Source organism: Pseudomonas sp. SG20056 (genome assembly GCF_031764535.1).
Classification (GTDB): domain Bacteria; phylum Pseudomonadota; class Gammaproteobacteria; order Pseudomonadales; family Pseudomonadaceae; genus Aquipseudomonas.
In genome coordinates, this window is the sequence record NZ_CP134499.1 from 957,472 (window position 1) to 1,014,648 (window position 57,177).

At 57.9% G+C, this 57,177-nt stretch carries 52 protein-coding genes, 1 other RNA gene and 1 pseudogene (2 of these 54 cut by a window edge); 31 read left to right on the forward strand and 23 right to left on the reverse strand.

What is annotated here, in order from left to right; translation table 11 throughout:
- The 5 genes from RHP75_RS04600 to RHP75_RS04620 all read left to right on the forward strand — a co-directional run.
- Positions 1-87: the final stretch of a type II toxin-antitoxin system RelE/ParE family toxin gene (locus RHP75_RS04600; RefSeq protein WP_311090650.1), read on the forward strand. 279 nt of this gene lie to the left of the window's left edge; 87 of the gene's 366 nt are visible here — the last part of the coding sequence; the start codon falls outside the window, past its left edge; it ends in the stop codon at positions 85-87.
- Positions 80-412 (forward strand): XRE family transcriptional regulator, encoded by a 333-nt coding sequence (locus RHP75_RS04605; protein ID WP_311090651.1) that lies wholly within the window; start codon positions 80-82, stop codon positions 410-412. Before RHP75_RS04600 ends, RHP75_RS04605 begins: the two co-directional genes overlap by 8 nt.
- 569 nt (positions 413-981) lie before the next feature.
- On the forward strand, positions 982-1,713 hold the full coding sequence (locus tag RHP75_RS04610; RefSeq protein ID WP_311090652.1) for a hypothetical protein: 732 nt from the start codon (positions 982-984) through the stop codon (positions 1,711-1,713).
- 83 nt (positions 1,714-1,796) lie between these two features.
- Positions 1,797-2,420 (forward strand): DUF4145 domain-containing protein, encoded by a 624-nt coding sequence (locus RHP75_RS04615; RefSeq protein ID WP_311090653.1) that lies wholly within the window; start codon positions 1,797-1,799, stop codon positions 2,418-2,420.
- 571 nt (positions 2,421-2,991) lie between these two features.
- On the forward strand, positions 2,992-3,393 hold the full coding sequence (locus RHP75_RS04620; protein ID WP_311090654.1) for a hypothetical protein: 402 nt from the start codon (positions 2,992-2,994) through the stop codon (positions 3,391-3,393).
- A 74-nt stretch (positions 3,394-3,467) separates the two neighbouring features.
- On the opposite strand, the gene RHP75_RS04625 is transcribed toward RHP75_RS04620, so the two are convergent.
- Positions 3,468-4,043, reverse strand: coding sequence for a hypothetical protein (locus RHP75_RS04625; RefSeq protein WP_311090655.1), 576 nt, complete (start codon positions 4,041-4,043; stop codon positions 3,468-3,470).
- 432 nt (positions 4,044-4,475) lie between these two features.
- Here RHP75_RS04625 and RHP75_RS04630 point away from each other — a divergent pair, with 432 nt between their 5' ends.
- From RHP75_RS04630 to RHP75_RS04660, 7 genes are all read left to right on the forward strand, one after another.
- On the forward strand, positions 4,476-4,697 hold the full coding sequence (locus RHP75_RS04630) for a DNA-binding protein (protein ID WP_311090656.1): 222 nt from the start codon (positions 4,476-4,478) through the stop codon (positions 4,695-4,697).
- Complete coding sequence (locus RHP75_RS04635) at positions 4,694-4,864, forward strand: Arc family DNA-binding protein (RefSeq protein ID WP_311090657.1); 171 nt, start codon at positions 4,694-4,696, stop codon at positions 4,862-4,864. The genes RHP75_RS04630 and RHP75_RS04635 overlap by 4 nt, the downstream gene beginning before the upstream one ends.
- Positions 4,854-5,066: a hypothetical protein gene (locus RHP75_RS04640; protein ID WP_090255319.1), complete on the forward strand. Its 213-nt coding sequence runs from the start codon at positions 4,854-4,856 to the stop codon at positions 5,064-5,066. Before RHP75_RS04635 ends, RHP75_RS04640 begins: the two co-directional genes overlap by 11 nt.
- A complete protein-coding gene (locus RHP75_RS04645) occupies positions 5,059-5,448 on the forward strand; it encodes a hypothetical protein (protein ID WP_311090658.1) in 390 nt (129 codons plus the stop codon). Before RHP75_RS04640 ends, RHP75_RS04645 begins: the two co-directional genes overlap by 8 nt.
- A gap of 87 nt (positions 5,449-5,535) precedes the next feature.
- Positions 5,536-5,910 (forward strand): hypothetical protein, encoded by a 375-nt coding sequence (locus RHP75_RS04650; protein WP_311090659.1) that lies wholly within the window; start codon positions 5,536-5,538, stop codon positions 5,908-5,910.
- Positions 5,911-5,963: 53 nt separating this feature from the next.
- Positions 5,964-7,247 (forward strand): hypothetical protein, encoded by a 1,284-nt coding sequence (locus RHP75_RS04655; RefSeq protein WP_311090660.1) that lies wholly within the window; start codon positions 5,964-5,966, stop codon positions 7,245-7,247.
- Positions 7,244-8,269, forward strand: a complete 1,026-nt coding sequence (locus RHP75_RS04660; protein WP_311090661.1) for a tyrosine-type recombinase/integrase — start codon at positions 7,244-7,246, stop codon at positions 8,267-8,269. The genes RHP75_RS04655 and RHP75_RS04660 overlap by 4 nt, the downstream gene beginning before the upstream one ends.
- A 1,044-nt stretch (positions 8,270-9,313) precedes the next feature.
- Here the strand turns inward: RHP75_RS04660 and RHP75_RS04665 are convergent.
- On the reverse strand, positions 9,314-10,279 hold the full coding sequence (locus RHP75_RS04665) for a hypothetical protein (protein WP_311090662.1): 966 nt from the start codon (positions 10,277-10,279) through the stop codon (positions 9,314-9,316).
- A 472-nt stretch (positions 10,280-10,751) separates the two neighbouring features.
- Between RHP75_RS04665 and RHP75_RS04670 the strand changes: the two genes are divergently transcribed.
- The 13 genes and pseudogenes from RHP75_RS04670 (at position 10,752) to RHP75_RS04730 (ending at position 27,240) form a co-directional block, all read left to right on the forward strand.
- A complete protein-coding gene (locus RHP75_RS04670; RefSeq protein WP_003241473.1) occupies positions 10,752-10,940 on the forward strand; it encodes an AlpA family transcriptional regulator in 189 nt (62 codons plus the stop codon).
- Between the two features lie 360 nt (positions 10,941-11,300).
- Entirely contained in the window at positions 11,301-12,254 is a 954-nt protein-coding gene (locus RHP75_RS04675) for an inovirus-type Gp2 protein (protein ID WP_311090663.1), read from the forward strand.
- A gap of 733 nt (positions 12,255-12,987) precedes the next feature.
- Positions 12,988-14,814, forward strand: coding sequence for a DUF1302 domain-containing protein (locus RHP75_RS04680; RefSeq protein ID WP_311090664.1), 1,827 nt, complete (start codon positions 12,988-12,990; stop codon positions 14,812-14,814).
- Positions 14,815-14,834: 20 nt separating this feature from the next.
- Entirely contained in the window at positions 14,835-16,196 is a 1,362-nt protein-coding gene (locus RHP75_RS04685) for a DUF1329 domain-containing protein (protein WP_311090665.1), read from the forward strand.
- Between the two features lie 67 nt (positions 16,197-16,263).
- A complete protein-coding gene (locus RHP75_RS04690; RefSeq protein WP_311090666.1) occupies positions 16,264-17,172 on the forward strand; it encodes a LysR family transcriptional regulator in 909 nt (302 codons plus the stop codon).
- Positions 17,173-17,865: 693 nt separating this feature from the next.
- Positions 17,866-19,041: a M20 aminoacylase family protein gene (locus RHP75_RS04695; protein WP_311090667.1), complete on the forward strand. Its 1,176-nt coding sequence runs from the start codon at positions 17,866-17,868 to the stop codon at positions 19,039-19,041.
- A 5-nt stretch (positions 19,042-19,046) separates the two neighbouring features.
- On the forward strand, positions 19,047-20,348 hold the full coding sequence (locus RHP75_RS04700) for an MFS transporter (protein WP_311090668.1): 1,302 nt from the start codon (positions 19,047-19,049) through the stop codon (positions 20,346-20,348).
- A 17-nt stretch (positions 20,349-20,365) separates the two neighbouring features.
- A complete protein-coding gene (locus tag RHP75_RS04705) occupies positions 20,366-21,835 on the forward strand; it encodes a CapA family protein (RefSeq protein WP_311090669.1) in 1,470 nt (489 codons plus the stop codon).
- A 172-nt stretch (positions 21,836-22,007) separates the two neighbouring features.
- Positions 22,008-23,105, forward strand: coding sequence for a M14 family metallopeptidase (locus RHP75_RS04710; protein WP_311090670.1), 1,098 nt, complete (start codon positions 22,008-22,010; stop codon positions 23,103-23,105).
- An 80-nt stretch (positions 23,106-23,185) separates the two neighbouring features.
- A pseudogene (locus RHP75_RS04715) lies at positions 23,186-23,666 on the forward strand (IS3 family transposase); the annotation flags it as partial.
- 321 nt (positions 23,667-23,987) lie between these two features.
- Complete coding sequence (locus RHP75_RS04720; RefSeq protein ID WP_311090671.1) at positions 23,988-25,613, forward strand: DUF4041 domain-containing protein; 1,626 nt, start codon at positions 23,988-23,990, stop codon at positions 25,611-25,613.
- Positions 25,614-25,811: 198 nt separating this feature from the next.
- Entirely contained in the window at positions 25,812-25,964 is a 153-nt protein-coding gene (locus RHP75_RS04725; RefSeq protein WP_311090672.1) for a hypothetical protein, read from the forward strand.
- Positions 25,965-26,010: 46 nt separating this feature from the next.
- On the forward strand, positions 26,011-27,240 hold the full coding sequence (locus tag RHP75_RS04730; RefSeq protein ID WP_311090673.1) for a hypothetical protein: 1,230 nt from the start codon (positions 26,011-26,013) through the stop codon (positions 27,238-27,240).
- A gap of 158 nt (positions 27,241-27,398) precedes the next feature.
- Here RHP75_RS04730 and RHP75_RS04735 read toward each other — a convergent pair whose 3' ends face one another.
- Positions 27,399-27,941 carry a hypothetical protein gene (locus tag RHP75_RS04735; RefSeq protein ID WP_311090674.1) on the reverse strand — a complete coding sequence of 181 codons (543 nt, stop codon included), beginning with the start codon at positions 27,939-27,941 and terminating at the stop codon, positions 27,399-27,401.
- Between the two features lie 51 nt (positions 27,942-27,992).
- Positions 27,993-28,337 (reverse strand): hypothetical protein, encoded by a 345-nt coding sequence (locus RHP75_RS04740; protein ID WP_311090675.1) that lies wholly within the window; start codon positions 28,335-28,337, stop codon positions 27,993-27,995.
- A gap of 147 nt (positions 28,338-28,484) precedes the next feature.
- Between RHP75_RS04740 and RHP75_RS04745 the strand changes: the two genes are divergently transcribed.
- Positions 28,485-28,832: a helix-turn-helix domain-containing protein gene (locus RHP75_RS04745; RefSeq protein ID WP_033939302.1), complete on the forward strand. Its 348-nt coding sequence runs from the start codon at positions 28,485-28,487 to the stop codon at positions 28,830-28,832.
- Here the strand turns inward: RHP75_RS04745 and RHP75_RS04750 are convergent.
- From RHP75_RS04750 to RHP75_RS04775, 6 genes are all read right to left on the reverse strand, one after another.
- On the reverse strand, positions 28,807-29,157 hold the full coding sequence (locus tag RHP75_RS04750; protein WP_311090676.1) for a hypothetical protein: 351 nt from the start codon (positions 29,155-29,157) through the stop codon (positions 28,807-28,809). The genes RHP75_RS04745 and RHP75_RS04750 overlap by 26 nt on opposite strands.
- Positions 29,158-29,199: 42 nt before the next feature.
- Entirely contained in the window at positions 29,200-29,697 is a 498-nt protein-coding gene (gene radC / locus RHP75_RS04755) for a RadC family protein (protein WP_311090677.1), read from the reverse strand.
- 41 nt (positions 29,698-29,738) lie between these two features.
- On the reverse strand, positions 29,739-30,635 hold the full coding sequence (locus RHP75_RS04760) for a hypothetical protein (protein ID WP_311090678.1): 897 nt from the start codon (positions 30,633-30,635) through the stop codon (positions 29,739-29,741).
- Between the two features lie 88 nt (positions 30,636-30,723).
- Complete coding sequence (locus RHP75_RS04765; RefSeq protein WP_311090679.1) at positions 30,724-31,728, reverse strand: lambda-exonuclease family protein; 1,005 nt, start codon at positions 31,726-31,728, stop codon at positions 30,724-30,726.
- An 86-nt stretch (positions 31,729-31,814) separates the two neighbouring features.
- Positions 31,815-32,783: a DUF932 domain-containing protein gene (locus RHP75_RS04770; protein WP_311090680.1), complete on the reverse strand. Its 969-nt coding sequence runs from the start codon at positions 32,781-32,783 to the stop codon at positions 31,815-31,817.
- A gap of 91 nt (positions 32,784-32,874) precedes the next feature.
- Positions 32,875-33,201, reverse strand: a complete 327-nt coding sequence (locus RHP75_RS04775) for a hypothetical protein (protein WP_311090681.1) — start codon at positions 33,199-33,201, stop codon at positions 32,875-32,877.
- Positions 33,202-33,458: 257 nt separating this feature from the next.
- Here RHP75_RS04775 and RHP75_RS04780 point away from each other — a divergent pair, with 257 nt between their 5' ends.
- Both RHP75_RS04780 and RHP75_RS04785 read left to right on the forward strand, forming a co-directional pair.
- Positions 33,459-35,075 carry a dsDNA nuclease domain-containing protein gene (locus tag RHP75_RS04780; RefSeq protein WP_311090682.1) on the forward strand — a complete coding sequence of 539 codons (1,617 nt, stop codon included), beginning with the start codon at positions 33,459-33,461 and terminating at the stop codon, positions 35,073-35,075.
- Positions 35,072-37,255 carry a DEAD/DEAH box helicase gene (locus RHP75_RS04785; protein ID WP_311090683.1) on the forward strand — a complete coding sequence of 728 codons (2,184 nt, stop codon included), beginning with the start codon at positions 35,072-35,074 and terminating at the stop codon, positions 37,253-37,255. Before RHP75_RS04780 ends, RHP75_RS04785 begins: the two co-directional genes overlap by 4 nt.
- Positions 37,256-37,519: 264 nt before the next feature.
- On the opposite strand, the gene RHP75_RS04790 is transcribed toward RHP75_RS04785, so the two are convergent.
- Positions 37,520-39,256, reverse strand: coding sequence for a DUF262 domain-containing HNH endonuclease family protein (locus tag RHP75_RS04790; RefSeq protein WP_311090684.1), 1,737 nt, complete (start codon positions 39,254-39,256; stop codon positions 37,520-37,522).
- Here RHP75_RS04790 and RHP75_RS04795 point away from each other — a divergent pair.
- Entirely contained in the window at positions 39,255-39,419 is a 165-nt protein-coding gene (locus RHP75_RS04795) for a hypothetical protein (protein WP_311090685.1), read from the forward strand. The genes RHP75_RS04790 and RHP75_RS04795 overlap by 2 nt on opposite strands.
- Before the next feature lie 120 nt (positions 39,420-39,539).
- Here RHP75_RS04795 and RHP75_RS04800 read toward each other — a convergent pair whose 3' ends face one another.
- Together RHP75_RS04800 and ssrA are read right to left on the reverse strand one after the other, a co-directional pair.
- A complete protein-coding gene (locus RHP75_RS04800; RefSeq protein WP_311090686.1) occupies positions 39,540-40,787 on the reverse strand; it encodes an integrase domain-containing protein in 1,248 nt (415 codons plus the stop codon).
- 184 nt (positions 40,788-40,971) lie between these two features.
- Positions 40,972-41,363: a transfer-messenger RNA gene (gene ssrA, locus RHP75_RS04805) on the reverse strand.
- A 147-nt stretch (positions 41,364-41,510) separates the two neighbouring features.
- Here ssrA and RHP75_RS04810 point away from each other — a divergent pair.
- Complete coding sequence (locus tag RHP75_RS04810; RefSeq protein WP_311090687.1) at positions 41,511-44,426, forward strand: ATP-binding protein; 2,916 nt, start codon at positions 41,511-41,513, stop codon at positions 44,424-44,426.
- Positions 44,427-44,453: 27 nt separating this feature from the next.
- Here the strand turns inward: RHP75_RS04810 and RHP75_RS04815 are convergent, their stop codons facing one another.
- From RHP75_RS04815 to RHP75_RS04830, 4 genes are all read right to left on the reverse strand, one after another.
- Positions 44,454-44,699: a hypothetical protein gene (locus RHP75_RS04815; RefSeq protein ID WP_311090688.1), complete on the reverse strand. Its 246-nt coding sequence runs from the start codon at positions 44,697-44,699 to the stop codon at positions 44,454-44,456.
- A 73-nt stretch (positions 44,700-44,772) separates the two neighbouring features.
- Positions 44,773-47,580, reverse strand: coding sequence for an FAD-binding and (Fe-S)-binding domain-containing protein (locus RHP75_RS04820; protein WP_311090689.1), 2,808 nt, complete (start codon positions 47,578-47,580; stop codon positions 44,773-44,775).
- 25 nt (positions 47,581-47,605) lie between these two features.
- The gene (lldD, locus tag RHP75_RS04825) at positions 47,606-48,760 is read right to left on the reverse strand and encodes an FMN-dependent L-lactate dehydrogenase LldD (protein WP_311090690.1); all 1,155 of its coding nucleotides are present in this window, start codon (positions 48,758-48,760) and stop codon (positions 47,606-47,608) included.
- 78 nt (positions 48,761-48,838) lie between these two features.
- A complete protein-coding gene (locus RHP75_RS04830) occupies positions 48,839-50,533 on the reverse strand; it encodes an L-lactate permease (protein WP_311090691.1) in 1,695 nt (564 codons plus the stop codon).
- A 325-nt stretch (positions 50,534-50,858) separates the two neighbouring features.
- Here RHP75_RS04830 and RHP75_RS04835 point away from each other — a divergent pair, with 325 nt between their 5' ends.
- On the forward strand, positions 50,859-51,635 hold the full coding sequence (locus RHP75_RS04835) for an FCD domain-containing protein (protein WP_311091868.1): 777 nt from the start codon (positions 50,859-50,861) through the stop codon (positions 51,633-51,635).
- A gap of 41 nt (positions 51,636-51,676) precedes the next feature.
- On the opposite strand, the gene RHP75_RS04840 is transcribed toward RHP75_RS04835, so the two are convergent.
- The 6 genes in view from RHP75_RS04840 to RHP75_RS04865 are tightly spaced (at most 44 nt apart) and all read right to left on the reverse strand, a layout consistent with a single transcriptional unit that may run on beyond the window.
- Complete coding sequence (locus tag RHP75_RS04840; protein WP_311090692.1) at positions 51,677-53,176, reverse strand: ATP-binding protein; 1,500 nt, start codon at positions 53,174-53,176, stop codon at positions 51,677-51,679.
- Complete coding sequence (locus RHP75_RS04845; RefSeq protein WP_311090693.1) at positions 53,176-53,835, reverse strand: response regulator transcription factor; 660 nt, start codon at positions 53,833-53,835, stop codon at positions 53,176-53,178. Before RHP75_RS04845 ends, RHP75_RS04840 begins: the two co-directional genes overlap by 1 nt.
- A gap of 44 nt (positions 53,836-53,879) precedes the next feature.
- On the reverse strand, positions 53,880-54,530 hold the full coding sequence (locus RHP75_RS04850; RefSeq protein WP_311090694.1) for a hypothetical protein: 651 nt from the start codon (positions 54,528-54,530) through the stop codon (positions 53,880-53,882).
- Positions 54,531-54,543: 13 nt separating this feature from the next.
- Positions 54,544-55,335, reverse strand: coding sequence for an SDR family oxidoreductase (locus RHP75_RS04855; protein WP_311090695.1), 792 nt, complete (start codon positions 55,333-55,335; stop codon positions 54,544-54,546).
- A 9-nt stretch (positions 55,336-55,344) separates the two neighbouring features.
- Positions 55,345-55,998 (reverse strand): iron-containing redox enzyme family protein, encoded by a 654-nt coding sequence (locus tag RHP75_RS04860; RefSeq protein ID WP_311090696.1) that lies wholly within the window; start codon positions 55,996-55,998, stop codon positions 55,345-55,347.
- Positions 55,998-57,177 carry the 3' portion of an AMP-binding protein gene (locus tag RHP75_RS04865; protein ID WP_311090697.1) on the reverse strand. 317 nt of this gene lie beyond the right edge of the window, so the window shows 1,180 of its 1,497 coding nt (coding positions 318-1,497); the start codon falls outside the window, past its right edge; it ends in the stop codon at positions 55,998-56,000. The genes RHP75_RS04860 and RHP75_RS04865 overlap by 1 nt, the downstream gene beginning before the upstream one ends.

The window sequence follows — 57,177 nt, forward strand, 5'->3', positions numbered from 1 at the left end:
TGGTATGAAATCAACGTTCCGCTGTCCGACCGTCTATATGACGAACATCTGGAACAGCTTCGAAAGGAGGGCTTGATAGATGGCTAAGAAATTTGCAGAGCTACGCGCAAAGATGGCTCCTGAGACTCAGGCCAGAGTAGAGGCCAAAGCCCAAGAGCTGCTTGCAGAAATGCCACTCAATGAACTGCGCCAGGCGCGTGGTCTTTCACAAAAGGTGCTGGCCGAGGTGCTGCATGTACAGCAGCCATCCATAGCCAAAATGGAAAGGCGTACTGACATGTACATTTCCACCTTGCGCAGTCATATCGAAGCCATGGGCGGTCAACTGGATGTCATTGCTCGTTTTCCTGATGGCTCAGTGAAAATCAGCAATTTTTCAGACCTCGAAAGCGACCTTCTCCAGCAGGCTTAAATTCGACACCCAAAGAAAAAAACCTGACTTTCTCTAGGAAAATCAGGGGTTTATTTGGTGGGCCGGGGGGATTTGAACCCATTCCAAACACCACGCAATACGCCGCTGTAGTCCGCTAAACCAAGTAGATCAGAGGGTTGCGAATTGCGCTATCCCGCATTGGTCGGCTTTGCCTTGCTGTGACTGTGACACTTTTGGGACGCCCTCATTTGCGCCGAGGAAAATCGAACCCTCTGTTTCTACCTCCGCTAAGCCTTGCTATTACTGGGCTCTAGCTAACCCACACCCTCTTTGATCCGCTTTTCTTCGCTCTGATTTCGACACTTTTCGATACGCCAGCTAGACAGGCTTGAGGCCGAGCAGTAGCGTCTAGCCATCACCGCACCTTGGCTGAACTAGACCGTGGGCCTTTCATATCGCTTTTTCCCCTACCTGAGTTGCGTTTCTCATTCGTGCATCTTTGCAAAACAAGGGATTACAACATGACAACGGACGTTATCAGACGCCTCAAGGTGTGTTATGCGACAGCAATGTCTTCTAATTAATAGTTATACCTAAAGAGAGAATCGATGCGTCTAATAATCCCCTGCATGCAGTGCCTACAAGAATTTGGTCGGCCATCTGGAGAGTTTGCACGCGTCGAATTTAAAGATGACGGCTGTTATGAAGTCACTTGCTCTTTTGGCCATGCAACCGTAACAGTCCTTCAGCAGCATAAATTTGAAGTTCTATTTGACATTGGCGCTCACGCAATATTGGACGGATATTATCGCGAGGCTGTCTCATCATTTACATCTAGTCTTGAGCGCTTTTACGAATTTGCAATTCGAATTTTTCTTGAAAAAACCACCGAATCTGACGCGTTATTTCAATCCGTTTGGAAATCTGTCTCCAGTCAATCAGAGCGTCAACTTGGTGCCTTCATATTTCTCTGGGCAACTCATTTCAAAGAAGCAGCATCCCTTCTCCCCCAAGGCATGATCACCTTCAGAAATGAAGTTATCCACAAAGGAAAAATTCCATCTAGAGATGAAGCCATAAAATATGGGAACTCTGTCTTGGAAGTTCTCAGGCCAAAATTGAAAGCCCTCCAGAAAAACTTTCCCGATCAAGTTGGAAACTCGGTGTTTCGCCAAATTCGAGGCAGCGCAGAAAAAGCTAGCAACCAAATTCAAGTAGCTACAATGTGTGCTGCAACAATCATAAGCCTCAGCAACGGCGAACCAAGTCACCATGAAAAAAGTCTTGAGGAACATCTAATTTCATTGAATGAATCGCGAAAACTGTTTGGTTCAGTTTAGGTATAACAACTGGTTCAAACCGTTCGCTTCGCTCACTGGGACGGGCTAAAGCCCTCCCCTTAACAAAACGTTAGGGTTTACACATGAAATTGTTCTGCCATTGCTGCGGCAGCCATAAAAACCACATCGTGATAGCCGAAAAGATCGTTAAGTCAAATCCTGGCTGTGAAGATCTTTGGGGCGAAAATCATTACTTTGCTCAATGCGCAGGCTGTGACGCTTTCACTTATGCAATATCGAGTTGGAGCGAATGGGACTGGAACCCTCGTACTGGAGAAATGGATCTAACGTGGAAAACCTATCCTAGGTCATCTACCGAGCGACAACCAATGGACAACATTGATGACCTGCCAAAGAAAATTCGCGCAATTTATCTTGAAATAATTGGCTCAATGAATGCCCAGCTTCCCATACTTGCAGCAATTGGTTTAAGAGCGCTAATCGAAGCAGTATGCAAAGAGCGCGGAATTACAGCGCCAAACCTTGAAAAATTAATTGATGGCTTAGCTACTAATGGCATCCTTTCACAAGCCCAAGCATCAATTCTTCACGGACACAGATTTCTAGGAAATACAGCGGCACACGAAATTGTCTCTCCAAACCCTAAAGAGCTAATTGCCGCCGTAGAAATTGCAGAAACGGTCATGCGAACAATATATGTTTTACCAGAGCTATCGAAGCAAATTACTACCGGGAAAAAAACCTAACAACAGGTTCAAACCCTTCGCTTCGCTCGCTGGGACGGGATAAAGCCCGCCCCTTAACCAAGCGTTAGGCTACAAATAACTACCGGAGGCACCCAGTGACAACTCAAACTATTTACTGCAGCAAATGCCGCGACGCCAATGGTCATCTTATTGCACGCGGGAAAGTCGGCTCCGAGATATTCAGGCGTGTAAGAGTCACTGGTCGCAATAAGAACGGCTCATATCAGTGCGTATGCGAGTGCGGCCATACTTGGTCGTCGAAGTCCAAAGAAGCAGCCACCATTTACCAACAAGCTGCATGCTAGCAGCCTAACAACCGGTTCAAGCCGTTCGCTACGCTCACTGGGACGGGCTAAAGCCCTGCCCTTAACCAGACGTTATAAGGGAAATCATGCCTCTAGACCTCCCCCCCTGTGATAGTTGGGCTTGTATAAATAGTTTTTCTTCCTGGGTTTCCGTCATATTGACGCTGGCAATATCCGGGTCATCATTAACCATTTCCATCCTGGCTTATCGCTATGCGAGGAGAAAGGATAGCCATTGCGCAAAAGTCTACTTAGAGACAGGGTTCATGATGCCTCCGGGCCGTGGCTCTATTGAATTCATGAGCGCGACAGTTACGAACATTGGATTCCGCACGCTTCTTTTGAATGGGTATTCCTGGGAGTATAAGGAGCTCCTTGGGAAACCGATGCAGTTGATTTCATCTTTTACGAATACGGTTCAAAATCAATTTTCAGATAAATTGCCAAAAGAGCTAAAAGAGGGACAGCAAGCTGTTTTTTATATGCAGCGTGATATTTTCGTAGGAGATAATGGCCTTCTAGTCAGCCTAAGTCCTCTGCAAGCTTGGTATCTTATCTCGTCTTTAAAAATAACAGCAAAATTCTCAACTTATCGACACACTGAGCGTGTGCCAAAGAAGATTAGAAAAATGATTTGGCAGCAATACAAACATGTGCGTAAAGGTTAAAGCTAGGCGCTCAATTAGACGCAATAAGCCAGCGCCTTTTTCCGCTATTTAACTTAGCGTTACAGCCCTGCTCACTAATTTCTATGCTGCAACCCCACACGAGACTTACAGTTTCTTTGCTCAACGCTTCCATTAGGGCGGCTTCCGCATACCCAGTCTTTTTGCTTTAGTTCTTCTTTGATCACAGTCACCCGCATTTTTGCGGCGGGTTTTTCTGGCTCGATTGGTTGATAGGTTTCTTCGAAGGCCAGCACATTATCTGCGCCTCGCGGTTTGTAGTTCAGGTCATTGAACACTGTTTGTTTGGTGGCGGTGTTTTCGCTTGTAGGCAGTTCCGCTTGCGGTTGAGACATTGCGTCTCGCCTTGCCTGCTCTTCGACCACTTTGCTCCAATCCGTTTCGGGCTCTGCTCGACGGATCTCGGCAACTGGTAGTGGTTTTGGCTGTTGCTTACTTTCTGCCAGGTTCTTTACGGTGCTCTGCAGGAACGCTTGGCTAGCTAGGTAAAGTGCGCCGACGGTGATAACGGTGCCGATCAGGCCCGGTATCACCACACCCAGGTTGCCGCTCTTGCGGCTGCTGCTCCTGATCCATTCGGGGGCGTCATGCCTGTCAGCCTTCATCCTTTTCTCTCCCTGTCCTTCGGGCATACCAGCGCCTAGTCACTTCCTGGGTGATCGCTATCCCGCGTTGGGTTGGTTCAAGTTTCGGTTGGCTTCGTCGTAGTCAGGACTTGTCTGGCCAATCTCCGGCGCTACCTGTCCGCTCGCAATCCAGAAAGCGTATTGAGGAAACATCTGCACGATGGCCTCGATGTCCTGTTCGTTGGCACGCCTCTTTCCGTTTCTCAGGTGATACCAGCTGCTCCGGTCTATGCCTGTCAGCTTTTCAAGCTTAGGGGCCGAAAGCTTTTCCTTATCCCAAACGGATATCAATCTTTCTCTTATCATTCCGAAAGCATCTAAAAAGCTTGCATATAGTGGTGGTTTCTTTGTGGTGTCTTGCCTAATATCTCGTCCGAGGCTTGCATTATGTGCAAGGCATCTAATGCAAGATATAGCGGAATATAGCGGAGCAAGCTGATGCTACCACCTGAAGGTCTTGACCCCCAAAAGCTGCACGGTGCACCGCCCTTGATGCCGTGGCAGAAATTCGCCGAGTGGATCGGTATGGGCGACGAACCCGTTGTTGTACGTACTTGGGTGGAGCGTAATTACCTGCCTTCGCAGAAGCTGGGCAAACGCACCATGGTCAATGTGGCACTGCTGCATCAACAGCTTCTCGAACAGGAGTGGACGCTGTGAGTCGAACAGACCCGCAATTCAAGCTGCGTGTGCCTGCCGCACTACGCCTCCAGATTGAACAAGCCGCCCATGCCTCGCGTCGCTCGATGAACGCTGAAATGGTCGTGCGCCTGGAAGCCAGCTTCGCCAAGGAACAGCCCCTGCAGGAGAAATCCCATGATCAGTGATGACAGCCTAGACCTGTGCAGCGTGAAGACCTTCGCCGAAATGAGCGGCATATCCATCGAAGAGGCAATCGACTGGGTAGACAACGGCACCGTCCCCAGCATGCGACTGGCCGACTTCCGCATGGTCAACCTAGCTCGCCTGCGTGCTGACTTGCTCAAGGGCAAAACCGAGTTCAAAGCGGGGGACTACAGCCATGCGTAAGCCACCAGTCCAGATCGATACCGCCACCGCCATGGCTTACGTGGGTAAGGCCGTGCTGATGGAGTTGCACATGGATGAAGATGAACCGCCTTACTGGTGCTGCAAGCACATCGTTGGACTTGTGCTGACCAAGGACGGCGTATGGGACTTTCCCTATTTCATGACTATGAGCCTGACTCCCGATGGTCGTACGCCTTTCGAAGTGCCCTTTAACGACATTCTGTCCATTCGGGTGATGCAGCACCGCGACCGGCATGGTTCCGGCAACGTACTGGACTGCATCACCCACCCTAACTCGGCCGAGTCAGGGGCCGCGCTCCCGGCTCGTCGGAACAGCTCCACCGTTCCGTCGAACGGAAGCACGGGCGCAGCGCACCCTTGACGCGGATTGCCTATGAACAGCCTGACAACGGGAGCATGGGGTAGCTTCTCCGCCCCATGCTCCCGAGCCCTCGGCGGCAAGAGCGGGATGACAAGGGCAGCGCCCTTGGTGTGCTTTGCCCAGCCCGCACCGCTGCATTTCGCTGACTGCCTGCACATGCTGTTTCTGGTGCTGCTCAGCGCCTTCCTGTGGTTTGCCAACCTGCCGCCCGATGGTCGCCCGCAGTTGTTCCCATTCACCCTGGAACAAGCCTGCCCAGAACAACCGCCCAACCTCCTAACCGATTCCATAACCCTGATTGAGCAAGAGCTGTGCGCCACGGCTGTCGTTCGTTCGCACGCCGAGGCACGAGGCGCGCGAGCGCACGACAGCGGTGAGGCGCGTACTCGCGAGCGCGGGAGTGGCTCGGTTCAGAACGACGGCGCGAGCGAGGCTCGCGCCGGTGCGCTGACGTCCCTGTAACACGTCAGATAACGACTTTAGAACTTCCGCAATAACTGGCATTAGGTGAAGAAATGACAATGGTAAAAGATCATCAGCGTTTGAATCTTCTGACTGCAGAGGATGACAAACACGGGCGTCTGTTTGTTGACCCTGGCAACGTCACGTTCACCGACCTGTCAGGCGTTCGCCTGCTGCGCTGTGGCGTCGATACCGTGCGCCAGCTGTACAAAGGGCTGATTCGCCCGGAGATCATGGCGCTTTTTGAAGTGCCTGGCACCTTGGTCGACTTCGCTGGCCAGCGTTGGCATTCGGGCCGGGTAGGGCGCGACTCCGGCTACCAGTACAAGCTGCAGAATGCAGACCTGGGCATCATCCTGCTGGTGAAGAACTTCAACGCCAAGCTGGAGAACATCGGCCCGCATCTGAAAATCGAAGTGTCGCCCCATGCCATCGACAGCCTGTCGCCTGAGCGCCTGCAGGATCGATTAGATTTCTATGCATCCCAGGTGATGACGCATGTGGAAATCAACCAGTGTGCCGTCCACCTTGCATTAGACCTGCAGGGCTGGACGCCTCCCACCGATCTGGTGGCCCGCATGCACTGCAAGGCCCGCACACAGCGCGACATATCGGGCATCAGTGAAATCAACTGGGCGACCAAGTCCAGCACCTACGGCCGCGGTGAAACCTCGATGTTTGGTTCTGCCAGTGGCATCCAGCTGTGTATCTACAACAAAACCGAGCAGGCCAAGGCCACGGACAAGCTCGACTACTGGGAAAGCGTCTGGAAGCGTCGCGACAGCTTCGATGCTGCAGACCCGCAGAACTACAACCCCGAGCAACCGGTATGGCGTGTAGAGCTGCGTTATCACCATTCGATCATCCAGCAATTCGCCAGTGGCTCCCTGGATGTGAAAACCGGTGAAGCCATCGACACCCGCTCGTTTGCGGCCTTCTCCGGGCATCTGGACGGCCTGTGGCGCTATGGGTTGGGGCAATTCAAGTTGTTGAGCCGACCGGGCTACTTCGCCCCCATCTGGACACTTATTCGCGAGGACGTGCGCGTGGACCTACCTGTTGATTCCCTGCTTGAGGACACTGAATACAAGCGCTACTACAAGACCTCCCGTGGCTTCTCGGGCAAGAACGTGGAGCTGTTCCTGGGAAACTTCGTAAGCCTGCTGGCAAGGGAGCGGGTGGGCGCAAAAAAGGCGTTTGATCGGCTGCAAACCTGGGAATGCTGGCCGGTCATTCGCGATCACTATGCAGCCAAGGACATGAGCGAGCACGACATCTACAAGCACATAAAGAAGCTGCTGGAAGAGCGCAGCGTTCGGTGGGGTCGTGCTGTATGAGTGTGAAGCGGCGCGATGATGGTCGCTGGTTGGCAGATGTTCAGCCGATCCGTGGCCAACGCTTCCGCAAGCTCTTTGATACCAAGGGTGAAGCCCAGCGTTACGAGACGTTCATTCTGGCCAACAAAGCCAAGGATGCCGGCTGGAACCCCAAGGCATCAGACCGCCGCAAGCTGTCGGAACTGGTGACGCTCTGGTATGACCTGCACGGCCACATGCTCAAGGATGGCGTGCGCAGAAAATCTAAGCTCGATGCTCTTTGCGTTCGGCTTCGTAACCCGTCAGCTGCCAAGCTCGATGCTTCGGTCTACGCCCATGATCGGCGTATACGCTCTGAAAACGGCACCAGTCCTAAGACCCTCAACAATGAGTTGGGCTACCTGCGTGCGGTGTTCAATGAGCTTCGCGGCCTAGGCCAGATCGACTACGCCAACCCATTGGAGCTGGTGAAGCCATTCCGCATTGATGAGCGTGAATTGTCCTGGCTCACAGATGATCAGGTAACCATTCTGCTGGACGCTATCCGTAAGCACTCGGACAACCCGCATGTTGAACCGATCACCCTGCTTTGCCTTGCAACTGGTGCGCGTTGGTCTGAGGCAGAAGGGTTAATCCCGGCTCGGTTGCGTAATGGCTCGGTGACTTACAGCAAGACCAAATCCAGCCGCGTCCGCACTGTGCCAATTGATCCGGCCCTGGAGACATTCATAAGGGATCACTGGAAGCGTCATGGCCAGTTCACAGGCTCAATCAGCTCGTTTCGTCGTGCCCTGGTTCGATCAGGAATCCAGCTACCGAAAGGGCAGGCCAGCCACGCGCTACGCCACACCTTTGCCAGTCACTTCATACAAAAGGGCGGCAACATCCTGACCCTGCAAAAGATCCTGGGTCACTCCAGCTTGGCTATGACAATGCGCTACTCGCACCTGGCCCCGGAGCATCTGGCCGAGGCGGTGAGGCTCAGCCCGTTGGTTGGGATAGGATTTGCACGTAACTCATTGGAACCCGAGGTAGACGAATAGGGCCGCGCCAATGGCGGTTATCGGGTACCTCAAACGGTACATCCTAATAAGCGATTTGATAGCTTCCCTATGTGGGTCGATAGGGCGTTTAGTAGTGAATGCGCTTAGCCGCCAAGTCATCTTCATGATTTTATAGCAATTCCTGACGTCTCTAAGAAGCAGGAAAGTAGTCAAAAGTCCTGTGGTCAATAGGGCGATTGACCTTGAAGTAGATGGCATCCAAGCAAAACTACTCTCTGTAGCGGCGAGGGCTAGCCCCACACCAAATACCCATACGACCCATATGTTACGCGCTGGGACGAACCGCTGTATGGGCTTTAGCCAGCTATCAAGTTCTTCTAGCTTTGTTGGAAACCAGCCTCTAATTTTCGACTCGTCAACTGATAGCCGGCCATAGCTCTCCTTTTTCGATTGCCAGTGATGTGGCTGGGGTACGTCACTCATGTATTGGATGACGCGCTCGAAAATCATCGACCGATCTGTCCAGCGCTTACCGAGAATTATCCTCGTGTTGGCTGGTGCCTCTAGATGCCATCTGACTATTTGTGAGTCAGGTAGGCGAGAGCCGATAACCCTGAAGTTCAGATAGATTTTGCCCTCCCGGTAAGTGGCCCAGGACAGGAGTAGCCCATCTCTGTATTCAGGCTCGCGAGGGTCGCCATTGTCGTGAGTAACCACATAGGTTGGGTGTTCCGTCATGTTGCCGCTTCCGTTCTGGCAGGTGTGACACTTTCGGGACAGTCGACAAGTGTCGAAAGCAAAAAGCCCCGAAATTCCGAGGAAAATCAGGGCTTTAAGTGCTGCTATTTGGTGGGCCGGGGTAATCTGAAATGATTCTCTATCCTTTTGATTTTAAAGAAAAAATCTCGTTTAAAATTGTTCATGGAATACATTTTGGAATACCAAGCTTAGCCCTTTGGGTTCCAGCAGCAGGCACTGAGGTCTTAGGTCGGGATGACAGTGCTTGCCCTCGAGACAAAAGCCCCGCATCGGGTCATTCGACGCGGGGCTTCATTTGAGGTTAAGGGCTCAGTACTCCGAAGGTTACTCTTTCCCGAACTCTTTCTCGTGGGCTTCAGAGATCAACCTATCCAGCGCTATGCACTCCGGTACTGCCCAGTGCTCTGCCAGCTTTTTAAGCCGCGGGTGATTCTCGAGCAAAATATCGAGGTTCTTAGCCTTCCTGCCCTTGTTGGCAGTTTTCAGCTTGGACTCTTTCCCCTTTAGGCTCTTGATGAAGTCTCGTTTCGAGACGCCTTCCTCAGCGAGTTGGTCAAAGATCTCCAGAAAATCTTGATGCTTGCTGGGAGCACGCACAACGTTAAAGCGGTCTGGGTATTTTTCACAAAGAGCAGCCCATGCCAGCTCCCGGCGCTCTTTGCCGTGCACCTTATCATCAAGCCACTTAAGGTGGTGATCCGTTTTAAGGTTCTGGTCCCACTGTGTTTTGAGCTCCTCCAAGTGCGCAATCTTTGCACTGAGATCAGCGTCCATAAAGTCGAATATCGCTTGGGTGAGTTGCGGGCCAGAAATATTAGGGAGTCGCTTTATCTGGTAGCGATCAAAAGGCGTGATCTTGTTCTTAATCCACCTGGACGTGCGCGGTCCAATAGCCCAGGTCAATTTTTCTGGCTGAACTGCTCGGCGGTTAAACTCACGCAATATTTCTTCTGCAAGGGCACTCGCGATTTTATGGCTGGTGAGAACATCCAGCATGAAGCTCTCGATGTCGTCGAGAGTGCTTTCTTTTGTTCCGAAATTAAATTCTTCAAATTTTGCGTCTTCTTTAAATTTCAAGAAGAGCCAGGCGAAGTTGAAAAGGCGCATGTTGCTAGTGCGTGCCTTAAACAAATCTTCAAGATAGTTATCCTGGCGGTTGGCGGCGACCTCGTATTCTTCGTTATCGAAGACTATTCCTTTTCCCGCCTGTTCCAGAGATTCCTCCTTAGTGCTGGAAAGAATATCTGTAAGCTTTTTTACTGCTTTATGTACTGAGTCGTCACGGCTCATAGGGTGATCCTCGTTAGCTTCTACGTTAAACCTAGGGCGATCCTAGGTAGCTTCTAGGGGGTAGCCAGAAAAGCTTTTCAGCCTGAGACCCACGCGAAAACGCAGGAAAAAGGCCTAACGCAGCAGTCGATCAGGCTGTTAGAGGCTCATGCAGTGGCTGCGGAGCTCAAGCGCTATCGATTTGCACATGCCTTCCCTTCGGCAAAGAGGGAAAGGCATGGAATGCCTGAGGTACGGGGATGGTGGTCTTGTTTTCTGCGAAAACTGCACCAGCGCTACGAAGCGTAGTTGCTGGTGTGACGTTCCAGGCCCAACTCTGAGTGGCGGGTGCCGCACGCTGAGACTCAGATGTGCGGCGCGACAGAATATAAGCCAACCGGCGACGGCTGTCTAGCTAGGTGCTCTGGGGGCGGGCGCCGGTATTTTTTTACAACGCTTGGTAATCCTCTGAACGTAATACAGGAGCTCGTTCATGAGGATCATCCGTCTTAAAGAAGTCACCCACCTAACCGGCCTTGCTAGGTCGACCGTCTATAAATATCTCGCAGAAGGGAAGTTCCCAAAATCTGTTTCGCTAGGCCATAGGTCAATCGGATTTCTCGAGAGCGAAATTCAAGAATGGATTATGGCCCGTATCAAAGAGCGAGATATGGCGGGCTAGTACTTCAAAGGTATTGCATACAGGCTGCGACCTATAAATGGTCGCAGCCTGTATGCCGGTGAAGAAGGTTGCCTCAGGTAACTCCCCTGACTTTGGTTTTGAGAAAACCCTTGGTTTTCGGGGAGGTTTTTATTTTGGGTTCCCTGCCGGTCGGTGTGTTGCTGAGCTGTTGTATGCTTGTTCTAATTATATATCAATCAACTAGAGCCTAATACACCATGGCAGGTAATCGTCGTAACTAACTACTGCAGCACTGAGAGAAGCTGTTGCTGATCACACAGCAACAGCCCAGAAAGCGTTAAACGGTAAAAAAAGACAGACATGGCACCTGTTATGTAAACACAACAAAGGTGCCAAGCCATGAACCATCCACACGCATCGAAAACCCTCTCGCAATCCGATATCGCACTCCAGATCGAGTATCTGGTTGAAGCGGTAGAACGCAGCGAAGGGCCTGTGCAGTCCGTGACTGCCAGTGGCAAAACCAATCGTACCAAGCTAGCTCGTTACTTCGAGAGCATCGGTCAGATGCTTGAGTTGGTCAGTCATAGCGATGATTACCACTACGGACCGTACCTGCGACTGTTTCAACGAGCGTGTTACGACGTCGGCGTGGAAAACAGTCCACTTGGAGTCATTTCCTTTGATGAGGAAACGTCCCAGTACCGTGACTACAGCGATACTTTAAACCGACTGGCTGAGCGTATCCGTCAACTCACCTGTGAGCGCAGCTACCGTCGTCGTAGGGATGACGCAAGGTACCAGGAGCGCCAACAGTCGCGCGAAGTAGCGGAGTACGTTGACCAGGTACTGGATCGCTACGCCACTACTCTGGTGATCAGGGTTGATCTGTACTATCGCTCTGCTGCTCAGGCTAGGTTGCGGGTTGAGCATGTATTTGCGGATCTGCAGCGGCTGATCCGGGCGCGTGAACGCAATCCGATCTTCGAGCATGAGACTGGCTACATCTGCCGTGTCGAGCAGGGGGAGCGTCGCGGCTACCACATCCATGCGGCCTTCTTCTTTAATGGCGCTATGGTGCGGGGTGACATCTACAAGGCGCAGCAGATAGGTGCTCTGTGGGAGCAGATCACCCGTGGTAAAGGTAGCTACCACAACTGCAATCAGGACAAAGCCCAGTACGGTGATGAATGCGGTATCGGGATGATCCACCGTCGTGACGAACAGGCTCGTGACAATGTCCTTCAAGCGATGAGCTATCTGGTCAAGCGGTTTCAGCGGCTGAGCTTGCGTCTGAAGGGAGCGAAGTGCCTGCGCAAGGGGCAAGCAAAAACCGGTTTTCGGGTTTGCTAAAGCGCTGTAGGCGATGCGTTCAGGTTCATGCAATTTCGCACTGCATAGCCGGGGTGCTTTTACCACTATTGGGCTGTTAGGCACTTGGGGACGCGATTGGATGCGCGTACGAGAAGGAGCCTGGCGTGCTGCTGTGGGGCTATCAATCGATCAGATCGGTGGAATGGTGCATACGCCTGAAAACGCCGAATACGGGACAGACCGACATTTGATCTCCGGTGAGGTCGGTCTGTTTCCAGGACTTTTCTGCAGGGTCTTGCAAGTCTTCCACTAAGCCATTCTGCGCGCTACAGCGGAGTGACTTGATAGTTGGGCTACATACAGAAGGAGTAGGCGGTTTGGCGTTTGCGATGTTGTCCTCCCAACACGATACGGTCTTCTGCCCTGCCTGCTCGGTGAAGGAGTGAGCCCAGTCTATACCGGTAAAGTCGCACTTCTTGCCTTGCTAATGGGTATTCTCTGGCAGCTTACGAAAGGTGCCGATCTCACTTCGGGGTGCGTGGCTCGCGTACGTAAAAGTCAGATCGCTCGACGATCTTTACATGGCGGAATAGGCGTGCAGCAATCCCATCTGTTGAGAAAACATCAACCTTACTTTTTGCTATAGGCATAAGGATTATTCAGAGGTCAGTCTGCCCCCATTCCTCTTAGCATGTGCGCTACAGCTCCAAGGCAGCATGCATTGCGGAAAACTCCGCAAGCGATTCTCAAGCAGATATCAGGGGGAAAAGGCATGACAAGAACAATCCGCCCCGCGCGGCTCCGGCCCACGTTTCTTACCTTGGCCGTCGGCCTTGCTGGCACACTCCAGACTCATGCGGCCAGCTTTAACATCGGCGAGATCGAAGGTCGCATCGACTCAAATCTGTCGGTCGGCGCAAGCTGGGCGGCGGACTCACCCGATAAACAGTTTATCGGCCGCGCCAACGGCGGCACGGCCTCGACTCGCACGGGCGACGATGGCCGCCTCAATTTTAAGCGCGGTGAGACTTTCTCGAAGATTTTTAAAGGCATCCACGATCTACAACTGAGCTATGGCGACAGCGGTCTGTTTCTTCGTGGCAAGTACTGGTACGACTTTGAGCTCAAGGATGAGAGTCGCCTGCTTTACGACATCGACGACAGTGGCCGCGACCGTGCCGCCAAGGCTTCGGGCACTCAGTTACTAGATGCCTTCGTATACCACAACTACCTGATCGGAGAGCTTCCCGGCAGTATTCGCGCTGGCCGTCAGGTGGTCAGTTGGGGGGAGAGCACCTTTATCGGGAATAGCCTCAATGCCATTAACCCAGTTGATGTCGCAGCCTTCCGCCGAGCCGGATCGGAGGTCAAGGAAGGTCTTACCCCAGTTAGCATGCTGTATTTATCCCAGGGTCTGAGCGAAAACCTGTCAGTTGAAGCTTTTTATCAATTGCAGTGGGAGAAAACGACGCTCGACAACTGCGGCACATTTTTTGGTAGTGACGTTGCACCCAAGGGCTGTGATCTCGGTATGACCACTTTCGGCAGCGATTTCAATCGCGATCCGACTGTCTACGGTTGGGTACCGCGCCTGGACGATAAGGAAGCACGTGACAGCGGTCAGTTTGGGGTCGCACTGCGCTGGCTTGTACCCGCGCTGAATGACACCGAATTCGGCTTTTACGCAATGAACTATCACAGTCGTACCCCCGAAAGTGTATGGCGTACCGGTCAGCCGAGCTTAGCGGCAATCAATGGCGCCCCAGGGCCAGCTACTACACGCTACGGGCTTGAATATCCAGAGGATATCCGTCTTTACGGCATTAGCTTTGCCACCACTTTGCCCAGCGGAACTGCGCTATCCGGCGAGATCAGCCATCGACCAAATATGCCCCTCTCGCTTAACGGTACCGATGTATCGACTACAGCCAGTGTCGGTCGGCTAAAGAACATACTAAATATCAATGGACTGGCCATCTTCGACAACGGCTGGGCTGATACCGCCCCTGGCAGCCCAGTGAAGGGTTATAAGCGAATGCCCTTCACTCAGGCCCAGATCAGTGGGGTGCAGGTGTTCGATCAAGTGCTAGGCGCTGACCGCCTGACCTTGATAGGTGAAGTCGGCATTAGTCATATCGGCGGCCTTGGTGCTACTGACGGTTCCGACTTGCGCTTTGGGCGCAGTAGCGTCTATGGCATGGGGAAACTGGCCAATGCAAACGACGTTTTCATTCCCGGAATCGGCTTGGTGCCAGGAGAGCAGCTGTGCAGCCAGGTGCTCAATAGCGCCAATCCAGACCAGTGCACCGATAAAGGTTTTTACACACAGCACTCCTGGGGCTACCGCGTGCGTGCCGTATTTGATCTCAACAGCGCCATCGCGGGCATAAATATCAGGCCTAACCTGGCGTTCTCACACGATGTCGAGGGCTACGGGCCGACTTTCACTGAAGGCAACAAGTCGGTGAGCCTAGGTATCGATGCCGACTACCTGTCCAGATATACCGCCAGTTTGAGTTACACCGACTATTTTGGTGGCGACTTCAATACCAGCATCGACCGCGACTTCGTCGCCCTGAGTTTCGGTGTCAGTTTCTGACGCCCAATAAGGAGCACGCCATGATCCACAAAAAGTTGATTCAGGCCAGTTGCCTGGGGCTGACCCTTCTCGCGGCCCAGGTACTCGCAGCAGTTCCGGCCGCGCAAATCGCTCGTCTTGATAACGACCTCACCCCTATCGGTGCCGAGCGCGCCGGAAATGCAGACGGCAGTATTCCAGCCTGGACAGGTGGTATTGGTAATGATGCCGGACAGCGGGATACAGATGGTTTTCTCAGTGATCCTTTCGCTGACGACAAGCCGCTGTTCATCATTACGGCAGATAATGTCGCTCAGCATCAGGAAAGGCTTACCCCGGGTCAGTTAGCGCTATTTAAGCGCTATCCGGAGACTTACCGCATTCCGGTCTACCAGACTCGCCGTTCGGTTAGCCTGCCGCAGAGCTATCTTGATGCCACACGGCAGAATGCGGTCGATACCACGCTGGCGGAAGGTGGCAATGGTCTGATCAACTATCGCAGTGGTGGGTTGCCGTTCGCCATTCCACAGAGCGGCCTTGAAGTGATCTGGAACCATATGGGCCGTTACCGTGGCCTGAGTTTCCAGCGCCAGGTTGTACAGGCCTCGCCGCAGACCAGCGGTGCCTATACGCCCAGCGTAATTCGCCAACAACTGGCCTACCCAGCAGGTCTCTCCGATTACTCGCCACAGGAGATGGCCAATATTCTTTACTACTACCGCGAGGAGTTTCTCTCACCCGCACGTCTCGCTGGCGGCGTGTTATTGGTACACGAAACCATAAACCAGGTTAAGGAACCGCGCATGGCTTGGCAGTACAACGCCGGGCAACGTCGCGTAAGGCGCGCCCCGCAGATAGCTTATGACAGCCCTGGCGCCGAGGGCATGCGTACGATAGATGACCTTGATCTGTTCAACGGCTCGCCGGATCGCTTTGATTGGCTGCTGGTGGGTAAAAAGGAGATCTACATTCCCTATAACAGCTACAAGCTGGGTTCCCCCACTCTTAAGTACGCTGACATCATCAAGCCTGGTCACATCAACCCCGAACACACCCGCTACGAGCTACATCGTGTCTGGCATATCAGCGCGACGCTCAAAGAGGGTGAGCGTCACGTATACTCACGCCGCGATCTGTTTATTGATGAGGATAGCTGGCAGGCCGCCCAGGCTGATGCGTACGATGGTCGCGGTCAGCTTTGGCGGGTTTCAGAAGGACACTCCACCTTCTTCTATGATCAGCTAAGCCCGCAATACAACGCTGAGACTCACTACGACGTGCTTTCTGGGCGCTATGCAGTTAATGCACTGTATAACGAAGAAAAGCAGGCCTATCGCTTTGACCAATCCTTTAACCGCAAACAGTTCACCCCCAGTGCACTGCGCGCCAGCGGTATCCGTTAAGTAGTACGTACTATATCGCGCTACCCTTTTGGCGACTTAGGTCGCCATTTTTTTGCATGGACATCCTATGAAACTTCACCATCTCCGAGCGCTGTTAGCGATTTTCGAGAGCGGCAGTATCCAGGAAGCCTCGCGCCTGCTGCATATCTCCCAGCCAGCACTGTCCAAGAGCATCAAAGAGCTCGAGGCCGAACTCGGTGTGCCCCTGCTTCTGCGGTCTAATCGGGGCATAACCGCCACTGAATACGGCGAGCGCCTGGTGAGCCGCGCACGGCTGATCCTCGAGGAAGTGCGTCGCGCCCGTGATGAAATCGAAACGTTAAAGGGCACCATGAAGGGCAAGGTGGCCATTGGAGTGTCACCGGTCACACCCGGAGCTCAGTTCATCAACAGCCTCAGTCGCTACCGCAAGCGCTATCCCGATGTGCAGGTGCAGATCCACGAACTGCGCCCTTCTAAACTGATGGAAGGCCTGCGCGAAGGCTGCCTCGACTTTGTGCTGACTTCGCAGCCTGCCAGTCGCAACAGCGAGGGTTTTAGCTGGATAGAACTGTATGAACAACCTACTGTGCTGGCAGTGCGCAAGGGGCACTCGCTACGCGCTGCGCGCTCGCTGAAAGAACTGCGCGAGCAGGAGTGGTTGCTGCAGGATTCCCTAGAGCAGTCACGGGTCGGAATGATGTTCGAGCACTATCGGATCGAACCGCCGCAACGAATAATGGAATGTGCCTCGGTGGTGCTGTTCTCCGAACTGGCGCTGAATACCGATGCGATCAGCTACTGGTCGTTGCGCTTACTGGAACATGTGCAGAAGCTGGGCATGGAACTGGAGCTGTTGGACATCCTGGAGCAGGTGCCGCCGATGAACATCTCCCTGGTCTGCCGCGACCAGGAGTTGATGACCCGCGAAGTCCGGGCCTTAGCCGAAGAACTGGTGTACGTCTACAAGAGCCCGCATGCGCCGAAGCAGAGTTAACCACTGCCGGGCAAGTGAGCCGTGCGCAACGAGCAGCGCCAGAAACGGTTTGCGTAGGGCGCAAGGCAATGATTACTCGGGATTAACGGTCGCCCTGCGGCTAGCAATCTACCTAGCTTTTCATCGAGTTGACGATGAAGCATTCCTTATTCTCCTCATGGTGCAGAGCATCTAGTTACTTGCGGCTGAGCGGGGAGTTGGTGAAGGTGCCCGACGGTCGCAGGGGGCAATGGTCACGGCCAGGCGGTCCTCGTTATTACTGCCCATGCGGTCTTCGGTCTGGTCGCGGTACTCGTCCACCTTCCAACTATCACGCGCCGGTAGATAAAGGATCCAGAGCATCTTAACGCGGCGCCAAAGGCTTTTTCCGGATCCACCGCGTCTGCCTGCGAGCCTGGCAGCGGCACCACCTGTGGTGAGGACGAGATCGGCACCTCGATGCTGCCGTCGAACCGATACAGGTGAGCTCGGCTGTAGTGGTTGTCGAGTAAGTGCTGGTCGCCGTGCGACCAGAGGATTTAGGCGGTACACCGCGCCATCGCGATGATCCCGACGGGTTGCGGGCCAGCATAACCAAGCCGGTGGGCCTCCGAACATAACCAAAGCCGATACACATGCGCAGAGGTGATTATCCGCCGCCCGCGACCTGCGGCATGCTGCGCCGCACTTGGGAAGCACCACAAGGATAACAAGATGCAGCTGATCCCGCAGATCCTCGCCTGGCAGGATGAATTCTCGTCGATTCGCCGCGATATCCACCAGCACCCCGAGCTGGCCTTTGAGGAGCAGCGCACCAGCCAGCTGGTCGCTGGCTACCTGCGCCAATGGGGCTATGCCGTCCACGAAGGCATCGGTGGCACCGGCGTGGTCGGCGTACTGAAGAACGGCAGCGGGATCAAGTGCATCGGCATCCGGGCCGACATGGACGCCCTGCCAATCCACGAGGAAAGCGGCGTCACTCACTGCAGCCGCCAGGCCGGCAAGATGCACGCCTGCGGGCATGACGGCCACACCGCCATCCTGCTTTGCGCCGCACGCTATCTGGCCGAGACCCGCGCCTTTGACGGTACCCTCAACCTAATTTTCCAGCCCGCCGAGGAAGGTCTGCGCGGCGCCCGCCGGATGATCGATGACGGCCTGTTTGAGCGTTTCCCCTGCGACGCGGTGTACGCCCTACACAACATGCCCGGCCTGCAGGTCGGCACGTTCGTCACCCAGCCGGGGCCGATGAGTGCATCCTCCGATGTGGTGACCCTCAAACTGCATGGCGTCGGCGGCCACGGCGCCATGCCGCACAAGGCTAAGGACCCGGTAGTGGCCGCAGCTGAACTGGTGCTGGCGCTGCAGAGCATCGTCGCGCGCAATGTGCCGGCCGGCGAGGTTGGTGTGATTACGGTCGGCGCGATCCAGGCCGGCGAGGCAGCCAACGTGATTCCGGACGTCGCTACCCTCAAGCTCAGCGTGCGCTCGACCAACCCGCAGATTCGCCAGCTGTTGAAAAAGCGCATTTGTGCGATCGCCGAGGCCGTGGCCATGGCCCACGACCTACAGCTGGAACTGAACTACGACGAACGCATCGGCGTACTGCTGAACACCCCGGCCGAAACCACTCTGCTGCAACAGGTGGCGCGCCAGATCAGCGGCGAGCAGGGCGTGCTCACCAGCATGCCCAGCGGCTACCTGGGCAGTGAGGACTTCGCCTCCATGCTGGAGGTACGCCCCGGCTGCTACATCGTCACCGGCAATGGCAATGGCGGGCCGAGCGGCTGCATGCTTCACAATCCGGGCTACGACTTCAACGACCTGGCCATCCCCTTCGGCGCGAGCCTGTGGGTGCGCCTGGTGGAAACCTACCTGAACGAGGCTTGAGCCCCATGCAGTCCCCTTCCGACCAGGGCCGCGGCCTGGTGATCCTGATGCTGCTGGCTGTGATGGTCATTAGCGTGCTGGACAAGACCATCTTTGCTTTCGCCGGCCCGCAGATCATCGACGAGCTCAAGTTGACGCCCGAGCAGTTCGGCTTTATCGGCAGCGCGTTCTTCTTCCTTTATTCGGTGTCCGGGGTGCTGGTGGGCTTTCTCGCCAACCGCGTGTCCAGCCGCTGGATTCTCTCCGGCATGTCGGTGGTGTGGATGGGCGCGCAGATCCTCACCGCCATCTCCACCAGTTTCTATGCCCTGGTCGCCAGCCGCATGCTGCTCGGTGCCGGCTGCGGGCCGGGTACGGCGGTGACCCAACACGCCGCGTTCAAGTGGTACGCCCCGCGTGACCGGGTGATGCCGGGCGCCTGGATCCATATCGCGATCATGGTCGGCGCCATCCTCGGTGCACTGTCGCTACCGTTGCTGATCCAGCACCTGGGCTGGCGCATCGGCTACCTGATCCTCGCTGGCGTCGGCCTGGTGTGGCTGGTTATCTGGCTCTTCGTCGGGCGCGAGGGCCAGCATGACGAGGCGGGCGGGGAAGTGGTCGGAGGCACTGCCAGTTACCGTCACCTGTTGCTCAACCGCACCTTCATCTTCATCACCTTCCTTGGCTTCTGCAGCTACCTGCCCAACGCGCTGATTTACAGCTGGGTGCCGACCTATCTGCAGAAGGGCCTGGGCATGAGCCCGATGCAGTCCGGCTACGTGGTGATGGCGGCCACCCTCGGCGTGATCGCGCTCAACCTGGCGGTCTCCAGCCTGTCGCAACGCGCCCTCAAGCGCGGCGCCAGCGTGCGCCTGGCGATGGTCTTTCCGCCGGCCATCGCCTGCGTAGTCGGCGGCCTCGCCATGGCCCTGCTGGGCTTCGTCGAACAGGACGTCGCGCTGACCATCACCCTGTACCTGATTGGCGGCATCGTGGTGAACCTGGTGACCACCTTTTCCAACACCACCATCGCCTACATCGCCCCGGCCAAACAGCGCGGCAGCATGCTGGCCCTGCACATCGGCCTGATGACCAGCGCCGGCATGGTGGCCCCGCACGTGGTCGGCCAGGCCATCGGCTGGGAAGGCGGCGATCTGGTGATGGGCTTCGAGCTGGCCGTCGGCCTGTTCGGCATCGCTCTGATCGCCGGCGGCGCGCTGGCCCTGAGCCTGGTCGACCCGGAACACAACCGTCGCGAAGTAGCCGCCCGCACCAGCCAGGGCATCCACGCATCCAACAACGAGCCGGCTACGAGCCAGGCCTGAGTCAGGAGATCCATCCAATGCACAAACGAGTTCCCTCGCCGCAGCAGCGCCCCGAACGTATCGTCCTGCAGGACAACTGGCGCGCTGCCGATGTGGCCGACGGCTTCTGCGTGGTCGCCGTCGGTGACATCATCATCACTCACGCGATTGCCGACAAACTGGCGCGTAAGTCGCCCGAGCTGCTGGCCATCCTCAAACGTGGCGACGTGGTGGTGGGCAACTACGAATGCACGGCCATCGACTTCAAACGCTACGACGGCTATCCCGAAGCACTGTCCGGTTTCTCCTGGTTACTCAGCGATGCAGACGCCCCGGCGGACCTGGCCAGCCTCGGCTTCAACCTGATGGCGCGCGCCAACAACCACGCCCTGGACTGGGGCGTGGCTGGCCTGCGAATGACCGACGAACTGCTCGACGAGGCTGGCATCGCTCACGCCGGCACCGGCACCAGCCTGGCCGCCGCGCGTGCGCCGGCCTTTATCAACACGGCCAAGGCGCGGGTGTCGCTGATCTCCTACGCCACCACCTTCGAGGCCAACGCGCCGGCCGCCGATGGTCTGGGCCAGGTGCCGCCACGCCCTGGCCTGAGCCCGCTGCGTACCACGCCGCATCGCCTGGTCAGCGCCGAGGACTTCGCCGTGCTCAAGCGCCTCAACGAGCAGGAAGCCTTCCAGGATCACTACCTGCTGCGTACCCTGCACGGCGAGCACAGCGTGCACCTGGGCATGGCACTGCACTACCGCGTCGACCCCAATGCCGCGCCGGGCACCGTGCGCATCCACTACGAGTGCGACAAGCTCGACCAGGCCGACATCGTCCGTAACCTGCGCCAGGCCAAGCAGAGCAGTGACTTCAGCATCGTCGCCCAGCACACCCACGAGCCGGACAACCAGTGCATCGAGGTGCCCAACTACCTGCCGACCCTGGCCCGCCAACTGGTCGACAGCGGCGCCGACATGCTCTGCGGCCACGGCCCGCACCAGCTGCGCGGCATCGAGATCTACAACGGCAAGCCACTGCTCTATTCGCTGGGCAACTTCTGCTTCATGGACAACAGCATGCAGCTGATGCCTGCGGACAAGTGGGAGAGCCGCGAGTGGCTGGCCGCCGAGGCCTTCGTCGGGCCCAAGGGCATCACTAACCCGCGTCTGACCACTCCGGCCGAGTTCCTCGAATGGAAGCGCGTGGTCGGCATCTTCAGCGAGCCGGTTTGGTTCGAGAGCGTGGTCGCCGAATGCCACTTCAGGGCCGACGGCACCCTGCGCGAGATGCTCCTGCACCCGATCGAACTGGGCTTCGCCGGCCGTGACGCCGAGCGCGGCATTCCGCGCCTGGCCGTCGACAGCGAGGCCAACCAGCAGCAGGCACTGCGTATTCTCCAACGCTTGCGCGAGCTGTCCGCCGAGTTCGGCACCCACATCGAAATCGAGACTGTGCAGCTCGGCGCACAACAGAGCAGCATCGGCCGCATCGTGATCGACTCATGACGCCCAGCTAGGGCTAGCGACCCACAAGGTTGTCCGCCCGAGGCCACCCGCCTGGGGCCCGCCCCACTCCCACCACCGCTCCGTCGCCCGGCACAGGCCACAAGCCTGCACCGCAGGCCCGGCCATGCCCGCGAAACCCCGCGGGCCGTTTTCACCACAAGGAATGCCACCCGTGGATCTCTCCAGCTTCTCGCAGAGCTACGCCGAAGCCCGGCAGAAATTTCTCCAGGCCAGTGCCGCCGCCGGCATGGTCGTCGAATCCCACGTCCACCCGCTGCGCGGCCGCGATGGCGAGGAACTGGCGATGGACGTCGCCCGCCTCGGCGCCGCCGACGCCGCCAACCTGCTGATCCTCAGCAGCGCCTGCCATGGTGCCGAGGGTTTCTGCGGCTCCGCTATCCAGGTCGAGCTGCTGCGCGACAGCACCTGGATCGAGCGCTGCAGGCGCGACGACCTGGCCGTGCTGTTCATTCATGCGCTCAACCCGCACGGTTTTTCCTGGCTGCGCCGGGTCACCGAGGACAACGTCGACCTCAACCGCAACTTCCTCGACTTCAGCCAGCCACTGCCGGACAACCCCGACTACCGCGCCATCGCCCACCTGCTGCTACCCAAACGCCAGCCGCCGACCCTGCTCAGCACCCTGGGCCTGATCGGCTACGCCCTGCGCCACGGGCGCATGGCCCTGCAGGGCGCCATCTCGCGCGGCCAGCACAACGACCCGCAGGGTATGTTCTTCGCCGGCACCGCGCCTACCTGGAGCAACCTCACCCTGCAACAGGTGCTGCGCCAGCACGGCCAGCAGTGCCGGCGCATCGGCTGGATCGATGTGCATACCGGCCTCGGCCCGCGCGGTGTCGGCGAGCGCATCTACAAAGGCCGGCAGACGCCGGAAGACATCGCCCGCAGCCGCCGCTGGTGGGGCGCGCAGGTGACCAACAGCGCCGAGGGCAACTCGGTGTCGGCCAGGCTCAACGGCACCATTGACAACGTGGTGCTGCAAACCTGTCCGCAGGCCGAATACAACGGACTGACCCTGGAGTACGGCACCCTACCCGGCCTGCAGGTACTCAACGGCATGCGCGGCGACCACTGGCTGTACCGCAACCCGCAGGCCCCGGTGGCCCAGCAGCAACGCATCAAGCAGCGCCTGCGCGATGCCTTCTACGTCGATGCCGACGACTGGAAACAGCAGATCCTGGAACAGGGCCGCGAGGTGGTTGAGCAGGCCCTGAACGGCCTCTCATCGCCACTGCTAGCTCGCCAGTAGGAAGATTCTACCTGAGGTGCCATAAGCAACCCGGGCTATCCCGAAAAATTTCAAAATCGAAGTAGTTAACCAGGTGGTCGAGCGAGGTGAGTGTTATAGACATAACTTACATCCGCACCTGCGGGGTAGTGGCGATTCATTTGTTTTCGTGGCAGGAAATCAAAGGTCAATGAAGGCGCAGATGTTCAGCAATCTGCCAATTTAAGCATTGCTGATAGCGGTTTGGCGGCGTATGACAAAGTAGGAGGTGATGATTCATTCTCACCAAATTAGCCAGTTCAGCAGTAACGACTGGCAGATCTTTCTGAATGTCTAAAACTTACTTGGCAGCATGAGCCGACGCGGTAAGTGCCACGGCAACGCGGTTGCTGAAGCATCTTCCAGTTGCTAAAACGGGAGCTGGTTAGACGAAAGATCTACAGCACCAGGCAAGATGCCAGAGCCTATCTATTCGATTACATCGAGATGTTCTGCAACCCAAAACGTCGGCATGGTTTCAACAACCAGCTGTCACCGGTTGAGTTTGAGAAGCGACATTTGCTGAGCCTGGAAAGTGTCTAAGAAATCCGGGGCGATTCAATGGTCCATCGAGATGATTGGGCGAGACGTGAGCGTCTTTACACCGTTTTGGATTACCTAGCAAAAGATGACCAGCATCTGCGTGTGAAGCCTGCGGGGGCGCGCTGCCTGCGTAAAGGCATGCTGGGTAGTCATCACCGAGGATGATACGGCCTCAGTGCGTCCCTGAGTCAGCCCTTAGCAGCTCTCGATTGTGGCGGTCTAGAAGAGTTTGCGGGCTATCCCGAAGATGGCACTATGATGGCTGCAGGTCACCTCATTCGCGGTCTCAACTGCCAGTCGTAAGCAAGGGAACCACATTAGATGGAACTTCTCCTCCTCGGTGCCGTTGTGGCGCTGATCTATTTCGTTATCCAGAGTGTCAAACACCAGAAAGCCAGAGCTGCGCTTCTGCTTGAGCGGAGCTATCTGCAGGACAGGGTCAAGCAGCTTGGCGAGCTGACTGAGGCACAGCGTCGTGAAATCGAGGCTTTGCTTGATGAGGCTCGTGTAGCTGCTCAGCGCTATGTCGTTCAGGCAAGCCGACTTACAACTCTCCAGGCACAGATGGAGCGTTACCAGGCTCTTGCCGATGTAGAGGCCGAAGTCGCGCGATTGGATGAAGAAATCAAATCGCAGAAAGACGTGATGCTCAAGACTACCCGCCAGCGGCTAGAGCAAGCGGAGGCACGACTATCAGCAGCGTTGCTTGAGGCCGAGCGAATTGTTGGTTCTGCCCATGTAAAAGCCGAAGAGATTGCAGGTGAGGCCTATGCAGCTGCTGGGCGTCTGAAGGAACTGACGGAAGCGGCTGCCGCGATCAAGAACAAGATCGAAGGCTACGGCGATTCGTACATCATCCCGACCTACCACCTGCTGGATGATCTGGCCGAGGAGATCGGTTACTCCGAGGCTGGACAGAAACTCAAGGATGCCCGCGAGCTTTCCAAACTTATGGTCAAGAATGGACAGGCCGCTGTTTGTGACTATGCCGAGGCAAACCGTCGCACGACGGCGATCCGGTTTGTTACGGACGCATTCAACGGCAAGGTGGACTCGATCCTTTCTCGGGCCAAGTCGGACAACCACGGCACGCTTGAGAAAGAGATCAGGGACTCATTTGCCTTGGTCAATGTCAACGGTGCGTCATTCCGCAACGCCAGGGTCACTGAAGCCTACCTTCAGGCTCGCCTAGAGGAGTTGCGTTGGGCGGCTACTGCACAGGCAATTCGCGATCAGGAGCGTGAAGAGCAACGGAGGCTGCGTGAGCAGATTCGTGAAGAGGAGAAGGCTCGTCGTGAATACGAGCGCGCTATCAAAGAAGCTGCTAAAGAAGAACAGAACCTGCGTAAGGCCATGGACAAGGTCGAAGCTCAGGTAGCTGCCGCTTCCGAGGCGCAGCGTGCAGAGTTCGAAGCCAAGCTGGCAGCTCTTCAGGAGCAGTTGCGTCAGGCTGAAGAGAAGAACCAGCGTGCGCTCTCGATGGCTCAGCAAACGCGCACAGGCCATGTCTATGTCATCTCCAACATCGGCTCATTCGGCGAGGACGTGTTCAAGATCGGTATGACTCGTCGATTGGAGCCTGCTGACCGTATCCGTGAGCTCGGTGATGCCAGCGTGCCTTTTGAGTTTGACGTGCATGCCATGATCTTCAGCGAGGATGCTCCTGGCTTGGAGAAACAGCTGCACCGCCATTTCCTGCGGCAGCAGGTCAACAAGGTCAATCCGCGCAAAGAGTTCTTCCGTTTAGGGATTGCCGACATCAAGCAGGAGCTCGAAGTGTTAGGCGTGCAGACGCAATGGACTATGGCTGCTCAGGCTCGCGAGTACCGTGAAACGTTGCAGATCGAACAGCAGATCCTTGAAAACCCGGCTGTTGCTGCGGAATGGACGCGTCACCAGATGGAGTATGAAAAGGTGGCGGATGAGGCTGAGGCCACCATCGATTGATGCCACTTTTGGGGGACGATGTCGGCAAATTACGGGTTGCAGTCACGGCCATAGGCTCTGACCAGTTATTGGTGTAAGCGGGATGGCGAAACTCTAAATAGAGTTTTCCGAGTTTGCCCCCCTGACCTGTTATCGGTGCCTGCGTAGAGTCGCCTTTGACGCATCAGCGTCTCCACTGACTCTTTACAGGAAACTGAAATGTCCAAGAAATCCGTAAGCAAGCCCATGACCCAAGACGCCAAGGCTCGAATCTATTCGGCAACTGCCCGTGACAATAACGGCATCATCCCGCCGGATAGCTTTGCTTCACGAGCTGCAAGTGCTGCGGACAAGGCAGGCCGCAAACAGTGAACCAAGGATGCCAGGGGGGCTAGCCTCCCCTGGCAGAGGTGCCCAGATGAAACTCCCCGTATCTCCCTATCCCTCAATCGGCGAGATTGTCTATGAAGTTGCCGTTCGTAGCGGCCTAGTGCTGTCTACAGATATCAGCAATCTTTACGAGGATCTGAAAGCATTCAAGGATGACCGTAAACGACCGGGTCTGGACCCCATCGAGATTCCAACAACCATTCTCTACAGCTTGGAAGCGCGCCTGGCTGACTATTTGGGGGATCCATACGCAGCGAATTTGATCTTCGTGGGCGCTCGCCGATGGCTTGAGTTCTATGCCGGGTTTGTAACACGGCACGATGCAGGCCTGCTTGAGCGTCAGCATATGCGTGAGCTCCTCTGGCCAACAATTTTTGGAGTAGGCGGTTATTTGCTTTTGAATGCAGTCTACCTAGTCCTGCCGTTGGTTAAGCCTACTGTCGTTCTGAATAGTTCTGCGCCATTCGGGTGTGTGATCAAAGCGCTATGCACCCGAGGTAGCAAGGATTACAGCCTAATTTGCGAACATCGAGCAAAAGAACACGGCATCGACTTCGATAACTGTCGCGACACGCTGGATGCATGGCTGAAAGGTCCCGCTGTGCCTAATTTAGATCGTGCGCTTGAGCTTCTAAAGGCGTTGGGCCTCGATTATGAAATGGGGCCAAAGCTGTGGGTCGTGGCTGGTCGGTTGTTATCTCGAACGCCACTTGAGTACCGTAAGTCGATCGCCAATCATTTCAGCCTGACAGAACTCACTATTGCTGACGCTGAAGAAGCATTCTTCTGGCGTAAGCGAGAGGTCGCGATGGACAATGTGCGGCAGTACAGCATTGGCCCTGATCGCCCCTACGGTGCTTTGCGCGAAGCGCTCTACAACCCTGATGTGCCGCGCGATGCGGCAGCCGTTCAGGACATGCTCACTCGTCTTGAGCGTACATGGGAGCCTATTGCTGGGCAGACATATCACATCGTCGAATGGCTTCGTGCTCGATTCTTGGTGCTATGCAGGCAAAATGAGAAGGCGCTAGAGCATTACCAGGCAGCCTATAACCTCGGTGTTGGTCGCGATCCTGATATTTTCAAAAATGTGCTCGCAGAGGCACTGGCACTTGCTGGAAAACTAGGTAAGAAAAAGCTGGTGAAACGCTACGACTCTCTGCTTGGTTTGCACTGGATGGGCGAGTGGGATGGGGAATCGAGCAGCCTTCCCGAGCTGTTCGACAAGCGCTTTGACCCTAGGCTGTTTTACGACTGATGCATCATGATTCTGCCAGCTGCCCTTACTGGTGCGGTTAGGGCTAGCCAGGCCACCAGTCTTAGGCTGGAAGCATGTTCTCGATGGCCCAGCTCTGTGCACTAAGCCAAAAAAATAGTCCGCATTAATGCGGACTCTTGATTATCTGGGTGCTCAAGCTATTCCTCTTGGATCTCCGCGACCATGGCATCGAAGCAGGCTTCAGTACCATGATCGACATCCTTTGAGTTGCTTGCTTTGTAGGGCGTATAGCCCCGTTGTGGGCCGACATCGACGCGATACGCAGTCGTGCGACCATTGCTGTCATAGTCCAGATACCAGCCCGATTCGACGATGAAATAACCGTTGGCCCCTTTTCCCATCATCGTGCCCTTCGGAAACCCAGGCTGATTCGAGATCGTCGCGCAGCCGTATTGGTCGCAGAGCACGTTCAACGAGCCGGGTACTTCTTCCAGTGTCTTGGTGCCGGTCTGAGTGTCGATGAAGGGCAGGCGTTTGATCCGTGGCGTACGGTCGCCTGCAGGGCGGCAGTCGTAGCTACCGATGCTTCTGTGTTTCGTGGTTGAGCAGCTAAAGACGTTCTCGCCGACAACGTAGTCCACCTCACGTTGTTGGGCGGTGGCAACGTTGCTCGCTGTGACGGCAGTGATCAGCGTGGCCGCAAGGCCGAAAATCAGTTTGAGGTTTGTGGTCAGGTTCATGATCGAACTCCCTTCGTATGGTGAGCGGCTGGCCACTCGGTATGGGGTGGGTTACTTCTTCTTTTTCTTGTAGCGAACGACGATCCGGTTATGCACCGGGTACTTCTCGATCTCGTAGTCGGGGTTGAAGGTCACCAGGTTGTGCAAGGCAATACTGGTCGCCGAGAGCAATCCGAATGCCCCCGTGACTCCTCCTGCAAAACTGCCGGCTGCCAGGCCAACGCGGCCTACGGTGTAAACGCGACAGGTCAGTCCGGTGACCTCAATCATGCTTTCGACCAGGCGAACGGCCTCGATCAACTTGCCGCTGAGGCCTACGACCTCAAACGACTCTTTGCGGCTGATGAGTTGAGGCAACTTGGCGGTGGCCAAGTCGTCGAATGTCAGTTGTGTCATGGTGAAGGTCTCGCTTATTGCGCAATGAAGGGTTTGCAGTGTCGACTTAGATGGATACATATCGACTCTATGGGTTGGATAACAACCTTTGAAGCCCTTCATGTCAAGAGGATGGCATTCGACCATTCAGGTTGACCTGGAGGGTGTATGCCGAAGTCTGAAGAAACGAACCTGGCCAAAGTGGTGGGCTTGGCGATTGCCAGGCAGCGCATGCTGTGCGAACTGACTCAAGAGCAGGTCGCCGAGCGGCTGGGGATTGGTGGTGAAGCGGTGTCGCGTATCGAGCGTGGCATCGTGATGCCTAACATCGAGCGCCTGATGCAGTTCGCCGAGATATTTGGCTGTGAGGCTGCGGATCTGCTGACCCAAGCCAGCCACCGGCCTGAAGACCAGGCCGTGCGTATCAGCCAGATGCTCAACCAGCTCACACCAGCAGATCGTCAGCTGGTGCTGGAGATGATCGAGCGTCTCACCCAACGCCTGAGTCAGGATTGAGTTCAGGTTCGGGTGCCCGGTTAAACAGCGCCCCGCAACGCAGGCACAGGCAATCGTGTTGCATGAACTGAAAGCGCCGGGTGTCTTGCAGAAAGGGTTGGTTCTCAGCCCACTGCCGCTGAGCCAGTTCAATCCCTTGCGTTACAAATCCCAGCACCTGTTCCAAGTTGATCGGCTCCACTCCAGGTGACGCAGCCTTTAGGCCGGAAGGTCGCCGTGCCGCATTCATAAAACCGCCTATTACGCTGGCCAGTATGACCAGCGTGCCGACCGATTCGTTGGACAGCACAGCGGATGATTCACAGATCAAGCAGCGTGTGGACATGATCGCTCCTCGGGGCGTGATGGTGCCCGCAGCAAAGGGTGGTTAGAGCAAGCCCTGTTCAGCCAGCGACACGATGCCTTCTGACCCCACGATGAAGTGGTCCAGCGTGGTGGTGCCGACCATGGCCAGGGCGTTTTTGAGTGTCTGTGTCAGGCGTATATCTGCCTGGCTGGGCGTGGGATCGCCGGAAGGATGGTTGTGCACCAGGATCACAGCCGCGGCGTTTTGCGTTAGCACTGTTTTGATCACTTCACGCGGATAGACGCTGGCTGCGTCGAGGGTGCCGCGAAACAGCTCCTCGAAGCTGATCACTCGGTGTTTGCTGTCGAGCAGCAACACCGCGAAGACTTCGTGTGGCAGATCCTGCAGCAACACCTGCAGGTGCTCCCTGACTTTGTGTGGATCAGTCAGCGCGCGGCCTTTACTCAGTCGGTGTGTGGCTAACTGCTGGGCTATGCGCAGGATGTCGTTTTCGCTGACGGGCGAATCCACCAGGTAACTGCCGGCGACTTCACCGGCTCTGAGCTTGTGAAATTTCATGGTGTGTCTCCGGATGGCGAGCCGATTCGGCCCGCCCGTGGTTAGGCAGATGGTTCGAGCTGTTGGGATTGGGCTTCGAGTTTCTCAGCGAGTGACTGGGTGTGAACGGTGCTGTCGGGTTTCGACGCGGCGGGCTGACCGTCCGGAAAGAACTCTTCAGCAATGGCGCTGCTGTCCTCGCCGTCATCTTCGAAGATGCCGTTGCCCAGACCGACACGCGCGGTGGCATCCAGCGCGGTCTGATCAAAGCCCGCTGCCTGACGTGCCTCATCCAGTTCACGAGCAGTGAGTAACGCTTGCTCCACGGTCATGCCGCTGCGCAGCGTCAGATCGACGTAAAAGATCGGCGTGCCATGGCTCTGCCGGGTGGATTTGCCACGTAGACGCAGCTCCAGCGGCAGGCACGCCAGACGATCACCTGAGATGGCCCGGAAGTACTGCAGTCGGGCAATCAGCGTGCGGATGCTATTGAAGCCCGTGGTGCGAAACACGAAGCTACCCAGGGCATCCTCATCACCGATCACCACATTCATCCGTCCGTAGGGCTTGCAGGCATTGCCCTTGGCCAGCGGGCAGGCATCGGGTGACGGGCAGGGCAGCGATTGGACGCCGTCCTTACCGATGCGCTTGCAGGTCTCACCGTTACCGACACACACCGGTCGACCGTTCTGCCGATCAAACAGGGTGTAATCAGCGCGGAAGTTCAGCTCCGGTTCGTTGAACAACAAGCGCACCGGGATACTGCGCAGCTTGTCGTCTTTCCCCTGGCGCAGTTCGTCATTGAGCGGGTGCAGCAACCAGCCGTCTTTGCCCTGCACCTGAGAGGTGATGGTGAATTGATCGTCTTTCTCCGGCAGGCGCTTTCCGTTCTTCTCGACGACCTTGCCGATGGAGATGCGTCCGAGCACAGGAGGGGTAATTGCCAGACCTTTGAGCATGATGGCGTTCCTTGAAATAAAAAAGGCCAGCCAGCAGCGCGAACTGCATGGACTGGCCAAGGGGGAGGGATTGAGTGGAAGAGGGTGATCAGCCGATAAGAAAGCGCCGGCTACCTTCCTTGAGCTTTGGATAGCGGGCCTGCAGGTAGGGCTTTTCCTGGAGCAGGCGCTCGACATCGAGCACGGTGCTGTCCTTGGCTTTGCGCCAGCTCACGTAGCCGCTGGAGAAGTCGGCACGGGTGGATTCACCCATGGCTTGCTGCAGCATCTGCTTGAGCTCGGCTTCGCGCTTTTCCTTCTCAGAGATTGATTGACGCACAGCCTTCAGTTCCAGGAAGGCCGCTGCCAAGCCGGCGTTACCACTGAAGTCGACGACCTGGCCGTTGTCCTGCGGATACAGGCAACGCAGCGCCAGCTCAGCCGATGCACTGCCATCTGCGGGCGGTGGGGTATCCGTTTCGACGTACTGCCAGAAGCGGCGCTCCAGTTCGATGAGGCGAGCGATCATCTGCTCGTCCCGCTCGATGCGATGGATCTCCAGCGTCTGACCACCGAGCAACACCGCCACATCAGCCGCCTGCTTGCCGGTTACGGCGAGCTGGTGCATCACCTGCAACTGCACATATTCGGGGACGCCTTCTTTCCAGAGGCGTGCCCCGTTTATGCCGGCTGTCTTGCATTCGAGGATCTGCACCTCGTCTGTACCAATCACCTCGCGATCGATGTTGGCCAGCATCCAGGGCAACTCCGGATTAGGATGCTGCAGCACGGCGTTGATGCGACGTACCTTGTGCTTCGTGCGCTTGCTGTAATGCCAAGCCACTATGGGCTCCAGCACGTTGCCCCAATAAGTCGGGTTTTCCTCGTCATGGGGATCAGTCTTCGGCAGGTTGCTGTCGCGGCCGGTTTTCTCCAGCCACAGCTCCAGCTGAGATTTGTAGGGATTGAGGCCGACCGCCGCCGCTGCATCCGAACTGCCGATACCTTTCTTACGGATCTGCAGCCAGTCCTCGCGCGGCAGCTCCTTGGTGCTGACCAGACGCAGGGCAGGGCGTTTCTTGCTGGTGCTGCCATTCAATGACGTTGCTTTCATGGTGTTCACCTCGCGGACACAAAAACGCCCGATCAGCGCTGAACTGACCGGGCGTTAGGGATTGGATGAAATGGAAAAGGGGAATCTCAGGCGACCAATTGCAGGGCCGCATCCAGAGCGCGTTGCTTGACCTGAGCGCCTTGGCCAAACCAGGCCGAGTCAAGGCGGTACTCGGTGCTGCGAGCACGACGCTCATGATCGACGTACTCGGTCACCGCGTTGAGCAGGCCCCATGCAGTGCCGCGAGCCGACTCCAGATCCGAACCACGCCCGCGTCCTTCGTACAGCTCCTGCACGCGGCGCAAAGCGCGTTCGTTGGGCAACTGCTCGGGCAATTGCCCGGTCGGACTGACCTCGCACAGCACGTTCATGAAGTAGCCCAAGGCCTCATGCCACTGCACCTTGCGTTCAGCCAGTGCGCGCATGCGGTACATGAAGTCGTCCCATTGCGAGACGGCGATGCCGAGTTGCTTCTTCACCACCTTCGGATCGAAGCGGGTGTTATGTGGCACCTTGATCGCACGGCTGGTGCCGTCCAGGGCCACCGTCAGGGTGTTGTTGCACACCACGCGCACGGTGGTTGGTGTCGCCGTGGTCGCCAGGGTGCCGTCACAGGAAGTCGCCAGCAGCAAGTAGCCGTTCACCCGGTCGTTGCCCTTGATTGAAGCGCCTTGTCCGGTACGCGCCAGCGCCCAGAACTTACGACCGCCCTTGAGCACGCCTGCCGTTTCCAGCTCATAACCGGATACTTCGGTCAGATCGCGATAGAACTCCAGCACCTCGCGCGGTTGCACGGTGTGATAGCGGTTGGAGACGACCGATAACGGAGCCTTGGTATCGGAGCGGTAGAGCACCTTCTGCTCTGGGAAGGAATGGATCGCGCCCAGGTGCCCGACTGCATCGGACTTGAAGTGCACGGGGCTTTCCATGATTTGCCAGTCCATGCCGGCTTCACGCTGCCAGACCTCGATAGGTTGCTTGCGAGGCAGGTTGTTGCCCAAGCCATGCCAGGGAGTGGCGCCGACGTAGGCCATTTGTTCGACTTGATGAGCCATGATGAATTTCCTTTGAGCAATAGCCGGCATAAAGCGCTGCGCATGGCGCAGCACCGGCATTTAGAGATGAATGAGAGAGAAGGGCGCCGGATCAGACCGGCTGGTTAAAGCGGTGACCGCAGTTCAGGCAGAGGTTGTGGGCCAGCACATGACGGTCGAGTTTTTCGCCAAGCTGAGCGCCCATCGCACAACCACCAGCAGCGCCAACCAGTCCGTTGAGAATGGCCGATGAGAGGGCATTGAGGTTTACGTTGGGAGGCTTGGCGAGGCCGCTGCTGGGAATGGCCGGGCCGGTAAGCAGGATTGTACCGGCACCACGCAGCGCACCGCCCAGCATGCCGATGAAGGCAGCAATCCGCATGGCGGTGAGGTGCGTAGAGACCTGAGAAGAGCCGCAGCTCGGGCAGTGCAATGACATGGTTGAAGACTCCATGGTGGGGATGTCATTGCGGTGATGTGTGACTGAGAGTTTTTGGAATCGAATAGCCGCTTCGTGGGAGCGAAACTATAGCTGCGATAGGGCAGCTGTCGGCCAAAAGCGGACGCGAAACCGTTGCCACTGCTACGGTGACCGGCCGCCCTGCCTCTTGGCATTTGGGTGGCCAGGTGCCGCCATCGCATGGACTATGGCCTCGGAATCCCCTAGATTCTCGGCAAATTGTCACGGACGTCGAGATGGAATCAAATGATTCGGGCGGTGTTGCCGCCAAGCACGGTTTTCTATTCCAAGACTGTGTAGCCGCTTACCATGTAACTCGAATGCTTCGTGATAAGACTATCCGCAGTGTTCGCTGCGAGGTCACAGACGATATCGACATCGTATCTGACGGGCACGTCGACTTCGTGCAGGTGAAAAGTACCGAGAAAACGCGCTGGAATATCTCCGACATCGTCAAGAATTCCAAGGGGGCCGATAAGAAAACAATCCCCTGCAGTTCGATATTGCACAAATCGATGCAGTGCGAGTCCGATCCCGGTCTGTCCCGAAGGTATTCGATCATCACCGAAGATAAGGTGAACAAAACTCTGGAGTACCTGACAATCAGCCCAACAGCCAGGGCGGGTAAGTCCGGAAGGCAGGAACTGATCGACGACCTCAACAAGCGCACGGGGGGCTACCAGACTGCGTCAGGTGTGAGCGTCGCCGCCTGGGTCGACGCGGCCATCTGGCAGGTCTATCACTCAGTCCGCGAACTGGAACTTCTGGGGATCAAAAACATACGGATGGCCTCCCAGGATCTGCACGGCGTAATTCTCAGTTCTGAAACCGTCGCCGAAGACATATGGCGACGTATCCTCGACACCGTGACGCGCAAGGGCGAGCATTCACGGCGGATCCACAGTGTTGATGACAAGTCCTACACCCGACCTGACCTCTTTGATTGGTTCAAGTTGCGCGTCGAGGATGACCAGTCTCGATCAGGCCGAAAGATCTATGTCAGACGGGACTTGCCCCACATCCTTATGCCATTTAGAGCACCTTTGGCTTCGGTCTGCGCTAAGCGTAAGGGGCAGGTTCTGCATCAGCAGTATTCACTTAAGCGATACCGCTACAAACACATCGTGGACAACGTCTGCCAATGGTTGGATGAGGTCTTTCTTCGGCCAAAAGAAATGGCCGATATCCACAAGCTGACGCTCGTGGAAAAGCGCGAGCGGCTGCGAACGTCTGTCTTCAAATCACTCCACGATGTTGGGGAGTTTCTAGGCCGCGTGCTATTGCACGCCACGATCAGGCAGCACCATGAAAGCCAGCCCATACCCTGCATGCTGCACGTGGAAAGACCAGGGCCAGAAAAAATCCTTGAAAACGTGCACATCGTTCGCCGCGATCCGGAAGGTGATCAACTCTGGATTGGCTTCAGCGAGTTAGTGACTGATACCGACATCGCTGTCCGGTTGCCGGAGATACGGGATCGTCTCTATGAGGACATCTCGGATTGCTTCGATTCTGCGCGCAGCAAGATCCTCGACGTCAAAGACGATGACTACCTGCTTCGCCATGACATCGACGAAATCCTCGATGGCAGCCGGCCCTTTGATGCCCACCTTGATCGCTTCACTTTCGTCCTATTCGTAGGATATGACTCTCACCTGCTTACCGACCCTGAAACACCGGGGCACGAAGATGAATTGGAGCGGGAAACGGTAGCGCTATTTGAGCAATTCGCCGCCGACCTCATGGAGAATTCTCCGTTCGCGGATCTGTGCGTACACGTATTTCTCTACCCCGCTCCGAGCCTTGAGCGGCTAACCAAATTGGTCGAGGAAAAAGTAAGGGCGGTGGTATGACACAGGTGTATGAACAGGCGAAGCACAGCCTGCAGAGTGAGGATTTCTCGTCCTTCAGGTACCTATCCGCGATCAACACGTTGCTGTCCAACCCTGTGTCGTACGACCTGGGCCGAGACTTAATCGTACGGGCCCTAGATGCGCGCGATCGTTTCTCTGACCACATTATCCTCCTGAAAAATATGGTGAGAAAAGCAGGCCTGTTCCCATACCTGAAAAAGGAGTTCTCCGACCTTACGCCGGAAGAGCTGAGGGTTCTGGATTTGTACCGTACGCCGTTCTCGAACAGTTACGTTTTTCACTCGATGCAATTCCACATATTCGATCTGCTCAAGGCTGGTCAGAATGTGGTGCTCAGCGCGCCTACAAGCATGGGAAAAAGCGCCATCGTGGACTCGCTGCTTGGCCTGGGTGACATAAAGCGGCTCGTCTTGGTTGTTCCGACCGTGGCGCTTGCCGACGAAACGCGTCGCCGCTTGCAGGTGCGGTTCGGCGAGCGTTACCAGATCATTCACCACAGCTCGCAAGAGTGTCATTCCGATCGGGTCATCTACGTCCTGACGCAGGAGCGGGTGAACGAGCGAGACGACATTGCCGATATCGACCTCTTCGTCATCGACGAGTTTTACAAGCTGGCATTCCGAGAACTCAAAAACGGCAAAGTGGATTACAAGGACGAGCGAGTTATTGAGCTCAATATCGCGCTGAGCAAGCTGCTGAAAGTCTCCAAGCAGTTCTACCTGACCGGGCCGTTCGTCAACAGCATTCGCGGACTAGAAAAACTTGGCTACCCACACACTTTCATTTCCACCGACTTCAACACGGTCGCACTCGATGTCCAGACCTTTGGCATCAAAGCGAATGAGGATGAAGCGAAACTCAACGCGCTGGCGGAAATTGCGCGCGCATGTGTCGGCGCAACGATCATCTACTGCAAGTCGCCAACTGTGGCCGGGCTCGTTGCACGCGAGCTGATCAGGCTCGGACATGGCACGCCGACTGAGAGTCCTCATATCGATTGGGTGAGCAAAGAGTTCGATGCCGATTGGGACTACACCATTGCCCTGAAGAACGGCATTGGGTTGCATTTTGGTGCGCTGCCGAGGGCCCTACAGCAATACACTGCCGACCAGTTCAATGCGGGAAACCTGCGCTTCTTACTCTGCACCTCCACTATCATCGAAGGCGTTAACACCGTCGCGAAGAATGTCGTGATTTACGATAACCGTGATGGTACTCGCAGTATCGACAAATTCACCCACGGAAATATCAAGGGGCGCGCCGGGCGGATGGGCGTTCACTTCGTGGGAAAAATCTTCTGTCTGGAGGAAATTCCGGAGGACAATCTCAACCAAGAGGTGGAGATTCCGCTCGGTATTCAAGACGTCAAAACCCCGATCAACCTCCTAGCGAGCGTTCAGCCAGATCATCTGTCCGAGTTTTCACAGGATCGCTTCGATGAAGTTTTCACGAGTGATCGCGTCTCTATTGACCTCGTGAAGAAACACTCGTACTTCCGCGTTGAGCAGTTCGAAGAGCTGCAAAGCATGGTCGAGATGATGGACGACACCGAATTCGCCACTCTGGTGTTTCACTGGGCTCCTGCGACTAATTTCCTCAAGACCTTCGCGAAGATCATCGCCAGGCTGGTACCCCAAACGTTCACTCGCAACGGAGTCACGGTTAAACCAACGGACGTTATGGTCGCCAAGCTCGCTGGCTACCTCAACGCTTCGAGCTATTCGGACTACCTGAAAAGCCAGATTGATTACGCACGGAAATGGGTGGCTGAAGGGGAGAAGCGCACGCTTTCCGGCGCGCTCAACAATGATTTGAAGATCATTACCAATACCTTCGGTTACACGTTACCCAAGCTGCTCAGCTTGATGGAGGATGTCGTCAAGCGCCAAGCGCTGAAGCAAGGTATCCGCAGCAAGATCGATTACACGCACGTCAAAATGGCATTCGAAAGCTTCCATCTACCAGCAGGCGTCAATGCCCTGGAGGAGATCGGTATTCCCATTCAGACGTTACACCGTCTGGCAGACTTGCTGGAATTTCCCAATCAGGCTGATGTAGATCAGTTGGGCCAGTATCTTCGGGATACTCAGGAAGTCTGGAGTCGGTCGATTGGGTACGTGGATTTGACTTTCATCAGGCGCGCGCTCGGTATTGGATGACATCAGCCCCGAATTCCAGCAATGGCTTGTTAGCCCTGAAGAAGCAGCCAGTAAATATAAGGGGGCTGATTAATTTTCCGGCAGCCACCGCCCGCTTTTGGCCGGTTGCGGCTCATTGTCAGAGGCGGCAGTCGGCGATTAGCAGGTTTCGGGTGTCTACGATTGCTGTGATGTCGAAGAGACGCGAGCTTTTGCGATTAGCTACGAAGAGCGGCTAACGCGGAGTAAACTCGCCCCCATTACACAGAATGCTGCACACCCTCGTCATTCCTCACTCCACCACTTCTCCAGGCCCTGCTCTAGGCGCCATGCCTTTGCCAATCGCTCAAACAACTCCACCCTGCGGACTTTCAGTTCTGTGAGCGTCCACTGGGAATAGCTGCGCACCTCGTTGGTGAGGGTGAAAGCACAGGTATCACCGGATGCGAAGTACTTGGTCTTCTTCTTATCGAAGTCATAGTTTTGCGCTGCCGAGTTTTTACGCGAATTGAGCAGTACCAGGTTCGCTAGACTGTGCACCCAGGCCGCATGATCATCAGCATCGTGGAACCATTGCGCCCACTGCGACCCAGGCGCGATGGTTTGCGGACAGACGTGCTCAACCGAAATAACCGGATAGTCGTAGTTGGCCGAGCCATCGGTGGAAGCTTGTTCAAGACGAAGCAGGAGCGGTTTAACTACCTTAGAGACGAGGTACACATTCCCGTCCAGTGCATCAAAGAGCATCGCCGCTTCAGCCTGCTCAATATCCAATCCTGTGGAGCGTTCCCGATGGGTCAAACGAACTCTGGGCTCAGCCGGCGGGTCGAGATCGTCCAATACATCGGCATAGCGCGACATACGTGCGTTGACATCGGCGCGTGTCAAGAACAGAAAGTAGGCAAGCCTTTCGAGGTGGAATACAAATTCTGGAACGTCGATGTCAGCCCCACCATTGCTCTGGCGCAGGCAAAGCAGTAGAGGCGGTAACCAGTCCCGGTTGTCCAATCTCTCCAAGGAGCGCACCAGATCGGCTCCCTTGGCACCGAAACGCTTACGCAGTTTCTGGTCATCCATCGCCAACATCAGAGCGTCAGCATAGGGCTCCAAGACCGCATCAATGAATCCGACCGGATTATCGCGAAACACTGGGACATGAACAGGAAAGCCGCTTTCAAGCGCAGAGCGAGGTTTGTCACGCTCATAGATCATCCGGATGTGCGTGAACAAAGCACTGAACTTGTCGCGGCCGAGTGCTGTTTCAATCTCCTCCCAGCGTTGAGACAGAAACGACTCCTTATCGGCACCTGCTCGCTCAAGCAGGTCGGCTTTGAGGATATCTGTGGCCGAAAGATCGAGGCCGCGAGCATTCAAAACGGTAAAGATGCGCCGCGCGGCGGTATCAGAGGGAACTTCGACAACCACGAGATAACAGTTCTGCAGCAGGAAACGCAGCAACTCAGCGCGCCCCTCCTCACCCATAGCCTCTAACCGATCACGGATGAGCTTTGCGTTTTCAACGATGCGTGCCTTTGCGTCTGTCAGACCATCCAAGGACGGCAGCTGGTCAGTCGCTCCACGTGTCTGAATGTGCTTTTCAAAAAAGCCCTGGTCCTTCTGCCGCAGCTGCAGACGCAAAGCCTCTGGGATACCTTCATCCTCATTAGCTACCTGTTTGATGTACCGCTCTCGCTGCGCTTTCTTCTCAGCGTCTGTCGTCAGGTCGCGAATGACACTGAACAAGATCGTCAGCGTGGTTAGGCGCTGCTGACCATCGACCACACGCGATGCAGGACTTCCATGTGCCTTCACCAAAACAATGCTACCCAGGAAGTAAAAGCCGCCCGCCGCAGAATCTTGCGCCATGGCGTCCTTCAAGTCCGCCAGCAACTCCTCAGCCTGAGTCTTCTCCCATGCATAAGGGCGCTGATAAGCCGGGATAGTAAAGGCGTACTCTTTGGAAAAGGCTTCCGCGACTTTCTTGTGTGCGGCCTCAATTCGCAGCTGCGAAGCATCAAGCATGGAACCTCCTTTTTGGTATTGGTCCGACGTGCCTTCGCTGGCACAGATGTTCCCCGCGGATGACTATCTGCTGTTTGTTGGTGGCAACGCCGCTGGAGTGATCGAGGTTCAAAAGGCAGACATTTCCTTGAGTAAAGTTGCTGAGCAGTCGGCCAGCAGGTAGGCAAAATTCGCTAGCTGCCAGAGTGCCACAACCTGCAAAGATGCGCCAAAGGGAGCTCAGCAGTTCAAGGTTGCGGGCGCCTTATCAACTGTCCGCTATCGGCCGATAGCCGACAGTTTGTCACCGTATCGAAACGACTTTTCTCTCCTTGGTTGCAGATACTGAAAGACTGCCGGTTGCAGCCCTCTGAATATGCTCACTCCACCAGGTCATCATCGGGCGTCTCCGCTCGATGTAGTCCGCACGGTTGTAGGCACTGCGCACTTCGTCCTTATCCACATGCGCCAGCGCTACTTCGATCAGCTCAGGCTCCCAGCCGTGCTCGTTGAGCGTTGTACTGGCCATTGATCGCATTCCGTGGCTGACCAGGCGTCCCTCAAAGCCCATTCGCTTTAGGGCCATGTTGGCCGTTTGGCTATTGCAGTGAGTGCGCGGATTGCGGTCAGCAGGGAACACGTATTCACGGTGCCCGCTATAGGGTTTGATCGCTTCAAGAATGGCCAATGCTTGATCTGTAAGCGGCACCGTATGCGGGCGACGTTTTTTCATGCGCTCAGCCGGGATCGTCCAGATCCTTTTCTCGAAATCGATATCAGCCCAGCGAGTAGTGGCAGCCTCAACGGGGCGAGTCATCGTATGCAGTTGCCACTCGATCAGGCATCGAGTGGTTCTTTTTATGCTGGCGTTCGCGATTGCAACCATGAGCTCTTTGAGCTCATCGGGGTGTAAGGCCGGCATGTTCTTTTTCTTCGGCTTTTTGAACACGCTACCAATCCCGGTAAGTGGGTTGGCGGGTATCAGGCCTGAGTTGACCCCGTAGGTCATGATCTCGTTGAGTCGCTGTGTAAGGCGTTTGACGGTTTCCAGGCTGCCTTTAGTTTCGAGCGGCTTGAGAAGGCTGATGACCTTCGGCGCTGTTATGGACGCGATCGGTGTAACGCCCAAGTCGGGGAAGACGTGCAACGTAAGCGAGCGCCAAATGTCTTCGGCGTAGGCGGGGGTTACCGCATCTTTTTTGAGCTCATACCAGGACGTCGCTACGTTCTGCAGCGTGTGTTCAGTTGCGGCCTTTTTGGCCTGTCGATCTGCGTCGCGTCTCTCTTTGGGATCAATGCCCTGTGCTACGAGCTCACGCGCTTCAATGGTCAGTTTGCGGGCTTGAGCAAGGCTTACTTCCGGGAAGGTGCCGAGCCCCATATTCAGTCGCTTCTTGGTGATGGGGTGGATGTAGTTGAAATTCCACAACCTTGATCCATTGATTCTCACTCGCATCTGTAGGCCGTTGCCGTCAGTCAGGGTGTAGTCCTTTTCTTTGGGCTTTGCGGCTTTGACCTTCAGGTCTGAAAGGCGCGTTGTTGCGGCACCCATGGTGTACTCCAGTGCGATTTGTGTATTCCAAAAAATACCGGCTTAGGGCTTGGAATACAATTTGGAATACACGAAGGCATGGATGCAGTCAGACGTCTTTGTACGTCTATGACGCTGAAGGTCCCGTATTTGCTGGGTTTCAGGCACAAAAAAAGACGTCCGTGGACGTCTTTAGATGTTGTAATGGTGGAGCCGGGGGGATTTGAACCCCCGTCCGCCAGTTCTCCACTTTCGGTACTACATGCTTAGCCGTGTCTATTGAGTTAATCCGCAGCCGCCCGACGGGCAGGGTGCTTTGGACGAGTTGTGTAAGTTTTAGCCGCTTTGTCCACAACGTACTACGCGGCGATCCTGTTCTGCATGACAATCACTTCAGGTTTACAGGCATCCCCTAGTGATCGCTGGAGCCGAAGCTACCAGAAGGACTAGTCGCGCCGCTTACGCAGCGAGAGCGTAGCCCTCGTAGTTTTCGTCATTGGCAACTATAGAAAGTTGCAACAGTGGATTTACGACTTCTGTTACCAAGTCGGCATGCACCTAGAGCTTCGCTACCGGCGTCGAATCCTAATCGGCCCCAAAGCTTTTGCTGCTGGTACTGGGACGCGAGTTTACGCCAAAGGTTCCACAGCGTCGACCCGACAATTGCCTGGCGGACGCTGATTGGGCTTGCCGGCTATGATTGCATCCTGCACATTCGCTATGTCTTCTGGATGAGACCCTCGTATGCCGCGCGCGTCGCGTTACCCTTTGCGTCAGTGGATCTGGCGCGCTTTTGTGCAGAGTGCCCTGATTCCGTTGATTCTGGTCGAGTCGGTGTTGATCACGGTGTACCTGCTGAGCAACGCGGCGATTCGCGATGCGCAGATCGAGCATTTGCAGCAGAGCGCGTTGGATGATTTGTCTGCGGCGGTGGTGCGTGAAGGCCAGGTGATCGATGGCCGCCTGCGTTCGGTGGAGGCGCAGGTACAGATATTCCGTGATGCTGCGCTCAATGCTCTGGATAACCGTAGGTTTGAGCCTGATGCGCTGGAGCGTCAGCGGCATGCGTTAACTGAAAACGGTGTGTTCTACAGCCGTAGCGATGATGGCCGGGCGGCCTCCTTTTATGCCAACAGCACGCCGTTGGCCCAGCAGGATCACGCCAAGGCCCTGCGCCTGTCGCAGCTCGATCCTTTGATGCGTTCGATCCAGGCCGCCAACCCGCGAGTGGCGGCGGCCTATTTCAATACCTGGGACAGTTACAACCGCATCTACCCCTTTTTCATGACGCCCGAGCAGTATCCCCATGACATGGTGATACCCGATTACAACTTCTATTACCTAGCGGATGCCAAGCACAACCCCGAGCGCAAGGTAGCCTGGACCGATGTCTACCTCGACCCGGCAGGTATGGGCTGGATGATGTCTGCAGTGGCGCCGGTGTATCGCGGTGATTTCCTCGAAGGGGTGGTGGGGCTGGATATTACGGTCGGGCAGATGCTGGGTGAGATTGGCGAGCTGGATGTGCCCTGGCAAGGCTATGCCATGCTGGTCAGCCGCGATCACAACATCATGGCCTTGCCTAGTGCTGGCGAAGAGGATTTCGGCCTGCGTGAGCTGACCGAATATTCCTATGCCGAGGCGGTACGCCGCGAGGTGCTCAAACCCGAAGACTTCAGCCTGGCCAAGCGCGCCGAGATGCAGCCGCTGTTACAAGCCATGGCGGCGGGGCAGAGCAATGTGCAGGAAGTGGTGCTGGGCGGTCGCAATCGGCTAATTGCCTGGAGCGAGATCCCGCAGACCGGCTGGCAACTGCTGCTGGTGGTGGATGAGGAGCACATCTTCAGCGAGACCAATCGCCTGGCCGAGCGCTACCTGCATATTGGCTACCTGCTGATTGTCGGCCTGGCGCTGTTCTATCTGCTGTTCTTTGCCCTGATGTGGCTGCGCTCGCGGCGCTTGAGCGAGCAGCTGGTGCGACCGATTGACGGGATTGTTGGGATGATGCGCGAGCTGGGCCAGGGCAACTATCAGCCCACTGCGCCGAGCAGCCAGATCCGTGAGCTGGTGAGCATGGCGGAGGCGGTGCAGCAGACTGGCGAGCAGTTGCAGGCCAGTGAAGCACAGCGTGTGGAGGCGCAACGAATTCTCCAGCTGGTGCTGGAAAGCACCACGGAAAGCCTCTGGGAGGTCGAAGCGGAGACGATGAGCATCACCCTCAGTGAGCGCTTCCTCCGGCGCTTTGGGCTAACTCACTCGAACATGAGCTTCAGTGCGTTCAACCAGCGCGTGCACCCCAATGATCTGGAACGCATTCGCCATCTGCGTCAGCTGTTCGCCAGCAGTGGCGAGGACCGTTTCGAGGCGGAGTACCGCTACGCCGATGCTCTGGGTGAGTACGTCTGGCTGCTCAGTCGCGGCAAGGTGCTGGAGCGCGATAGCGAGGGCCGTGCACTGCGCGTTGCCGGTACCCATGTGGATATCACCCGGCTCAAGCAGGTGCAGGAAGACCTGCGCCGCGCCAGTCTGGATGCCCAGGCTGCAAGCCAGGCCAAGAGCCGTTTTCTGTCGAGCATGAGCCACGAGCTGCGCACGCCGCTCAATGCGATCTACGGCTTTGGTCAGTTGATCGAGATGGAGGCGCAGGACAAGCCCGAGGCCAAGCTGGAGGCCGATTACGCCCGCGAGATCGTCAATGCTAGCCGTCATCTGACTTCATTGGTGGACGATATTCTCGACCTGTCGAGCATCGAAAGCCGCCGTCAGCAGCTTAAATTGCAGCCGGTGGAAGTCGGCGCCCTGCTGCATGGCTGCGCCGAGCTGGTACAGCCGGAAGTGCAGCAGCGTCAATTGCAGCTGCAGGTACTGGCTGAAGCCGACGCTGGCCTGTATGTACAGGCAGATGTGCGCCGGGTGCGCCAGGTGGTGCTCAACCTGCTGTCCAATGCGATCAAGTACAACAGCCCACAGGGGCTGATTCGCATGGGTTATGAGGTGCGCTCGAACTGTGTGCGTTTGTGGGTCGAAGACAACGGCGCGGGGATGACGGCCGAGCAGCAGGCCAATCTGTTCCAGCCGTTCCAACGTCTGGGGCGGGAGAACTCCAGCATTCCTGGCACTGGGATCGGCCTGGTGCTGTGCCGTGAGCTGGCCACCTTGATGGCCGGCGAAATAGGCTTTAGCAGCAACGCCGGTACGGGCAGCCGTTTCTGGATCGACCTGCCCGGCGCGGCGGCACCGGCGGCACCGGCTGTTGCCGATGTGGAGTCCATGTCGGCGCAACCCAAGCAGCTGGCCGAGGTGCTGTGTGTGGAAGATCACCCGGCCTGCCTCAAGGTGGCTCAGGAAGCCTTGCGTGAATTTGCCGAGGTGCGTGGCGCAGGCTCGGTGCAGCGGGCATTGGCTGAGCTGGAGCACTGTACGCCGACCCTGCTGTTGCTTGATCTGGATCTACCCGATGGCGACGGCATGCAAGTGCTGGATGCCATGCGCCTTAACCCTCGGTTGCAGGCGGTGCCGGTGTTGGTGATCAGTGCTGCGGCAGATGAGGCGGTGTTTGCCGAAGCACGCCAGCGCGGTGCCCAAGCCTGCCTGGCCAAGCCGATTGACCTGGCCCAGGTGCGCCGCGTGGCGCTTAGCCTGCTGGGACAGGCGCTCTAAGCAGCGCCTGCTCTGCCGCTGTTCGGGTTATTCGCTGGCTTCGAGCAGTTGCAGCGCTTCGCCCAGAACTTTGACCGATTCGCTGTGGTTACCAGCCTTGTGCAGGGTTTCGCCTTCGGCGCGTAGCTGCTGCACTTGCGCGAGTACGGCGGTATCGCTTGGTGGGTCGGTTTTCAGCAAGCCATCGATCTTGGCCATATCCGCCGGGCAGTGCATGGCCCAGAGCGAGGTGCTGAGGAGTGCGGTTGCAAGGAAAGCGGCAAGACGGCGCATGGCAAGGCTCCAGCGATGTAGGTAGGGCTTTCAGTATAGAAAGCCCTCACTCATTGACTGGGCCGTTGGTCACTCAAGGCCTGACGTGGCTGACCCGATCCAGTAGATAGACCAGCCCGTGATAGTCGATACCGCCGTGCTGGCTCAGGCCGATTTCGCAGGTGCGGCTGGTGCTGATGCCTTCCTCGCAATACTGCACGGCGGACTTCAGGCTGCGCAGGGCATGATCGTTCAGCTCGGGCGTAGTGAAGCCCTTGTCGCCAGCAAAGCCGCAGCAGTGAATGCCTTCGGGAATCACCACCTCTGAGGTGCAGCGCCTAACGATATCGATCAAACCTTGCGCCTCGCCCAGATGCTGGGTGCTGCAGGTGACATGCACCGCCACGGGTTTGTTCTGCGGGGTGATCTGCAGGCGGTCGAGCAACTGCTCGCGGATAAATTTAACCGGGTCGTGCAGTTTCAGCCGTGCATCCAGGCCGTCTTGCAGCAGGCGTAGGGTGCAGGGGCTGGTGTCGCAGTAGATGGGATCGAGGCCGCCACGACTGGCCTTGAGCAGCGCGTCGATCAGCTCCTGTTTCTTGCGCTCGGCTTGTTCGGCATAGCCCTTGGAGGCAAACGGCTGGCCGCAGCAGAGGTTGTCCAGCTCAGCCGGGAACACCACCTGAAAGCCGCCTTTTTCCAGCAGCGCGCGGGTTTTGTCGAGCAGTGGCATTTGCTCGCTATCGCTGGCGGCCGGGCCCATGGCACGGGATACGCAGGCGGCCAGGTAGACCACCCGTGGCCGCGTATCGTCATTGGCCGTTGGCAGTCGCAACCGCTGCAGCGGTTGCGGCATCGCTGGCGTCCACTGCGGTACGCGACCCTGGCTGGCCTTGCTAAGCGCCGCCGAGGTGCGGCTAAGCAGCGGTGCGCCCATCAGCATGCGTGCGCCGTTGGCCACATGCAGCATCAGCCGCGCGCCCTGCATGACACGGTGGAAGTTATTCGCCAACCAGTCGGCGCTGCGCGGGCTGTTGGCGTCGCGGGCGCGTAGCTGGCGCACCAGATCGCCGGTGTTGATGCCCACCGGGCAGCGCTGGGCGCACAGGCCGGTAGCTGCGCAGGTGTCGACGCCCTGGTACTGATAGGCCGCTTCCAGCTCAAAGGTGTCGATGCCGGCGCGCTTTTTCGCCTGAATATCGCGCCAGATCACGATGCGCTGGCGTGGGCTCAGGGTCAGCCCTTTCGATGGGCACACCGGCTCGCAGAAACCGCACTCGATGCACTTGTCGATGATGTCGTTGGCGGCCGGCAGTGGCTTGAGGTTTTTCAGGTGAATGTCGCGATCCTCGGAGAGGATCACGTCAGGGTTGAGGATGCCCTGGGGATCGAGCAGGCGCTTGATTTGCCACATCAGCTGGTAGGCGTCTGTGCCCCATTCCAGCTCGACAAAGGGCGCCATATTGCGCCCGGTGCCGTGCTCGGCCTTGAGCGAGCCGCCGAACTCCACCGCCACCAGCTGCGCCACGTCGTCCATAAAGGCCGAGTAGCGAGCGATCTGCTCAGGCGTTTCGAAGGCCTGGGTAAACACGAAGTGCAGGTTGCCTTCCAGGGCGTGGCCGAAAATGATCGCCTCGTCGTAGCCGTGCTTATCGAACAGGGCGAGCAGGCGGTTGACGCCCTCGGCCAGCTGTTCGATGGGGAAGGTGACGTCCTCGATAATCACCGTGGTGCCGGTTTGGCGCACGGCACCGATGGCAGGGAAGGTGTCTTTGCGGATCTTCCACAGCAGGTTGTAGACGGTCGGGTCTTCGCTGAAATTCACCTGCTTTTCCAGCGGGAAGTCAGCGATGGAGGCCATGATCAGTTGCAGCTGCTCATGCAGCAGGCTCTGGCTGGCAGCGCGTGATTCGATCAGCAGGGCACAGGCGCTATCCGACAACCCCTTGACCCATTCCGGCATGCCGGGCTTGTGCTGCACCGAGCGCAGGCTGCGGCGGTCCAGTAACTCCACGGCGGATACCGGCTGCTGCTTGAGCAGGGTGACGGCGCGGCAGCAGCTCTCCACATCGGGGAACACCAGCAGGGCGCTGGCCTTGTGAGGGTGATCCGGCACGGTGTTGTAGGTCACCGCGCTGATAAAGCCGAGGGTGCCTTCGGAGCCCACCAGCAGGTGGCTGAGGATATCCAGCGGCTGATCGAAGTCCACCAGGGCGTTAAGCGACAGGCCGGTGGTGTTTTTCAGGCGGTATTTGTGGCGGATCTTTGCGGCCAGCGCGCTGTTGGCACGGGTCTGTTTGCCCAGCTCGTTCAGTTGCGTCAGCAGGTCCGCATGAGTGGAAAAGAAACGCGTGACGCTAAGCGGGTCTTCAGTATCCAGCACCGTGCCGTCGGCCAGCACCAGACGGATGCCGGCAAGGGTGTGGTAGCTGTTTTGTGCAGTGCCGCAGCACATGCCGCTGGCGTTGTTGGCAACGATGCCGCCGATTTTGCAGGCGTTGATCGACGCCGGGTCAGGGCCGATCTTGCGCTGAAAGGGCGCGAGTACGGCATTCGCCTGGGCACCGATCACCCCTGGTTGCAGGCGGATCTGGCTGCCCTGGCCGCGGATTTCCCGACCGTTCCAGTTATCGCCGAGCACGATCAGCACCGAGTTGCTGATGGCCTGGCCGGACAGGCTGGTGCCGGCGGCGCGGAAGGTCACCGGCACCTGATGCGCGCTGGCCAGTTTGAGCAGATCGACCACTTCCAGCTCTGCCTCGACACCTACCACCAGTTTGGGGATTAACCGGTAGAAGCTGGCATCGGTGCCAAAGGCCAGGGTCGACAGCGGGTCGTCGAAACGCCGCTCGGCGGGGATCAGGCGTTCGACGGCGGTGAGAAATGCGCTGGGCAGGCTCATGCAGGCTCCGAAGTTAGAGGCAGCGTCAGGACGCGGCGTGGCGCAGTTCGCGCACCAGCGAATCGGCATTGATCTCGCTGATTGACTTGGCCCCGGTCAGCACCATGGCCACGCGCATTTCCTTCTCGATCAAATCCAGCAGGTTGCTTACCCCTGCGCCACCGTCGGCGGCCAGGGCGTAGATAAAGGCGCGGCCGAGCATCACTGTGTCCGCGCCGAGGGCGATCATGCGCACTACATCCAGGCCGGTACGGATGCCCGAGTCGGCAAGGATCGCCAGCTGGCCTTTCACCGCGTCGGCAATCGCCGGCAGGGCGCGGGCGCTGGATATCACGCCATCGAGTTGGCGGCCGCCGTGGTTGGACACGACGATGCCGTCGGCGCCGAAGCTCACGGCGTCCTTGGCGTCCTGCGGGTCGAGAATGCCCTTGATCACCATCGGGCCGTCCCAGAATTCACGAATCCATTCCAGGTCCTTCCAGCTGATCGACGGGTCGAAGTTGTTGCCCAGCCAGCCGATGTAATCGGCCAGGCCCGTGGGGTTGCCACGGTAGGCGGAGATATTGCCGAGGTCATGCGGCTTGCCGAGCAGGCCGACATCCCAGGCCCAGCGTGGGTGGGTCATGGCTTGCAGCATGCGCCGCAGCGGTGCGTTCGGCCCGCTCATGCCGGAGTGGGCATCGCGGTAGCGCGCGCCGGGTACCGGCATATCCACGGTAAATACCAGGGTGGTGACGCCAGCGGCCTTGGCCCGTTCCAGGGCGTTTTTCATAAAGCCGCGGTCTTTCAGCACATACAGCTGAAACCACATCGGCCGGTCGATGGCCGGCGCGACTTCTTCAATCGGGCACACCGAAACGGTGGACAGGGTAAAGGGGATGCCCTTGGCGGCAGCTGCCTTGGCGGCCTGCACTTCACCACGGCGGGCGTACATGCCGGTCAGGCCGACCGGGGCCAGGGCCACCGGCATGCTCAGGGTTTCATTGAACAGGCGGGTTTCCAGGCTCAGTTCCGACATATTGCGCAGCACGCGCTGGCGCAGGGCAATGTCCGCCAGGTCGGCGACGTTGCGTTTGAGCGTGTGCTCGGCGTAGGCGCCGCCGTCGATGTAGTGGAACAGAAACGGCGGCAGCCGGCGTTGGGCGGCAGCGCGGTAGTCGGTGGAGGCAGAAATGATCATGGAGTCACCCAAGCAGGAAAAAGGGTTGCAGCGAAACGCCAATGCGCGCCGCCCGAGCAGCGCGCATTCAGGCGTGTATCAGCTCGCCATCAGCGGGTCGCTGACGCCCAGCACGTACACGGCAAACAGCGCGATCAGGCCGGTAAACAGCACGTAGTACAGGGTAGGCCAGACGGTCTTGCGCAGGATGCTGCCTTCGCGTCCCAGCAGGCCAACCGTAGCCGATGCAGCGACCACGTTGTGGATTGCCACCATATTGCCGGCAGCTGCACCAATCGCCTGTACCGCGACAATCAGCGCGCTGGAAATCCCTAGGCTGCTGGCCACACCGAACTGGAACTGGCTGAACATCATGTTGCTGACGGTGTTGGAACCAGCAATAAAGGCGCCCAGGGCACCCACGCTCGGCGCCAGCAGCGGGTAGATGCCGCCCACGCTATCGGCCACCCAGCGCGCCATCAAAATCGGCATGCTCGACAGCTCTGCGGCGTTAACCCCAGAGTTGATCAGGATGCGCACCATCGGCACGGTAAATAGCAGCACAAAGCCGGCGCTCAGCAGCACGCCCGAGGATTCCTTGACCGCCGAACCGAGGTCGCGCAGCTTCATGCCATGGAAGAAGAAAGTGGCGATGACCACGGCCACCAGAATCCCGCCCGGCAGGTACAGCGGTTGGAAGTTTGCACCGATACCGGTTTCGCCCAGCAGGTCGGGGAAGTTCAGCATCACAGCTTTCAGCGCGGCGCTTACCTCGGGGAATACCCGGCTGATCACCAGCAGCACACCCACCAGCACATAGGGCAGCCAGGCGCGCAGGGCGCTCATTGGCTTGGCGGTGAGTTGGTCGAGCTTCATTTCCACGGTGCCCAGCCATTCGGCTGGCCATTTGTCTGCCGGGGCGAAGTCCCAGGTGGTTTTTGGCAGCAGAAAGCCCATGCGCGCGGCGCTGGTCACAATCGCCAGGCCAATCAAACCGCCGCCCAGCGACGGAAACTCAGGGCCGAGGAACACGCCGGTCAAGGCGTAAGGGATGGTGAATGCCAGGCCGGCGAAGATGGCAAATGGCAGTACTTCAAAGCCGGCTTTCCAGCTTTTCTCGGTGCCGAAGAAACGCGTCAGCATCAGCACCATCACCAGCGGCATCACAGTGCCGACAATGGCGTGGATGATCGCTACTTCGCTGGTGATCAACTGCAGGAATTGCGCCCAGGATGAACCCTGTTCAGCCAGCTGCGCGCCGATGGTGGCGCTATCCAGGCCGGTGTTGACCCCGACGATTATCGGTGTACCCACCGCGCCGAAGGATACCGGTGTGCTCTGCACCAGCATGCCGAGCATCACTGCAGCCATGGCCGGGAAGCCGATGGCCACCAGCAATGGTGCCGCGATAGCGGCGGGTGTGCCGAAGCCAGACGCGCCCTCGATAAAGCAGCCGAACAGCCAGGCGATGATGATCGCCTGGATGCGCCGGTCCGGGCTGATGGTGGCAAAGCCTGCGCGAATCGCGGTGATGCCGCCAGAATGCTTGAGGGTGTTAAGCAGCAAAATCGCGCCGAATATGATCCATAGCAAACCGAGGGTGATCAGCAAGCCCTGCACGGTGGACGCCAGCACGCGGTTAAAGCTCATATCCCAGGCAAACAGCGCGACACCGGCGGTAAGCAGATAGACCAGGGGCATGGCATGTTTGGCCGGCCAGCGCAGGCCGATCAGCAGGATGGCGGCCAGCAGGATAGGCGAGAACGCCAGTAGGGCAAGAAGACCAGTGGACATGGTGGTCTCTCCTTAACGCTGCGCAATGCGCATGGGTGAATGCAGGTGCGCGTCGGGCTGTAGCGCTGCGGCGGATATAAGCAATAGAGCCGGCATAGGGAGACCTCGTTGGATTCTTGGAATTGTTCTTGTTTGGTTAATTGGTAATACCAATTTACAGGGCTGCGCGGTCAGGGTAAAAGTGCGGGCTCCAGCCTGTCAATTAGCTGCCTTACGACTTTGGTAGTAAGGCTTCACCTTGCGGGGCTGAGGAGGCGGCGATAGGCTTGCCGGCAGCGGGCCGCAAAGGCCCATTGCAGGTGGTCAAACCAGTGGAGTGTGGATGATGGAAGTAGGTTCGGTGCGGCAGCGCCGTTTGTCGGACGATATCGTCAGCCAACTGGAAACCATGATCCTCGAAGGCACGCTCAAGGCCGGCGAACGCTTGCCGGCGGAGCGGGTGCTGGCCGAGCAGTTCGGCGTATCCCGGCCATCGCTGCGTGAAGCGATTCAGAAGCTGGCAGCCAAGGGTCTGCTGGTCAGTCGGCATGGCGGCGGCAACTATGTGGCGGAAACCTTAGGCTCGACTTTCAGTGACCCGCTGCTGCACCTGCTGGAAAGCAACCCCGAAGCTCAGCGCGACCTGCTTGAGTTTCGCCACACCCTGGAAGGCTCTTGCGCGTTTTATGCCGCGCAGCGCGCCACCGAGCTGGATCGCCAGCGCCTGACTGATGCCTTCGCCGCACTTCAAGATTGCTACAGCCGCAGCGGCAAGGTGACCCGCGCCGAAGAGGGCGCGGCCGATGCCAACTTCCACCTGGCGATTGCCGAGGCCAGCCACAACGCCGTGCTGCTGCACACCATTCGCGGGCTGTTCGACCTGCTCAAGCGCAACGTGGTGACCAATATCGGCGGTATGTACGCCCAGCGCGATGAAACCCGCGACATGCTGATCGAACAGCACCGCATGCTGTATCAGGCGATTATCGAAGGCCGCGCCGAAGACGCCCGCGCGCTGTCCAATCGGCATATCGACTATGTGCAGGAAGTGCTGGCCGAAGTGCAGCAGCAGGCGCGCCGCGAAGAGCGCGCGCAGCGCCGGGGCGGCCCTGCACCGCGCTAACGGGGGCGCAAGGTGTGTTGTAGGAGCCAGCTTGCTGGCGATCAGGCCACAGGATCGCCAGCAAGCTGGCTCCTACGGAGGGCTTGGTTTCTCGGCAAGCGCACCGCGACTTCCAGTCCGCCGAGGGGCGAGTCGCCGAGGTTGATGCTGGCGCGGTGCAGTTCCACCACCCGCAGCACGATGGACAGACCCAGCCCCGCGCCCTGGCCGTCGCCGAGGCGATAGAAACGCTCGAAGAGCTTCTCCCGCTGCGCCTCGTCTACACCCGGGCCGCTGTCCTGCACGCGCAGCACTATGGCATCGGCCTGGGCTTGCAGCAGCACCTGAATGCGTCCGCCATCGGGGGTGTATTGCACGGCATTGCTGACCAGGTTCTGCAGCAGGGTAGCCAGGCTCGGGCCATCGGCCAGCAGCCGATAATCCGCCGCCTCGTCGGCCTCCAGGCTGAGTTCCTGGTGGCGCTCCAGGGCCAGGGGAATCAGCTCGGCCAGGTCGTTGCGCAGGTAGTCGAGCAGGTTGATGGGGCGCATCGCCAGTTGCACCACATCTGGGTCCAGACGCGCCAGGGTGAGCAGCTGGGCCACCACGCGGGTGGCGCGATCCACTCCCGCGCCAAGCTGGCGCAGGGCTTCGCTGCGATCCTCAGGGTCGGGGGCTTCCAGGGCGTTCTGGGCGTGGATGCGCAGCACCGCCAGCGGCGTGCGCAGCTCGTGGGCGGCATCGGCGATAAAGCGTTTTTCCTGATCGAGCAGCTGGTTGACCTGCAGCAGCAGGCGGTTGAGCGCCGCGCCCATGGGTTCCAGTTCCAGTGGCAACGGGCCAAAGACCAGCGGCGCCAGATTGTCCGGCGCGCGCGCCTTGATCGACTCGGCCATGCGCCGCAGCGGCCGCAGGCCCCAGCCAATCGCCAGCCACACCAGCAAGGCCAGCAGCGGCAGGCCGACCAGATCGGGCAGCAGGCTGCGCAGGGTGATCTTGTCCACCAGCTCGCCGCGCACGTCTTCGCGCTCGGCCGCGAGGATCAGGTGCTGGTTCTGCCGATCACGCAGGATAAACAGCCGCCACTGGTGACCGTTGAGCGCCACCCGGTGATAGCCGCCTAGCTGCTCGGCCAGCCCCGCCAGCGCGGTATCGACCTGCTGCTGCGTGGCCCCGGCATCGTGCTGGCGCTCGGCGAGCAGTTGCGGCAACAACCCGGGGGGGGCGCTGGCCGATTGCAGCAGCATGTCGCCCTGGGCATCGAATACCTGAAAGGCCAGCTTGCCCTCGTAGGCATGACCTGTGATCAGGGCTTTATCCTGAGGTTCATGTCGGGCTTGCAGGGCCAGATTGAGGGCGCTTTGCAGGGCGTGGCGTTCACCTTCCGGCATCTTGCGGCCTAACATGCCTTGGAGCAGACGAGCCGACTGCGCCAGCTGGGCATCGAAGAGCTCTTCGATTTCATGCTGGGCATCGCGGTAGCTCTTGTAGGAAATCGCACTCATCGACAGGCTGAGCAGGCCGAGTACCAACAGCAGGGTGCGTGCACGAATCGAGCGCATCAGGCTTTATCCACCAGGTAGCCGACGCCGCGCACGGTGCGGATCAGCTCGGGGAAGAACTTCTTGCGCAGATGGTGCACATGCACCTCCAGGGCGTTGCTCTCCAGCTCCTCGTCCCAGCCATAGAGAGCCTGTTGCAGCTTGTCACGGGTCATCACCCGGCCCGGTTGGGCGAGCAGTTCGTGCAGCAGGAGAAACTCCTTGCGCGGCAGATTGACCGCCTGGCCCTGGTAGCTGACGGCCTGGCTGACCGGGTCGAGGCTGATGCCACGGTATTCCAGCGCCGGTTGCGGGCGGTTGAAACTGCGCCGTAGCAGGGCGCGCAGGCGTGCCTTGAGCTCGGCGACATCGAAGGGTTTGACCAGGTAATCGTCGGCGCCGGCATCCAGCCCGGCGATGCGGTCGCTGGTGGAGTCGCGGGCGGTCAGTACCAGCACCGGCACCGGGTTGGCGGCGGCGCGCAGGTGTTTGAGCACCTGCAGGCCGTCCATACGCGGCAGCCCAAGGTCGAGAATGGCCAGCTCGAAACTCTCGCTGCTCAGGGCGTGCAGCGCGCTGCTGCCATCCTGCACCCAGTCGACGGTGTAACCCTCGGGCTTGAGGGCGGTGCGAATACCTTCGCCAAGGGCGTTGTCGTCTTCGACCAGCAGAATGCGCATGCAGTAATTCCCGATTTTTCCTATTCAAGCTCGCGTAGGCGAGATTAGTCCAGCTTGGTTTTGACCTTGCTGAGCAATGCTGCGATTTCCTCTTTGCGGCCGGCGTCTGCGGACAGACGATCAGGCCGTGGTGGTGCCTGCAGGGCTTTTTCCAGGGCAACCTTGGCTTCTGCGAAGCGTTTGGCGCGGGCCAGGTAATCGCCATAGAAGTAGTTGGGGTCGATGCCATCCGGGTTGATCGCCAGTGCCTGCTTGAGCATGGTTTCGGCTTTTTCGTCATCACCAAAGCCCACCGGCCAGCCGGGCACCTGGTAGTACAGGCTGCCGAGGCTGGTGTAGGCCGAACCGGACAGCGCCTTGGGGTCGAGTGCCAGGCCCTGTTCCAGGCTGGCCTTGGCCTGCTTGACCAGACCCAGCGCCCCCAGGCCGCCTTTGGCGCCGGCGTAGGTGCTGAGGATGATGCCGTTCCAGATCTGCAGTTCGGCGGCGTTCGGCTCCGCGGCGACGGCTTTTTGCGCCTGCTCGCTGAGGCTGGCGAAGGCTTTCTCGCGTTGTTCCTTGGGCAGCTGATAATTGATCTCGGCCCAGCGGTCTTGCAGGCTTTGCAGCTGCGCCTGGCCTCGTTCGCTCAAGGCGAAACTTGGCAGGCTGATGAGGCAGAGCAGGGCGCAGGCGGCGGTGCGGAAAAGCGTCATGGGGTGTGTCCTCTTAAGGTTTGCTTCGGGCAAAGCGCTGGATGATTGGCAGTTGTTTGCGCAGGGCCTGATCAACCAGGCGCGGCAGCAGGCTGTTGAGGCGCACGAAGAGCTGTTCCGGCCAGCCGAGGTAGCGCTCGTCTTTCTCGCGGCGAATGGCCGCCAGTAATTGCAGGGCGACGCTATTGGGGTCGTCCATCGCCACCTTGAGTTCGTTATTCATAGCCACCACGTTGGCGGCGTTCATGCGTGTCTGGGTGGCGCGCGGGGCGAAGTAGAGAACCTTGATCTGGGTGTCGGCCAGTTCGCGGCGCAGGGCTTCGGAGAATCCGCGCAAGGCGAACTTGCTGGCGCAGTAAGCGCTGAAACCGGGGTAGCCGATGGAGCCGAAGGTCGACCCCAGATTGACCACCAGTGCCCGGCCCTGTTGCCGCAGCAGCGGCAACAGGCGATGGGTCAGTTGCAGGGTGGCGGTGACGTTGAGCTCAATCAGTTCGGCGATGGCGCTTTCTTCATGCTGCTCCAGCAAGCCGAAGTGATTGACCCCCGCAGCATTGATCAGCGTGTTGATGCCGCCAAAGCGTTGCGCGGCGGCGACCACGGCTTCACGGCCGCTGCGTTCGCGGATGTCCGCAGTCACCAGTGTGACCTTGCCGGCATGGGCCTCGGCCAGCGCTTGCAGGGGTTCGGGCTGGCGGCCAACCAGCAGCAGGTGGGCACCGTCGCGCAGCAGTTCGGCGACCAGTGCCTGGCCAATCCCACCACTGGCCCCAGTGATCACGGCGCGGCATTCAGGAATATTCATCGCTAGTCCTCAGGCGCTCAGCGGCAAGCTGCGGAACATATCGCCGTAGAGGCGATAGACCACTTTGGCGGTGTGCACCACGGCAGCTTTGTCGTCGTCGTTGTCGAGCTGATTCATCAGTTTTTTGAAGAATTCGATGTGTTCCAGGTCCAGGCTGCCGTGGGAACTCAGGTAGCTGAAGGCCTTGTTCGGCAGTTGCAGCTTGTCCTGAATCACTCCGGCCACCTGGGTAGCCAAGGCAATGCTGGTGCCTTCCAGCACATTGACCATGCCGAAGAAACTCACCGGGTTGTGCCGGGCGATGCGGTCGTAGACGTAGCTGACCATCAGTTCGGTCGGCAGCTTGGGCGTGCCGTGGCGCACCGCTTCTTTGTCTGCACCACACACGGCGATGTCGTTGAGCACCCATTCCTGGTGGCCCGTTTCTTCCTCGATGTATTCGCCGATAGCTTCGCGCAACCACTCCAGCCGCTCCGGCAAACGCGCGCCGCAGGCCATCAGCAAGGGCACGGTGTGTTTAACGTGGTGATAGGCCTCGGTGAGAAAGGCCACGTAGCTGTTCAGGCTGACGCTGCCAGCCATGGCCTGGGCAATGATCGGCGCACTGAGCAGGTAATTGCGTTCAGCGCTGGTGTGTTCAAGCAGGGATTCGTAGAAGCTCATCAGGCATTTCCATAGCAGGATTCGGTGGCCATCAATTGCTCGATGGCGTGCTGGTAGTGGTTAAGCAGGGCGGTGCGGCGCAGGCGGCCATTGCTGGTGGCCAGCGTATTGGCACTGCTGAAAGGTTGTTCGGCGCGCAGCCAGTGGTGCACACGGGCGTAGTCGGGCAGGGCTTGGTTGGCCGTCGCCACGGCTTCGGCCAATTGGCTGTCGCTGGTATTCGGGAAGCGCGGCACCAGCACGGCAACGTTGCCTGGCAGTGCTTCGCCATGCAGCCAGGCCTGGGCGATTGGCAGTTGCTGGACCAATTCGGCCTCGACCCATTCCGGGTTGACGTTGCGGCCAAAGGCGGTGATGAACTGGTGTTTCTTGCGCCCGTGCAGCACCAGGAATGGCCCGTCGAAATGGCCCAGATCACCGGTGCCCAGCCACTCCTCGTCAGGGCATGGTTCGCCCAGGTAACCCAGCAGGCGTGGACCTTGGACCATCACCTCGCCGTCTGTAGCCAGGCGTACCTGCAGGTGCGGCAACGGTTGGCCGACGGTGCCGATACGGCGGTTTTCCGGGGTGTTCAGGCACACCACTGAGGCGCACTCGGACAGGCCGTAGCCCTCGAACACCGGCAGCCCCAGGGCGTCGGCACGTTGCAGCAATTGGCTGGCGACGCGGCCACCGCCGACGGCGATAAAACGCAGGCTGCTCGGCAGGGGTAGGCGATTTTCGCCGGCGCTGACCAGCGCCAGCAGCAGTTGCGGCAGCAGGATCAGGCTATTGGGCTGCGCCTGAGCCAGGGCGCCGAGAAAGCGCGGCAGATCGAACTGGCTGGCACCGAGCAGACCGATCTGCGCCATCGGCATCAGCTCGATCCGCGCCCCAGCCAGCAAGGGCGCATAAACCCCAGCAATGTTTTCCAGCAGGGTGGCCAGCGGCAGGACGCACAGGTGGCGTTCGACAGCGCAGCTGGCGCTGGCCTGCACCAGGCTCTGCGCCACCGCCAGTTGCGTGGCGATATCCAGGCACACCCCCTTGGGTTGTCCGGTGGTGCCGGAGGTGTAGGTGATTTTGCAGGTGCCGACCGGCAACGCGCTGACCTGCACCTGTGGGCGTTGCAGCACAGTGGTGGTAGCGGTTGTTGCACTCGCCGCTGCGCTTGCGCTGAAACCCCGTGCGCTGAAAAGC

Coding starts and splice junctions, on each gene's coding strand:
- RHP75_RS04810 (WP_311090687.1), top strand. CDS start 41,511: ATGCCGCGCGCGTCGCGTTACCCTTTGCGTCAGTGGATCTGGCGCGCT.
- RHP75_RS04675 (WP_311090663.1), top strand. CDS start 11,301: ATGAACCATCCACACGCATCGAAAACCCTCTCGCAATCCGATATCGCA.
- RHP75_RS04685 (WP_311090665.1), top strand. CDS start 14,835: ATGATCCACAAAAAGTTGATTCAGGCCAGTTGCCTGGGGCTGACCCTT.
- RHP75_RS04850 (WP_311090694.1), bottom strand. CDS start 54,530: ATGACGCTTTTCCGCACCGCCGCCTGCGCCCTGCTCTGCCTCATCAGC.
- RHP75_RS04690 (WP_311090666.1), top strand. CDS start 16,264: ATGAAACTTCACCATCTCCGAGCGCTGTTAGCGATTTTCGAGAGCGGC.
- radC (WP_311090677.1), bottom strand. CDS start 29,697: ATGAAATTTCACAAGCTCAGAGCCGGTGAAGTCGCCGGCAGTTACCTG.
- RHP75_RS04695 (WP_311090667.1), top strand. CDS start 17,866: ATGCAGCTGATCCCGCAGATCCTCGCCTGGCAGGATGAATTCTCGTCG.
- RHP75_RS04860 (WP_311090696.1), bottom strand. CDS start 55,998: ATGAGCTTCTACGAATCCCTGCTTGAACACACCAGCGCTGAACGCAAT.
- RHP75_RS04720 (WP_311090671.1), top strand. CDS start 23,988: ATGGAACTTCTCCTCCTCGGTGCCGTTGTGGCGCTGATCTATTTCGTT.
- RHP75_RS04760 (WP_311090678.1), bottom strand. CDS start 30,635: ATGCTCAAAGGTCTGGCAATTACCCCTCCTGTGCTCGGACGCATCTCC.
- RHP75_RS04745 (WP_033939302.1), top strand. CDS start 28,485: ATGCCGAAGTCTGAAGAAACGAACCTGGCCAAAGTGGTGGGCTTGGCG.
- RHP75_RS04800 (WP_311090686.1), bottom strand. CDS start 40,787: ATGGGTGCCGCAACAACGCGCCTTTCAGACCTGAAGGTCAAAGCCGCA.
- RHP75_RS04705 (WP_311090669.1), top strand. CDS start 20,366: ATGCACAAACGAGTTCCCTCGCCGCAGCAGCGCCCCGAACGTATCGTC.
- RHP75_RS04775 (WP_311090681.1), bottom strand. CDS start 33,201: ATGTCATTGCACTGCCCGAGCTGCGGCTCTTCTCAGGTCTCTACGCAC.
- RHP75_RS04640 (WP_090255319.1), top strand. CDS start 4,854: ATGATCAGTGATGACAGCCTAGACCTGTGCAGCGTGAAGACCTTCGCC.
- RHP75_RS04665 (WP_311090662.1), bottom strand. CDS start 10,279: ATGAGCCGTGACGACTCAGTACATAAAGCAGTAAAAAAGCTTACAGAT.
- RHP75_RS04845 (WP_311090693.1), bottom strand. CDS start 53,835: ATGCGCATTCTGCTGGTCGAAGACGACAACGCCCTTGGCGAAGGTATT.
- RHP75_RS04820 (WP_311090689.1), bottom strand. CDS start 47,580: ATGAGCCTGCCCAGCGCATTTCTCACCGCCGTCGAACGCCTGATCCCC.
- RHP75_RS04765 (WP_311090679.1), bottom strand. CDS start 31,728: ATGAAAGCAACGTCATTGAATGGCAGCACCAGCAAGAAACGCCCTGCC.
- RHP75_RS04780 (WP_311090682.1), top strand. CDS start 33,459: ATGGAATCAAATGATTCGGGCGGTGTTGCCGCCAAGCACGGTTTTCTA.
- RHP75_RS04835 (WP_311091868.1), top strand. CDS start 50,859: ATGGAAGTAGGTTCGGTGCGGCAGCGCCGTTTGTCGGACGATATCGTC.
- RHP75_RS04700 (WP_311090668.1), top strand. CDS start 19,047: ATGCAGTCCCCTTCCGACCAGGGCCGCGGCCTGGTGATCCTGATGCTG.
- RHP75_RS04625 (WP_311090655.1), bottom strand. CDS start 4,043: ATGCCCGAAGGACAGGGAGAGAAAAGGATGAAGGCTGACAGGCATGAC.
- RHP75_RS04650 (WP_311090659.1), top strand. CDS start 5,536: ATGACAAGGGCAGCGCCCTTGGTGTGCTTTGCCCAGCCCGCACCGCTG.
- RHP75_RS04815 (WP_311090688.1), bottom strand. CDS start 44,699: ATGCGCCGTCTTGCCGCTTTCCTTGCAACCGCACTCCTCAGCACCTCG.
- RHP75_RS04670 (WP_003241473.1), top strand. CDS start 10,752: ATGAGGATCATCCGTCTTAAAGAAGTCACCCACCTAACCGGCCTTGCT.
- RHP75_RS04785 (WP_311090683.1), top strand. CDS start 35,072: ATGACACAGGTGTATGAACAGGCGAAGCACAGCCTGCAGAGTGAGGAT.
- RHP75_RS04770 (WP_311090680.1), bottom strand. CDS start 32,783: ATGGCTCATCAAGTCGAACAAATGGCCTACGTCGGCGCCACTCCCTGG.
- RHP75_RS04750 (WP_311090676.1), bottom strand. CDS start 29,157: ATGTCCACACGCTGCTTGATCTGTGAATCATCCGCTGTGCTGTCCAAC.
- RHP75_RS04735 (WP_311090674.1), bottom strand. CDS start 27,941: ATGAACCTGACCACAAACCTCAAACTGATTTTCGGCCTTGCGGCCACG.
- RHP75_RS04855 (WP_311090695.1), bottom strand. CDS start 55,335: ATGAATATTCCTGAATGCCGCGCCGTGATCACTGGGGCCAGTGGTGGG.
- RHP75_RS04840 (WP_311090692.1), bottom strand. CDS start 53,176: ATGCGCTCGATTCGTGCACGCACCCTGCTGTTGGTACTCGGCCTGCTC.
- RHP75_RS04790 (WP_311090684.1), bottom strand. CDS start 39,256: ATGCTTGATGCTTCGCAGCTGCGAATTGAGGCCGCACACAAGAAAGTC.
- RHP75_RS04725 (WP_311090672.1), top strand. CDS start 25,812: ATGTCCAAGAAATCCGTAAGCAAGCCCATGACCCAAGACGCCAAGGCT.
- RHP75_RS04620 (WP_311090654.1), top strand. CDS start 2,992: ATGATGCCTCCGGGCCGTGGCTCTATTGAATTCATGAGCGCGACAGTT.
- RHP75_RS04730 (WP_311090673.1), top strand. CDS start 26,011: ATGAAACTCCCCGTATCTCCCTATCCCTCAATCGGCGAGATTGTCTAT.
- RHP75_RS04610 (WP_311090652.1), top strand. CDS start 982: ATGCGTCTAATAATCCCCTGCATGCAGTGCCTACAAGAATTTGGTCGG.
- RHP75_RS04655 (WP_311090660.1), top strand. CDS start 5,964: ATGACAATGGTAAAAGATCATCAGCGTTTGAATCTTCTGACTGCAGAG.
- RHP75_RS04615 (WP_311090653.1), top strand. CDS start 1,797: ATGAAATTGTTCTGCCATTGCTGCGGCAGCCATAAAAACCACATCGTG.
- RHP75_RS04630 (WP_311090656.1), top strand. CDS start 4,476: ATGCTACCACCTGAAGGTCTTGACCCCCAAAAGCTGCACGGTGCACCG.
- RHP75_RS04830 (WP_311090691.1), bottom strand. CDS start 50,533: ATGTCCACTGGTCTTCTTGCCCTACTGGCGTTCTCGCCTATCCTGCTG.
- lldD (WP_311090690.1), bottom strand. CDS start 48,760: ATGATCATTTCTGCCTCCACCGACTACCGCGCTGCCGCCCAACGCCGG.
- RHP75_RS04660 (WP_311090661.1), top strand. CDS start 7,244: ATGAGTGTGAAGCGGCGCGATGATGGTCGCTGGTTGGCAGATGTTCAG.
- RHP75_RS04680 (WP_311090664.1), top strand. CDS start 12,988: ATGACAAGAACAATCCGCCCCGCGCGGCTCCGGCCCACGTTTCTTACC.
- RHP75_RS04740 (WP_311090675.1), bottom strand. CDS start 28,337: ATGACACAACTGACATTCGACGACTTGGCCACCGCCAAGTTGCCTCAA.
- RHP75_RS04795 (WP_311090685.1), top strand. CDS start 39,255: ATGGAACCTCCTTTTTGGTATTGGTCCGACGTGCCTTCGCTGGCACAG.
- RHP75_RS04645 (WP_311090658.1), top strand. CDS start 5,059: ATGCGTAAGCCACCAGTCCAGATCGATACCGCCACCGCCATGGCTTAC.
- RHP75_RS04605 (WP_311090651.1), top strand. CDS start 80: ATGGCTAAGAAATTTGCAGAGCTACGCGCAAAGATGGCTCCTGAGACT.